The following is a 57,671-nucleotide window of genomic DNA, read 5'->3' as shown; positions in this document are numbered from 1 at the left end:
GCGAGAGGCCGGCGGCCCGCTCGCCGAGCTGCTGGACCGCAACGCCGCGACGGTGGCGGCCTATGGCGCGGATCTGAATCCTGCGGGAGTCCTGGAGCTCACCGCTACGTCGGTGGGGTCGAACGGGCCGGTGGCCGGAGGCGATGCGGGTCCGGCCGACGTGCTCCCGGGTTCCGGCGCCTCGCCCATCGGTTCCACGGTGGTCGAACGAGCCGACGTGATCAGGGAGTTCGCCGCGTTCGAGGCGGGCTCGGCCGCCGTCCTCGGGCTCGTCGGTCCGCCCGGCAGCGGTCGTACGACGGAACTGGCCGCGCTTGCCGCGCGCCGCGCCCGGGGGCCGGCACCCGCCCCCACCCTGTGGCTGCGCGGCGCCGACCTCCTGGCCTCGGACGTCTCCGTGGCCGACGCGGCGGCGCGGGCGCTGGAGCGGGCCGGGCGGATCGTGGCGTCTTCGGGGGCGGGAGCCGCCGGCCAGGGCGGCGGTCACCCCGGGTTCGCCGCCGACGCGTGGGGGCTAGGCGACGGACGGCTCAGCCGTTCCGCCGCCTCGGACGTGCTGCCGCCCGGCGGTTACGAGGGTGAGCTCGGCGACATCGGCCCCGACCGGCTGGCCTCGCTCGCGCACCTCGCCGGACGCCCCCTGCTGCTGCTCCTCGACGGCCCCGAGGAGATGCCTCCGGTCCTCGCCCACCGGCTGCCCGAGTGGACCGCCGGGACGGCCGCGTGGCTGCGTGAGGCGGGCGCGCGACTGGTGGTGGCGTGCCGGGCGGAGTACTGGGAGCAGGCGGGGGCGCACGTCCCGCGGGAGCTGCTGCACGGTGAGCGGGGGCTCGTCGGGCGGGCGTGGTCGCGCGCTGAGCGAGGGCTGGTCGGCCAAGGGCTGCCGCACGGCGCGCGGGGCCCCGGCGGCCGGGGGTCCCTGGACGGTGAGCGGGGAGTCGGGGGCGACCGGCTGCCGCACTGTGTCCGGCTCGGTGACCTGGGGGAGGAGGCGGCCCGGGAGGCCCGCTCACGCTACGGGATCCCGGACGGCGTTCTCCCGGACGCCGACGCACGCCACCCGCTGACCCTGCGCCTGCTGTCCGAGGTCCGCGCGGCCCTGCCGGACGGGGCGCTGGGCGAGGCCGCCGGCCCGGCCTGCCGGGACGAGGTGTTCGCCGCCCACCTGGATCTGATGTGCCTGCGGATCGCGGTCCGGCTGGCGGCGGCGAACGGGCTGCGGGGTGCGGCCGTACGGCGGCTCGCGGCGCGGGTCTCCGGGCAGGTGCACGAGGCCGCCCGGCGCTGTCTGGGCCCCGGGCAGGGGGAGTTGGACCGGGCGTCCTTCGAGTCCGTGTTCCCGTGGGGGCCGGCGCCGGGACGCCGGCTGGGCGCCACCCCCGGCTGGGCCTCCGCCGTGCTCACGGAGGGTCTCCTCGTGCCCGCGGGCAACGGCTACCGCTTCGCCCACGAGGAGCTCGCCGACTGGATCCAGGGCATGCACCTCGACCTGGACGCGGCACTGCACGCCTTGGTGCACCGCGGCCGTGACGTGACGGACGAGGGTCCGCTCCCGTCCCCGCGGGCGACGGCCGCCGCCCGCCGACGGGCCCGCGCCGCCCGCCAGGCCCGGCCCGCCGGCCAGGCGCACCACATGCTCCCCGTCCCGCGCCACCGCATCGGCCCGGTCGCCGAGGCACTGCTCCTGCTGGCCCGGCAGCACGGCACCGCCGAACTCGCCCTCCGCCTTGAGGACCTGGTCGACGCCCTGGACGCTCTGGTGCCCACCGGAGCCGATCCGGGCGGCGACTCCGTCTGGTGGGCCGCCCGCCTCCTCGGCGAGGTTCTGCCGCGCGTGCCCGACGCGACTCCGTACGCCGGGGTGCTGCGGCTGCTGGCCGGGCGCATCGTGCGGTGGCGGCAGCAAGGGCGGGTCGTACCGGGGGAGTTCGGGCCATGGTTCTGGGAGACGGTACGGCTGCCGGAGGCGGAGCGGTTCGACCTGCTGCGGCGTCTGGTCGTCGCGGACGAGGCGCCCGGCTCCGACGTGCGGGGCGCCGCTTCCGCGGGCGCGGGGAGCGAAGCGCGCACGGAGGCCGGGCGGGGGAGTCCTCCGGACGCGGCAGGGGAGCCGTCGTCTGCGGGCGGCGGGGCGTCCCGGGGGCTCGACGTGGTGCCGGAGCAGCGCGGCGGTGATCCCCGTGGCGGCGACGAAGCCGTACGACGCCCCCGAGGGACTCCTGCCGACGACTCGGGAGACACGGGGCGCGCGCTCGACCGGGAGGCTCCCGAGGCGGGGGCCACTGTGCGTCACGTCCCCGAGGCCGGGCCACCGGCCACGGAGCCGCGTGACACCCCCCGCTACCTGGACGCCGTCGCCCGTCTCCTCGTCGCCGACCCCACCGCCGTACAACCGCATCTCACCCGCTGGTTCGACGACGAGCGGCCGTTGCCCGCGACGCCCGACGCGACCGTGGCGGCCGCGGCGCAGGCGCTGCTGTACGCGCACCGGCGGCGGGCGCTCGACGATCTGGCGGAGGCGCTGGTCGGCTCCGCGCACCGGCGCGGGGACGAGCTGCTTGCCGTCCTCGCGGAGGAGGAGCCGTCGGCCGTGTGCCGGGCGGTCGACCGGTGGGCGCACGACGAGCGGCCGGCCCGGCGCGTGGCGGCCATGACGTACGGGCTGCGCGCCGCGCCCCACGTGCGCACCGAGGCCGACCGTGAGCTGCTGCGCTACGCGGCCCTCGCCCTGCTCGCCCGCCCCGCCGACTGCACCCTGCACGGCGCCGCCCTGGCCCTGCTGGTACGCGACCCCGAGACCCGGGCGCGGTACCTCCCGCGGACGCTGGAGCGCTTCGTCACCGGTGACCCGCAGCTGCCCGCGAGCGCGCTCGTCGCCGCGCTCGCGACGCATCCGGAGCCGGTCCTCGCCGCCTTCCGGACGCGCCTGCGGCAGCCCGGCCCGGACGCCGGGGACACCCTGCGCACCCTGGCGGACGTCACCACGCCCGACCTCGCCCGCCGCGTCGCCCTGCTCGTGCGGCAGGTCGTCGAGCTGCGTCCCGAGGCGGCCGGGCACGTGGCCGCGTACGTCGACCGGCGCCTGGAACACGGGCCGGGCGCCCGCGCCGTCCTGCTCCCGCTGGTGACCGGCCTGCTGGACGGCGGCCCGCTCCCGGCCCGGACGGCGCTCGCGCCCGTCCTCGCGGTCCGCGGCAGCCGGCGCTCCCGTGCGCTCCGGCACGAACTGCGGGAACTGCTGCTCACGCACGAGCGGGACCCGGCCGTCCTCGACGCCCTGCTGAGTGCCGCCGCGGCCGGCGCGGCCCACGGCGGCGACACGGAAGACGCCCGGGAGCTGGTCCGCCGAACCGGCCTGCTCCTCGTCCGCACCCCGGCCGGCGCCACCCGTTTCGACCGCGGTCTTGTCGACCTCGCGCGCGAGCTGCCGGGCTTCGCCGCGCTGCTCGCGGGCTGGCTCACGGACGCCCCGCAGGACTGGTCGGCGGTGGTCGGCCCCAGTGCGCGCCGGATGATCGAGAACCTGGCGGGGGTACGGGTCCCCGCCTGACCGGGGCCGCCGGCGTGCGCCCTGTCACAGCGTCCATGCCGATGCGAGCCGAACCCCCGCGGCATGGCACCCTTAGACCTGCGTATGAGGCAACCACGGACACGGGTTCGACGAGTTTGCGACAAGGAGCAGTCACAGTGCAGCGCTGGCGTGGCTTGGAGGACATCCCCGAGGACTGGGGGCGCAGCGTCGTCACCATCGGTTCCTACGACGGGGTGCACCGCGGGCACCAGCTGATCATCCGGCATGCCGTGGAACGCGCCCGTGAGCTGGGCGTTCCCTCCGTCGTCGTCACCTTCGACCCGCACCCGAGCGAGGTCGTGCGCCCCGGCAGCCACCCTCCGCTGCTCGCACCGCACCACCGCCGCGCCGAACTGATGGCCGAGCTGGGCGTGGACGCGCTGCTCATCCTCCCCTTCACCACCGAGTTCTCGAAGCTGTCGCCCGCCGACTTCGTCGCGAAGGTCCTGGTCGACAAGCTGCACGCGAAGGCGGTCGTGGAGGGTCCGAACTTCCGCTTCGGCCACAAGGCGGCGGGCAATGTCGACTTCCTCCGCGAGCAGGGCGAGACCTACGACTTCGAGGTCGAGGTCGTGGACCTGTTCGTGACCGGTGATGCCGGGGGCGGCGAGCCCTTCTCCTCCACCCTGACCCGGCGGCTGATCGCCGAGGGCGACGTGGAGGGCGCGCGCGAGATCCTGGGCCGCCCGCACCGCGTCGAGGGCATCGTCGTACGCGGTGCCCAGCGCGGTCGCGAGCTGGGTTTCCCGACCGCCAACGTCGAGACCCTCCCGCACACGGCGATCCCCGCCGACGGCGTCTACGCCGGCTGGCTGCACGTCCAGGGCGAGGCGATGCCCGCCGCGATCTCCGTCGGCACGAACCCGCAGTTCGACGGCACCGAGCGCACCGTCGAGGCGTACGCCATCGACCGCGTCGGCCTCGATCTCTACGGTCTGCACGTCGCCGTCGACTTCCTCGCCTTCATCCGCGGCCAGGCCCGGTTCGACTCCATCGAGGCGCTGCTGGAAGCCATCACCGACGATGTGAAGCGCTGTCGGGAGCTCACCGAGGCGTACGAGATCTCGTAGTGCGTACGCCCGGTTCGCTCGCGTAGTGCGTCCGCGCGGCGGTGGGGCGGTTCGCGGCTGACCGCGGAGGACGCGGCCGGCGCCTCGGCCGCGCCTCCCGCTCAGCGCCGGGCGCCGCTCACTCGGCGGGCGGTGCTGTCGATTCGCTGCCGCGGGCGCGCGCCCAGTGGCACGCCACCTGCGCCTGACCGCCCCCGTCCAGCACCTCCAGGTCCTGGGTCCGGCACGCGTCTGCGACGCCCGCGTGCTCGGCCTCGCCGCTCGCCAGGATCTGGCAGCGGGCGTGGAACCGGCAGCCGGACGGAATGCGGGACGGGTCCGGCGGTTCACCGGTGAGCACGACCGGGTCACCCGGGGCCTCCGGGAGAACCGACAACAGCGCCTGGGTGTACGGGTGCTGAGGTGCCGTCAGGACCTGCTCGACCTCGCCGGTCTCCACGATCCGGCCCAGGTACATGACCGCGACCCGGTCGGCGATGTTCCAGGCCAGGCCCAGGTCGTGCGTCACCACCAGCGCGGACAGGCCGAGTTCGGTACGCAGCCGCAGCAGAAGGGCCAGGATCTCACCCCGGACCGAGGCGTCCAGGGAGGCCACCGGCTCGTCGGCGACGATGAGTTCGGGCTCCAGGACCAGGGCGCCCGCGATCACGACACGCTGGCGCTGACCGCCGGAGAGTTCGTGCGGGTAGCGCAGGAAGAAGCGCTCCGGGGGCCGCAGTCCGGCCCGGGACAGGGCCTCCGCCACCGCCGCCCGCTCGTCACCGCCGTACCGGTGGATGCGCAGCCCCTCGGCCACCGCGTCGTACACGGTGTGCCGGGGGTTGAGCGAGCCGCTCGGGTCCTGGAGGACCAACTGGACGCGTTTGCGGTACGCCTTCAGGGCGCGGGAGGTGTAGTCGAGCGGCTTGCCGTCGAAGGTGACGCGGCCGCCCGTCGGCGGGACGAGCCCGAGGAGGGAACGGGCGAGCGTCGTCTTGCCGCACCCCGACTCGCCGACCAGCGCCACGATCTCGCCGGGCCGGATGTCGAGATCGACCCCGTCGACGGCACGGGCGCGGTCGGCGCCGTGGCGTCCGGGGAAGGAGACGTGCAGGCCTTCGGCGGTGAGGAGCGGCGCCGCCGTGACGGTGTGCTCGACATCGGGTGAGGTCGTCATGGGGTGCTGCTCCTCGCTTCTTCCGCCGTCACCGGGACGGCGTCCGTCCCCACGTGCACGCACGCGGCCCACCGCCCCGCGCTCGCCTCCCGCAGTGCCGGGTCGCCGGCGGAGCACGACTCCAGCGCCACCGCGCAGCGCGGATGGAAGGTGCAGCCGGTGGGCAGGGCGGACGGATCGGGCGGGTCGCCCGGCAGCCCGCGCGGTGCGAAGCGGGACGCCGTGTCGCCGATCCGGGGGAACGCGGCCGACAGGGCCTTGCCGTACGGGTGCCTGGCGTCCTCGTAGACCCGCTCGGCGGGGCCCTCCTCGACGACGCGGCCCGCGTACATCACCGCGAGCCGGTCGCAGGTGTCGGCCAGGACCGCGAGGTCGTGGCTGATCATGAGGAGGCCCAAGTCCTCCTCCGCGACCAGCTGTTGGATCAGGCGCAGGATCTGGGCCTGGATCATCACGTCCAGGGCCGTGGTCGGTTCGTCGGCGATGATCAGACGCGGGTCGCAGGCCAGCGCCATGGCGATCATCACGCGCTGACGCTGTCCGCCGGAGAGTTCGTGCGGGTAGGCGTTCGCGCGGGCGGCCGGCAGGCCTACGTGCTCCAGCAGTTCGCCGGTCTTCCGCTTCGCGCCGGCTGCGGTCGCCTTCTTGTGCAGCAGGATCGGCTCGGCGATCTGGTCGCCGATGCGGTGCACGGCGTTGAGCGAGTGCATCGCGCCCTGGAAGACGATCGAGGCGCCCGCCCAGCGGACCGCACGCACCCGCCCCCACTTCATCGTGAGCACGTCCTCGCCGTCGAGCAGGATCTCACCGCTGATCCGGGTCCCGGCCGGCAGCAGCCGCAGCAGGGCGAGCGCCAGCGTGGACTTGCCGCAGCCGGACTCACCGGCGATGCCGAGCTTCTGTCCCGCGTCGAGCGAGAGGTTCACCCCGCGGACCGCCGCCGCCCCGCCGGCATACGTCACTTCGAGGTTCCGGACGTCGAGCAGGCTCAACGGGACACCCCCAGCCTGGGGTTGAGGACGGACTCCACGGCACGGCCGCACAGGGTGAAGGACAGGGCCACGCCGGCGATCGCGATGCCCGGCGGCACCAGGTACCACCAGTCTCCGGAACTGACCGCTCCCGCCTCGCGCGCGTCCTGGAGCAGCCCGCCCCAGGAGACGACGGTCGGGTCGCCCAGGCCGAGGAAGGCGAGCGTCGCCTCGGCGAGGATCGCGGAGGAGATGATGAGGGTCGTCTGCGCGAGCACCAGCGGCATGACGTTGGGCAGCACGTGGCGGGACATGATGTGCCAGTGGCCGCCGCCGAGCGCCTTGGCGCGTTCGATGTACGGCCGCGACTCCACGGCGAGGGTCTGCGCGCGCACCAGCCGCGCGGTCGTCGGCCAGGTCGTGACGCCGATGGCCAGGATGATGGTGCCGAGCGAGCGGGACATCACGGTCATCAGCGCGATCGCGAGCACCAGGGTCGGCATGACCAGGAACCAGTCCGTGATCCGCATGATCACCGTCGCGTACCAGCCGCGGAAGTGCCCGGCGGTGATGCCGATGAGCGCCCCGATCGCGACCGACAGGACGGCGGCGAGCAGCCCGACGAGCAGCGACACCCGTGAGCCCCACACCACGAGCCCGAGCAGATTGCGCCCGAACTGGTCGGTGCCCAGCGGGAATTCGGCGCTCGGACTCTCCAGCGGGCCGCCCGGCGCGTCCGTCACGTTCTGCACGTCGGCACCGACGGTCAGCGGTGCGGTCAGCGCGATCAGCGCGAAGAAGGCGAGCGCGGCCAGGCCGAGGACACCGGCCCGATGCGTCCGGTACTCCCGCCAGAAACGGGCGGCGGAGTGCCGGCGGCGCTGCCGGGCGAGGGCGCGGGGGCTCTTCGCCGGGGCCGGTACGGCCTTCTCGGTCGCGGTGGACTCGGGCGTCAGCGGCCCGTCCGACTCGGTCGTGGTCATCGGCCCACCCGGGGGTCCAGCAGCGGATAGATCAGATCGGCCAGCGTGTTCATCACGATCACCGCCGATGCGAAGACGAAGAACAGCCCCTGGACCAGGGGCAGATCGGGCACGCTGAGTGCCTGGTAGAAGAGACCGCCCAGGCCCGGCCAGGAGAAGACGGTCTCGACGAGGATCACGCCCGCGACCGTCCGGCCGAGGTTGACGAAGATCAGCGTGACCGTCGGGAGCAGCGCGTTGGGGACGGCGTGCCGGCGGCGCACGAGATCGTCCCGCAGACCCTTGGCGCGGGCGGTGGTGAGATAGTCGCTGCCCATCTCGTCCAGCAGTGCGGAGCGGGTGACCAGCAGCGTCTGCCCGTACTCGACCGCGACCAGGGTGATCACCGGCAGGATCAGATGGTGGGCGACATCGAGGACGTACGCGAAGCCCTCCTCGCCGCCGGACTCCATGCCACCGGTCGGGAAGAGACCGGGGATCGGCCCCATGCCCACCGAGAAGACGATGATGAGCAGCAGCCCGAGCCAGAACGACGGGATCGAGTAAAGGGTCAGCGCCAGACCGGTGTTGATCCGGTCGCCGGTCCCGCCGCTGCGCCACGCGGAGCGGGTGCCGAGGTAGATGCCGAGCGCGGTGTAGAGGACGAACGCCGTGCCGGTGAGCAGCAGGGTGTTCGGCAGCGCTTCGGTGATCTTGTCGATGACGGGCGCCCGGAACTGGTACGACGTGCCGAGATCACCGGTCAGTGCCTTGCCGCAGTAGTCCGTGAACTGGTGCCACATCGGCAGGTCGAGCCCGAACTCCTTGCGGTAGTTGGCGAGTTGCTCGGCCGACACCTGCCGCCCGCCCGTCATGTACTTCACGGGGTCGCCCGGGATCAGCCGGAAGAGGAAGAAGCTGGTGACGAGGACGGCGAGCAGGGAGACGGCCGCGCCGCCCAACTTGCCCGCCACGTACCGCAGATACGCGGTGGTGGTGCGCGCCCGTGGTCCGCGGACCGACGGCCCGGCCTCAGCCGGACCGCCGGTTGCCCCGACCAGCGCTGGTGTTGCCTCAGCGGTCATGAATGGCTCTTACTACTCGGCTATTCGCGGTCTTCGGCGGTGGAACGGCGGCGCACCGCGAAGAACACCCCGGCCCCGGCGAGTACGACCACACCGGCGACGATGCCGATGATGACGCCCGTCGAGCTCGAATCGTCGGAGGACTCACCGGAGGACGCGGCCGGAACCGCCGACCACCAGCTCCAGTAGCCGTCCTGGCCGTAGATGTTGCCCGCGGCCTGAGGCATGGTGGTGATCGACTTGATCTGGTCGGTGCGGTAGGCCTCGACCGCGTTCGGGTACGCCATGACGTTCATGTACCCGGTGTCGTACAGCCGTGACTGCATCTGCTTGACGAGATCCGCCCGCTTTGCGGGGTCGTACTCCGCGAGCTGCTGGTCGTACAGCTCGTCGTACTTCTTGTCGCAGATGAAGTTGTCGGTCGCGCCGGTGTCCTTGGGGGTCGCAGGCAGGGCGCCGCAGGTCTGGATCGACAGCAGGAAGTCGGGATCGGGGTTGGCGGACCAGCCGTCGAAGGCGAGGTCGTACTTGCCCGCGAGCCAGGGATCCGTCACGTTGTCCAGGCAGTTGAGCGTGACGCCGATGCCGAGCTTGCCCCACCACTCCTTGAGGTACTTGCCGACCGCCTTGTCGTTCGGGTCGGTGGCGTGGCACAGGACGCGGTAGTTGATCGGCTTGCCGTTCTTGCCGACGCGCTTGCCGTCACTGTTCTTCTTGTAGCCCGCCTCGTCGAGGAGCTGCGCCGCCTTGGCCGGGTCGTACGACAGCTTCTGGTCCGCGGACGGCTTCCAGAAGTACGTCGAGAAGCGCGGCGGGAGATAGCCCTCGCCCTCGACCGCGTGACCCTGGAAGACCTTGTCGATGACGGCGGCCCGGTCGACGCCCATGAAGAGGGCGTGCCGGACCTGTTCGTTCTGCAGCGATTCGGCGCCGTCGCCGAACTTCTGGCCGTTCTTGGCCTTGGCGCCCGGGTTGACGGCGATCCCGTAGAAGCGGCGGCCGGGGGCGTCGTTGACCTTGATGTTCTGCTGCTTCTTCAGCGTGGCCGCCTGAGCGGGCGTCAGCCCGAAGGTGAAGGAGACCTCGCCCTTCTGCAGCGCGGCCACGGCGGCGTCATTGTCCTTGTAGTACCTGAACACGAGCTCGTCGAACTTGGGGGAGCCGCGCCAGAAGCTCTTGTTGGCCTTGAGCCGCACATAGCTGTCGGCCTTGTAGTCGGTCAGGATGAACGGCCCGTTGCCGACGATCGGGAAGCTCTTGTCGTTGGTGAACTTCGAGAAGTCGCCGACCTTCTCCCAGACGTGCTTGGGCACGATCGGCACATCGAGTGCGGCCATCGTGGCCTGCGGCTTCTTGAGTTCGATGACCAGCTTGGTGGGGCTCGCCGCCGTGACCTTCTTGAAGTTGGTGACGAAACTGCCGTTCGCGGTGGCCGCACCGTCGTCGGTCATCATCTTGTTGAACGTCCACGCCGCGTCCTCGGCCGTGGCCTGCTGACCGTCCGACCACTTGGAGTTGGAGCGGATCGTGTAGGTCCAGGTGAGCTTGTCCGCGGAGGGCGCCCACTTGGTGGCGAGCCCCGGGATCGCGTGGTTGTCCTTGGGGTCGTAGTTGGTCAGGTACTCGTACATGAGCCGGTGAATGCTCGTACTGACCAGACGCGTCGCCAGGAACGGGTTCAGCGAGTCGACACTCTGCGCGACCGCGACCGTGAGGACCTTCTTGCTCTCCTTCGCCTGCGCCGCCTGGGGCGCCGGATTGAGCGGAGTGGCGAGGCCGGCGGTGAGCGTGAGCGCCGCGGCGCCGGCGAGGGCGATGAGCCGGGGCAGTCGGGTCCGGGGGCGCGGTCGCCCTCTGTCGTACTGATCTTGTGTGTTCATGGGTCGGTGACCTCGCGTCATCGCTCGCACAGGGATGGCTTGTCGAACTGCTGGATCAGGATTGATCGGGTGACGCCGGCGGGGTTGATGTGTGTGTCTATCAGCGGCGGTCTCTGCACGTCAACGGCGTATGAACCCCATGTGGCCTGCGGAAATAACGAGTTGATGCTGATTTCGCGCTTATTGGTCCAGACCGGTGAAGCCCTCCTGGTGGGGGCCTGACGCCCCGTAACGCCCGTGGACAGACCAGGTACGCCGCCGAGAGGCGTCCCGCGGACACGCGAAGGGCCCGCACCGAGGTGACCGGTGCGGGCCCGAGCGTGAACCGGCCCTCGAAAAGGGGCCGATCGGGTTACTGCTGAGGGGGCGGGGGCGGACCCTGCTGCCCCGGGTGCGGCGGATAGCCGGCCCCTGGAGCGCCCGGCTGCTGGTACGCCGGAGGCGGCTGCGGGGGATAGGGCTGACCCGGCTGCGGCGGGTACGCCTGACCGGGCTGCGGAGCCTGACCGGGCACCGGCTGCCCGGGTACGTGCTGTCCCGGTCCCGCTTGCCCGGGAGCGTACTGCCCCGGCATCGGCTGCGGTTGCTGCTGGTGCCCCGGCAACGGCGGTGCGGCCACCGGCGGCGGATTGCCGTCGGACGTCCACAGCCCGTGCGACTGCTGATGCCGCGCGATGTCCTCGGCGACCATCGCGGAGAGGTTGAAGTACGCCTCCCGCACCTTCGGCCGCATCATGTCGAGATCGACCTCGGCACCGGCGGCGAGATGCTCGTCGAACGGTACGACGACGACGCCTCGGCACCGCGTCTCGAAGTGGCTGACGATGTCCTCGACCTTGATCGTCTTACCGGTCTCGCGCACTCCCGAGATCACCGTGATGGAGCGCGAGACGAGCTCCGCGTACCCGTGTGCGGACAGCCAGTCCAGCGTCGTACTGGCGCTGCTCGCCCCGTCGACGGACGGCGTCGAGATGATGATGAGCTGGTCGGCGAGGTCGAGCACCCCGCGCATGGCGCTGTAGAGCAGACCGGTGCCCGAGTCGGTGAGGATGATCGGGTACTGCCTGCCGAGCACGTCGATCGCCCGCCGGTAGTCCTCGTCGTTGAACGTCGTCGAGACGGCAGGGTCGACGTCGTTGGCGATGATCTCCAGACCCGAGGACGCCTGCGAGGTGAACCGCCGGATGTCCATGTACGAGTTGAGGTACGGGATCGCCTGGACGAGGTCGCGAATCGTGGCCCCGGTCTCCCGGCGGACGCGGCGCCCGAGCGTACCGGCGTCCGGGTTGGCGTCGATCGCGAGGATCTTGTCCTGTCGCTCGCTGGCGAGCGTGGACCCGAGCGCGGTGGTCGTGGTCGTCTTGCCCACGCCACCCTTCAGGCTGATGACGGCGATGCGGTAGCAGGACAGCACCGGAGTGCGGATCAGCTCCAGCTTCCGCTGCCGCTCGGCTTCCTCCTTCTTGCCGCCGAGCTTGAACCGCGAACCGCCCGCGACCGGGCGCCCGCTCTTCGCCTTCTGCTTCTTGTTGTTGAGCAGCCGGTCGGAGGACAGCTCCACCGCGGCGGTGTAACCGAGGGGCGCGGCACCGGGGTTGGTCGGCTGCCGCTGGTCGTGCTGAATGGGCTGCGGCCAGGCGGCACCGGCGCGGGGGTCCACGGGAGCGGCCGGCGGCTGCGCCTGCTGCCCGGCGGGCGCCTGCGGCTGTCCCGGCTGCGGCTGCCCCTGCTGCGGGAAGCCGTAACCGCCGGGCTGAGCCGGTGAGTTGGGAGCGCCCGGCGCGGCGGGCTGCGGGAACCCGTAGCCGGCCGGGGGGCCCGGGGGCTGCGGCGCCGCCTGGTTCTGGCCGGGTGCGCCCTGCTGGGGGAAGCCGTAGCCGCCCTGCTGCGGGACCGGCGCGCCTGGCTGCGGGAAGCCGTAACCGGCCTGCTGGGCCGGTGCGTTGGGTGCCGACGGAGGCGCGGGCGGAGTCGGAGCTCCGGGCTGCGGGAAGCCGTACCCGGGCTGGGGCGCAGGCTGTTGCTGCCCCTGCGCGGGGTGGGGCGGCTGTGGCGCGGGGGGCTGATTCCATGCGGCCGGCGCGGGCTGTGGCGCCTGGGGCTGGAACGCACCCGGAGCCTGTGGGGGCTGCTGGGGCTGGTACGACGGCTGCTGCGCGGGCGCTTGCGGGGGCGCCACGGGCTGCTGTCCCTGCGCGGCGAAGGGCTGCGGCTGGGCGGCCGGGGGTTGCGTGGGCGTGGGCGATTCGGGTGCGCCCGGCGCGGTCGGCTCGACCGGCTGCGTGGCTCCGGGCCACTGCGCCGCCGGGGTGGGCGCGGCCGGCTGGTAGGCGGGCGGCAACGGCGGGAGGCCGCCCTGCGGAGCCGGCGGGGGAGTCCAGGCCGGGGGAACCGCGGGCACGTCGGCGGGGGCGCTCGCGGTGACGCCGTCCTGTTGGCCGCTCTCGGGTGCGGCGGCCGGGGAGCCGGGTGCGTCCGCGCCCGGGGTGTCCTCAGCGGCGGCCGCGGCCGCCGTCCGGTCCTGCGACCCCGTGTCCGGTGTGAACGACGCGTCGTCGGCGGAAGCCGTGTCCTGCCGGGCGGCGGCTTCTGCGGCCTGCGTGCCGGCGACGTCCTGCGCGCCCGTGACGTCCTGCGGACCCGTGGCGTCACGGGTGCCCTGGGCGTCCTGCGCGTCGGCAGTTTCCTCGGCGCCGGCATCCAGGGCAGCGATCGAGTCCGCGCCCTGCGAGCCCGCGTCCTCCGAGTCCCCGCCCGGCGAACCCTGCGCGCCGCCGGCCTCGGCCGGCTCCACGGATTCGCCGTCGCCGGCGGTCCCACCGGCCGTCGGCCGACCCGGTCCGTCGACGGCGGACTCGGACTCCGGCTCCGGCTGCGGTTCCTGAGCCGCGGTCGGCGCACCGTTCTCCGCGACAGGGGAGCCGGCGACCTCGTCGGGTGCGGCGGGGCCGTCGGACGCGGCCGCCCCCTCCGGGGACGCGTGACCGTCTCCGTCACCGGGGTGTCCGCTCGCGTCGACACCGGCGCCCTGCGACTCGTCACCGGCACCCGCGCCGCCCGGAACTCCACCCGGAGTCCCGGCCGCCGCGGCGGGCTCGTCGGCTGCCGTGGCCGCCTCCGCCGCCTCGGTCCGCTCGGCGATCTCGCGCTTCAACGCGGCGGCGGAGAACCGCATGGTGGCGCCGCTCTCCAGGTCCCCGTTCCCACTGTCGGGTGCGGCGGGCGCCCGGGGCGGGGTCCAGCCGGCCTGCTGATAGCCCTCAGGGGGCGGGGGCGGCAGGTCGACCCGGCCGCCCGGCGGCGGGGGCGGCGTGCCCCCGGCGAGCGGCGGTACGGGCGGCACGGGGTACGACGGTGGCGCCGGCGGCACGGGCGGAGCCGTCTGTGCGGCCACGTCCGGTTCCGGAGCGGGTGACGCCTCCGCCGAGGCGCCCGACGCGTTCTGCGTGTACCAGGCAGGCGGTGCGTAGTCGATGGTGAACTCGCCCGTCGTCTCGATGGCGGACTCCGCGTCGGACTGGTCATCGCCGGGTGTGGCCCAGCCCCCGCGGATCCCGTCCCGATCGCTGTTCACAGTTCCTCCTGGTGTGGTCGAGCACCCTCATGCCGTGCTGGGGCGACCGTTTTCGTTGTCCTAAGTCGTCCGAGTCCGCCCGGATGTCCCCCTGGGGCGCCGACGGCCCGCTCACGGGTTGCGGTGCGCGCCCGGTCCCAGCCTAATCACCACAAGCGCCCCCAGGGCAGGCCCGTCCACCCCTCCGCGCCCGCCCGCTGCGTCCCGCCCGGCCCAGAGGTGACGTCCCCGCCCTCCGTAACCACGAACAAAGCGGCTGAATATGGTGAACAAGTCGGACGAAAGAAGGGGTGAAACGGTCTCAAATGCCCCATGCTGATCCGCCGTTGGGCCGGCTCAGTCCATCCTGCGTGGCGTACCCAACAATCCGGTCTCGGCGTCCGTCGGCTGGGTCATCACGTACTGCCGGTCGCGGTCGGCACACCAGAGCGTGACGCCGTCGGCGAGGGTGGGCAGCGAATCCATGTCCGCGCGCGGCAGCGCCAGCGTGCGGCCTATCTCCGCGGCCTCGTCCGGCGAGACCCGCTGGACTCCGACGAGCCGCGCCTGGCGCATGAGCCGCGGAGCCACCGGGCTGAGGTACGGCAGCAGCGTCAGCACCGCCTGCCACGGCCCCGACACGACCCGCCCGCGCGGCGGCCGCATGCCGCAGTCCCGCACGACCAGCACCGGATTGCCGGCCGAGGCGCCCTGCGGCGGCACCCGCCCGACGTCGTACACGGCCATCCCGTTCTGTCCGCCGCCCATGGCGTGCACCATCTGCATCCAGGACTGCGGCCGCCCCGTCTCCACAGCGACGCGCGCGCCGGTCGCCGCCGCTCGCAGGGCCAGCACCTGCGCGGTCCACAGACTGCCGATCAGGACGACGTCGTACGGAGTCGGCCGGTTGAGCCCCAGCACCGCGGGCTGCCCCTCCGCGTCCACACCGACGACGACACCGTCGTCCCCGATCGGCAGCGCGAGGGAGTCCAGCTGGTCCGCGGACAGCACATGCCGCCCGTGCCGCGGCCCGATGAGCCCGAAGCCGGTGCGCAGCCGGCCCCGCAACCGCTCCGGAACCGAGGGCTGTGCCGGGTCGGGAGATCCGTACGCCCCCGGCGGGGTGGGCGAGTGAGTCGTCATGGCGGTCATCGGGCGCCTCCGAGGGGCAGAGTGGCGAGCACGCCCGGAAGCTGCTCACGGTCGAGCCGGGCCAGGCCCGCCCCGGCGTGGCGCGCGGCGTCCTCCAACGCCCGCCGCGCCGCGACCAGTTCGTCGTCACTGCGCCCGGTCACCCGCAGGTGCCCGGTCAGCGACACCTCCTGCCGCTCGGCGCGCCCCAGCGTGAGGCTGAAGGTCGTGGCCAGCGCCGGTACGGCGGTGAGCTGCGCGACGAGGTGGGGCAGCGAGGGCCCCTGGCCGCCCAACTGCGGCCACCGGCGCACCCAGTACGTCGTGTGCCTGCGGTTGTCGCAGCGCCAACTGCGGCTGGACTCCTCGGTCCGCCGCGCCGGCGTATCGGTCCGGCCGGCCTCGGCCGTCACGAGGGGGTTGGCGCACGCCGAAGTCGCGATGGCCGCGGTCAGCTCCTCCTCGTCGAGCACCGTCGTATGGAAACCGGCTCCCTTCAGCCTGCTCGCGAGGTGGTCGGCGACCCGCACGACACACTTCTGCGCCCCGACGAGACCGCCCCCGCGCGCGGCCACGGCCTCCGGGCACAGCTCGGGATCCAGCTTCAGCGCGATCCACGTGATGCGGACCGCGGGCGCCCCGGTCTGGGCCTGCAGCGGCGCGTAGTTGCTCACCGCGACCGACTGCTGCGGCAGATGCAACGCGGGCGCGGGCTGCGTGTGCAGCACGATCTGCGCCGACTCCAGCCGGATACCGTCCACTTCCAGGGCGTCCCGCACCAGCCCCAGGGGCAGGGGCAGCCGGCTCCGCTCGGCCCGCAGCGCGGTGGCGTCGGCCTCGACCTGGAGCACGGCCGCGACGAACGTGCCGTCGCCGATCATCCCGACCGAGCGCCGGTCCCGCCCGCCGTACGCGTACGTCCGCAGGCTCGGGTCGCACTCGACGGCGGGCGCGAGGCCCGGCTCCGTACCCGGTTGTATCGGTGTGCCGGCCGCGCGGCGCCGACGGGCGCGCAACGCCCGTGCCGTGCCGAGCCATTCGGGCAGCGAACGCCCGCGACGGCGGACGAAGGCGAGCAGAACGAGCAGTATGGCGATCACGGCCGCCGCGATCAGCGCCACCGGGCCGATGACCCAGCCGGTGAGCGTGACGGCGGCGGCCAGTTCGAGAAGAACGACCCGTTGCAACCGGAACGACCCGAACTGCCCGGGGCGCGTCCTGAGATGCAGGGTGCCCGATTCCTGCTGCCGTGCACCCGGCGCGGGCGGCCGCTGCGTCCGCGGCGCCCCGGATGCCGAAGAGCCGTGCGCCTGCGACCGGTCGCGCGACCGGGTCCGCGGTCCGGAAGCCATCACGCCATCCCCCCGTATTACTCACAACTCGCTGCAATTTCGGCACCACACAGGGCGCCGAAGGCCCCTCGAAGGTCCAGGTACCCTACCCGCTCCACGAGACCGTTCCTTTACCAGGCATAGTAGGGGGCCGGTCGGACAACGGAGGGCGGGGGACGGTGACCCCCGATCGCCGCGCAGGCGAGACACGGGGAGAAGCAGGCACACATGGCATCTCGGCGGGACCAGCTCAACGCCTACACCTTCGCGAAGCGTCGCATGCTCGCGTCCTTCGTCCAGTCGTCGCCCGACGGCTCGGAGGAAGGGGCACCGCGCCCGTTGCGCGCGGTGGTCCCGGGCGTCATCGTCGGCGTGATCGTCATGGCCGCCTTCGGGGCATGGGGCATGTTCAAACCGACCGCCCCGCAGGGCTGGGACAAGCCGGGCGAGAAGGTGATCGTCGCCAGCAAGTCCACCACCCGGTACGTGGTCCTCACGACCAACCACAAGACACAGCTGCACCCCGTCCTGAACATGGCGTCCGCGAAGCTCCTCATCAACGGCGACGGCGATGTCGTCACCGTCGACGAGTCCGTCCTGGACAAGGGCAAGATCCCCCGCGGCGTCACCATCGGTATCCCGTACGCCCCCGACCGGCTGCCCTCCGACAAGGAGGCGGGCGCCAAGAAGCGCTGGGCCGTCTGCGAGCGCCCGAGCGCCGGTGGCAGGTCGATCCAGAAGGCGACCTTCGTCCTCGCGTCCCGCGACATGAGCAGGACCGAGGGGACGAACAAGCTGAGCGGCGGCGAGCTGATGTACGTCGTCGGCCCGGACAAGACGCGCTACATCGTGGACGCGCACGGCATGGCGTACGAGGTCGACTCCGCGGACGAGCTGCTGCTGCGCACGCTCGTCGGCTCCGGCCGTGAACCCCAACGAGTGTCCGCCCCATGGCTGGAGACCCTCCACATGGGTGACGCCATCAGCTTCCCGCACGTGGCGGGCCAGGTCGACGCGGCGGCGGGCATCGAGGGCAGTCTCCCCGAGGAGGCGAACCACGTCGGCATGGTCCTCAGGGCCCCCAACGGCGACACCGAGCAGTACTACGTCGTCGAGCAGGGCAAGGTCTCCCCGGTCTCGGACTTCACCGCCAAGCTGCTCCTCAACAGCCGGGACCTGGTGAAGCTCGGCCAGGCCGGCCAGGCCCTCGATGTCAGTGCCGGAGCCTTCGTGCCGAGCACGGCCGAGTTCGCCGCCGACAAGCAGTGGCCCGGCCAGCTCCCGAAGGCCGTCAACGAGGCGGCACCCGGAAGCGGCAACCGCAACACGATCTGCAATGTCCTGCGTGACGTCGACGCCACGGACAAGGGCAGCGGCAAGGGCGCGACCACGCTGAGCACCTGGGCGGGCACCACCTTCCCGGCCGCGCTCCCGACCGGTTCCGACAGCGCGTACGTCACCCCCGGATCGGGCCAGTTGTACCGCCAGTTCAAGGGCGAGGAAATCGACGCGGGCGGTGTCTTCCTGGTCACCGACACCGGTCTGCGCTATGCGATCCAGTCCAACGACGACAGCGCCACGGACGACGCGGGCATCGGCACCACGGCCAAGGAACGCAAGGAGCGCCAGCAGGAGGTCAAGCAGGCGCAGACCAGCCTCGGTTACGCCGAGGTGGACCCGGCTCACATCCCCGCCGCATGGTCCCAGTTCCTGTCCACGGGGCCCCGCCTGTCGAGGTCGGCGGCGCGCCAGCCGCAGGGATCGTAGGACGGAGTGGCCATGTCGTACGCACCTGCCGCCTTCGCGGGATCCCTTCGTACGGCCGCCGCCGCGGCCGCGACGCTGATCGTCTCCACCCTTGTCCTCGCGCCACCGGCCAGTGCGGACTCGTTCGCCGACCAGTGCACGTTCCCCAACAAGAAGTACACCGGCCGCCCTTGGGCCCTGCAGCGCGTCCTCCTGGACGAGCTGTGGAGCCAGTCCCGGGGCAAGGGGGTACGGGTGGCAGTGATCGACACCGGCGTGGACGTGAAGAACCCCCAGCTCACGCACGCGGTGGACGTGAAGAGCGGACGTAACTTCCTTCCGGACAAGGACGAAAAAGGCAAGAAGTACGACCGCGGGAAGACCGACGGTACGGCGGACACGGTCGGCCACGGCACGCGCGTGGCCGGCATCATCGCGGCCCGCCCGGCGAGCGGGACCGGCTTCGTGGGCCTGGCCCCCGAGTCGACGATCATCCCGATCCGGCAGAACGACGCGGACGGCCACGGCACGGCCGAGAAGCTGGCCTACGCCATCCGCTATGCCATCACGGCGAAGGCCGATGTCATCAACATCTCCCAGGACACGTCGAATGCGGTGAAGCCGACCCCGCTGCTGGAGCAGGCGGTGGACGCGGCTCTGGCCAAGGAGATCGTCGTGGTCGCCTCCGCGGGCAACGACGGCCTCGGCGGCAACGTCAAGCCGACCTACCCCGCCTCGTACAAGGGCGTCCTGGCCGTGGCGGCCTCGGACCGCAACAACGAACGCGCCTCGTTCTCCCAGGCGGGCGATTTCGTCGGAGTGGCGGCACCGGGCGTCGACATGATCTCCACCGTTCCCAAGGGCGGCCACTGCTCCGACAACGGCACGAGCTTCTCGGCGCCGTACGTGGCCGGGGTCGCCGCGCTCATCAAGGCGAAGCACCCGGACTGGAAGCAACACCAGATCGTGGCCCAGATCGAGCAGACGGCCGAGCGCTCGGTCGACCAACACGACCGGAACGTCGGCTGGGGCGTGGTGGACCCGGTCCGCGCCCTCACGGAGGACGATCAGCCGATCGAGTCCCCCAACCCCCATGAGGGCCTGACCAAGGCCGAGGCACCGACCCCGGCGAGGCTCCAGCTCGGCGAGACGGCCGACGAACGCAATGCCCGGCTCGGGACGTATGTGGCGGTGGGGGCCGCCGTACTGGTCGCCGGCCTCAGCGGAGCGGCCGTGGCGATGCGGGACGCACGCAGGCGGGCCCGCCGGGTCACCGGGACGGAATAGCACCCACGAGGGCGCGGCGGGGAGCGGGCGGGACAACGGGGGAGCGGGCGTGAGACGGATACCGAAGAGGTTGTGGCTGCCGCTGGCCGGGCTGCTTGCCCTGGGCCTGGTGGCGGCCGTACTGGTCCGGACACAGGACGACGAGGGCGGCCATCTGGCCGCCAACCGCGCCCAGTTGAAGAATGCGTGCGGGGGCCTGCTGCCGTACGGGGAACTGCGTGGCGCGGTCCCTGACCAGGTCCCGGGAACCCTGGACGAATACGGCACGCTGCTCGAACCCGCCCAGGAGAGCCGCTCCCTCGTCAACTGCACCCTCGCCTGGCAGGGACACGGTTCGCTGCAGGTCCAGGCTGTGGCCCTGGCCTCCCATCTGCCGTACGAACTGAAGACCAAGGACCTCCTGGCGGAGGGCTACGAGGCACCGGGCATCACCGGCCGCTACACCGACGAGGGCGGTCGGTTGTGGGTCGTCGCGGAGTGCCCGAAGGGACTGACCGGACGGGTCAGACCGGTCTCCCAGATGTACGTCACGGTGGCCCTGGAGAAGGCGTCGATACGGAAGAGCTTCCGGGTGGCCGTGGCGGTCGCCGACGCGATCACGAAGCGGCAGAACTGCGGCTCCCGTACGCCCCTGAAGGCTCCCGCGCGTGTCATCGACACCTACGAAGAGCACTTCGACGGTGGCAAGGACGACTACGAGGTGGACCGGATCGACGAGCCGGGCCGGGGCGTGAAGAAGTGCCGGTGGATCAGCGACCGGCGTACGGCTCCCCTGCGAGGCACCTGGATCACCAGCGGCGACCTCCAGGAGTCCCGTCTGCTGGACGCGTGCCAGGGAACACGCTGGGACGAGCTGAGCGGGGAGTACACCGATCCGGAGCCGGCGGAGCTGGAACCAAGCTCGCTGGACGCGGCCAGCTGGTCGGGAGAACTGGGCCTCAGCGCCTACCGGGACTACCGGCGGGACGGCGACGCTCCGGGTATCACGACTCCGTCGCCCGGCAAGTACACAGACACGAAGGCGCCCGAGTCGCTCGCCCTGTGGGCCCGCTCGCAGTGCGCGGGCGGCGCCACCTACCACCGGGTCTCGATCAGGCCGACGCTCGACACCCAGGTCGAGGAGGGCGACGAAGTCCTGCTGACCCCGGACCAGCGGGCCCAACTGTCGCGCAGCGTACGGAAAGTGATGGACAGTTACCTCACCTCCGAGGGTGGCTGGCCGAAGACACAGCACTGCCACGACACGGAGCTGCTGGGAGAGGTCGAGGAGTGAACCCGGGACGCAGGAAGAGGGTCAGGAACGCGGCACTCGTCGTGGCCGGGGCCCTCGTGGCGACCGGCGGTTTCTTCTGGCTGTACGGAGCGAACGACCGTGACCTGGACCGGGCCTGCGGCGGAATGCTGTCGGTGCCCGACGTTCGCGCGGTCCTCGGGGACGACCACCTCGACGTGAGCGACGAGTCCGGCGAGGGCGTCGACACCTGCACGGTGAACGGGGCGGGGAGCGACGGCGGCGAGCTCCGCGTCAGCATCGTGGACACGACGAACGCGGGCAGGCCCCAGAAGGACCTCCTCCCCTCGCTGCCGAACGCCGGGGACGACACGCTTCCCGTACCCGTCGGCCACGGCTGGTCCGGTGTCCTCGGAGCGGACGCCTCCGACGAACGCGAGGCCACGGCCACGCTGCTCCTGACCTGCGACCGGCGCGGCGCCAAGTCCGCCGTCCCCGACGGGCTCCTGATCACGGTCGAGACCAAGCACGACGCGCCACTCGACGACCCGGCCAACCGACCGGGCTACGTGCGCGTCGCCACGGGGACGGCCAAGGAGGCGGCCACGGCGTACGGCTGCCGGGCCGACCTCGGCCGACCCGTCCACACGGTCGGGCTCCCCGTGACGGAGGAGGAGTTCGAGCCGCTGGCAGGGGTTACGGGGACGTGCGCGGGTGTACCCGGGTACGCGGGCGCTGTGGCGGCCGCCGGGGGCTCGGCTGCCGCGGGCGCGGTTGTTGGGGGCACGGCACGGGAGACCGCGCGGGACGGCGCTCCGCGCGAGACGTGCCTCCTGGGCGAGGACGGCACGGGGGCGGAGCGCTACACGCTGGATGCGTACTACGGCCCCTACGCGGCGGAGGTTTGGGCCGACTGGCGCGAACTGGAGGGCAGGGGATACGGGGACGCCCCCGCCGACGCGTCCGCGGGGAAGCTGGACATGCACGGGACCGACACGGGGGTGTGGGCGAGTGCGCAGTGTCCGGGGGACGGCGAGGACGCGAAGGACCGGCAGGCCGGTGGGCGGGCGATCTACACGCTGAACCGGTCACGGGGATCGGGGACGGAGAGGGCCGCACCCACGGCGGCCGAGCGACGCTATGAGAAGCGCGCGCTCAAGGCCTTCGCCGAGCGCTCGGCCCGGTCCCATGGGTGTGCGGCTCCCACTACTCCTTGAGGCAGTGGAGCGTCTTCACGGTCGCCGGCATGTACGACCGCATGAACCTCTCGATGGCCGCGCTGCGCTCCGCGGTGACCTTCCCCCGGGTCACCCTCAGCGCGAGGGTGAAGTGATCGGCACCACTCTTGTCCTTGCAGCGGGTGGTCGCGATGGCCCCGTCATCCCCGGCCACGGCGTCGTCGGCGAGGTGGAGGGGGTGGGGGTTTTGGAGGCCGGTTACTGAGTTGTCGGGGGAGGCGGCTTCCATGGGGTTCATGGGGCCGCCGTGGGATGCGAACTGAACGTGCAAGGCATCCTTCTTGGCAACGTAGACAACGCACCACGAGGACGTTCCTGCTTCCCGGAACCCTGCACTGGTCCACTCGGTGACCCTGCCGAATGGCTGAAGCAGACGAGCAGTGAGCTTCTTGCTGATCGGTGTCCCACAGAGAGCCTCAGGCATACTCTCGTCGGAATATGTGTCAGCGCAGGAAGTCAGGAGCAGGGTAGCCAGAAGCGCGACCGAAGTTTTCCTCTGCAGGCCCTGAGCGATGGGTTTCAATTGCTTAGCCTCCTGAGACACCGCGTGCTCGACTGATCCCGGCGTCAGCGGCCTGCTCGGTTGAGTTTCGAACCGGATAGGGCGTCGGGCCGTCGGACCCGTGCACCTTCCACCACTCGTTGCTCAAGGCCATCAGCTGAGAGATTCGCTTGTTGTAGCTGGCCACGTTCTCCTCGGCCGCTTTGTCTTCCAGACGCCTCTGCTCGTCGGACAACCACTCATCGGTGACGTAGTCAAATGCGACTTGCACCTCGTCCCCACCCACCGGGAGGTGGCTGATGGCCTGGTCCACGACCCACTTGCCCTCGAACGGCTCGGCCTCTGGCGCAGTGGCCGTCTGGGCATGCGCCTCCTCAAGAAAACCAACCGTCCGCCCCGCACGAAGCAACGACTCCTCGGGGTCCCGCTGCCCGGCCCGGTGAATGTCGGAGACCAACGCATGGTTGATCTCCCGATTCAACGTCCCGTACGCCCCTTGGTCCTTGGACACCTGCTTGATGACCTCGAAGAGTTCGTCCTGCTTCAGCGGGGACGAGGACATGTCGACGCTGCTGGCAGCGGCATGCACCGTGTCCCCGTGATTGACGAGGATCTTGGCCATGGGCCCCCGGAGCGAATCCGGGAAATCGTCGCCGCTGTCGGCCAGATACTTCAGTGACGACCGAAGAACCGCGTTGTTGTCTTTGGAGTGACGGACGAACTCCGCCTGCTTGTCGGAGGGATCGATCCCCGTCGTCGCGGCTTGGAGCGCGGCGCCGAACCCGGCGCGATCGTCCCCGTCCAGGGCGCTTCGGTAGACAGAGGCTTTCGCTCCGTCCTGCTCCTGCAGGACGACTTGCCAGTCACGCTCCTGCATCAGGTACTTCATCCGGTGGTCGGAGTTGAGATAGGTGGCCGCAGTGTCCGGATCGTGGCTCATGACACCGAGGAGTCCGTCCAGCGGATCGTTGGCGAACCAGCCGTCACGCTTGCCGGCGTACTCACCCTTCAGATCCCAGATGTCGGGATCCTGTTTCTCCGCCTTGATGATGTCGTCCCCCATGTCAGTGAGGAACTGAGACGCGTACCCGTCCCCGTTCTCCATGAGGGTGACCAAAGCCTGATATCCACGGATCTTCTCAAGGCGGCCGCCATGGAAGTCGGTCTCGAAACGCTCTACGCCGACCCTCTGCACGTCGGCCCGCCAGTCCTCGTACCAGTCGGACTTGGTGTCCTTGGTCGCTGTGGCGAGCGTCCGGGCCAGCCCCGACTCGATGGCGGAGAAGTTGCCGACGCCCTTGCTTCCTGGGGCATGCACGAGATCGTTCAGGCGATTCGTCATCCTGATGGTCCCATCGGCACCGAGCCCGTCGAGGAACGTACGACTGAACGCCTTGTCCCCGTCGTTGTCGCGGAACGACCGCCGAAGCTCGGCGACTTCATGGGGCGAGAGTTCCGAGCCTTCGTTGAGCTTCAGGGCAATGGCATCGGCGGCCTCGGCCTCGTACCGCTCGATGTCGCCGGTGGCACGGGAGTTGAAACCGTTGAAGGTGCCGTCGGAAACATCCGAATCGAGCACTACGGCCTTGAGGGCGATCTCAACCCCTTGGTCGGCATCGCCGACGGCCCGGACCGCCTGATCAAGGCGTTCCTGCCAGGGGGCCGCCGCCTCACAGACCTTCGGTGCGTGCCCGGCGGCATGACCGGCTGACGTGTCATGCCGGTCGTCGTAGGAGACGACTCCCCGGTCGGAGACCCTTATCCCCGCCTCGATCGCGTCATGTCGTACGGCTCGGACCTTGCCGCGCAATTCGACGAACTGGGCGTGCGCGTCCCGAAGCAGCGAAGCGACGGCCTTGGCCTCGGTCTGGGCTGCCTTGAATTCCTTGAGGGTGATGTCGAACCGGGCGTTGGCAGCATGGGCGCTCAGCCCCTGCCAGGACTGCCCCACCGAAATGCCGTGCACATCCCGCCGGTACTGCTCTTCCCGCTTCTCGAACTCCCCGGCCATACCGTCCCAGCGATCGGCGGCGATGGTGAGAGCGGAGAGGTGAGTGCTCATGATCTCGTGATACGTCGGCATGGTTCCCGAAGAGTTGATACGGACGTGGTCGAACAACAAATGCCCAGCGGATGGCCGCGACAGCGAGCCAGGTGAACCAGGTGAACCAGGCGAACTAGAGAAGATCGAGGCCGGACGGCCGCCGCACCTGTGCGCCCACACTTACGTCGGTCTTCTGAAAGAGCGCGGAGGTGTTGCGCAGGGCATCCTTCTCCGAACCGAGCCGGTCCATCAGAGCCTTAACCTGCCGCTCCCACACCTTGTGTGCCTGCCGAAGCGCACCCGCGGTCACCCACCCATGCCCGTCCCTGGCCCCGAACTCCTTAACCAAGGCCCCGGTCTCCTCATCGGCCCAGCCCCCGGCCTTCCGCGTACCGGGCTCCAGGTGCTCCTCGATTGCCCGCGCCGCAGCCTTCTTCTCGGCAGGACTGGACGCCAGATCCGTCTGCCCACCAACGGACCCGCCCCGCTGCCGGGGAAGGGCCCGAGCCCCTACCCCGTCCTCGGCCACTCGCCCGCGCGCAGGCTCCCATTCATCCCACGTCATGGCAGGCCTCCTTGCTGTGCACGCACCTATGGTCGTCAATCAACTACGCAGAGTAGCAATAGGTGGTCACCGGAGCCGGGCGTCGCAGTCGGCCGGAGGAGTCGGGCGGCCCTCGCGTGGCGGATGCCGTTGCATACCGCTGGCGGCAACTCGTTGGAGGCATCTGCGTGGCGCGCATTGACCGTCGGGACCTGTGACACCGCGCGGCGGGGCCGGCCCAGACGAGGAGAGGGAGGGGTCAGTCGGCTGATGGCAGCGGCGTCAACGTGGCAATGCCTGCCGGCAGTTGGCTCTGCGCGAAGCACCCAGCCTTTTTGGCGACCTTGACCGCACTGTCGTGGGCCAGGTGCGTCAGGAGAGCAGGTTTATCGCTGTCTCGATATGAATCCAGGAGAGAGGTCCGCACGTCCACGGTCAGTACGGTGTCGTCGGATTTGCCAGGTCCCACAGGGCAGTTGAAGCCAAGCCAAGCTGATTGTTCGGTCGCACTTGCATAGGGTGCACTCGTACTTTTGTCGCCTTTTCCAGCCAGGTCGAACACGAAGTGGCCGTCAGTACTCGCCCAGCTGTAATCGCCCGATCGAAGATGCAGCCACTGAGTGGAGATCTGGAGCGTTCCGACCGTATGGGCGTCCCTTGGCTCCGGCAGGCAGAGGTAGATTCGCTTCCCGCTCCTCTCGACGGGCGCCTCGCCCCGCAGCTGCTTCGCCGCCTGGGCAAGTGACCGAGTGTCGATCGAGCCCGAGGTAGCCGGGGCCGCGAAGTGCTTGGAGCGAGTGAGCTTCTCCAAAGCCGAGCTGCCTTCGTCTCCGAGGAGACTTCCGCAGATCTGGGTCGCGGGCCGCCCTTGCTGAGTCTCAACGGGCGACGCCGACGGGGCCGAAGTGCCGTTGGAGGCCGAGCACCCACCCAACGCCATCCCGAGGGCGGCGGCGGACGTCGTCCACCAAAGTCTCTGCGCCGTGATGCTCATGAACGTAGCCTCATGGAGTGGGAAGCTGGCCGACATTCTCTTGCCTCTGACTACCGGTTGTGTAGCCCAGATTCTGCGCTCTGGTCAGCGCCTCGCTCAACTTCTGGTAGTCGTCCCGAGACCAGTCGGACGACTTGTCGGCACGCTCCAGCAACGAGTAGCCGGGCTGCCAGGAAGCCTGGTTTCCGTCCTCGAAGATATCGTTTCCGTCGGAGTGGTACTTCTCGGCGTTGTCCCTGTGATGCGCTTCCGCATACTGGTCCAAGTTGTGCTCGATGAGACCGCCCACCGCTCCTTCCGTCTGGTCGGCGACAATCGGTACCACCGTCGCGGCGAGCCCCGTCTCCGCCTCGGGGACGAATGAGAAAAGCCCGCCCGTCACGGCTCCGGCGATCATCTTGCTTCGCTCGATCCGATCATCCACGGCTTTGTTGTATTTCTCATCTGCCTGAGCGCCCTCGGCCTTGATCTCCTCTGCCCGTGACTTGTCCAGAACTCCCTGGACTTCCGCGCCGTTCCGCAGGGCGGTCTCGGCCTGAGTCGAGTTCACATCGCCGTCGGAATCGATCGTTGGTGGATGCGCGTGGACGAGAGACGTCGTGTATGCCTGCTGCGCAGTGCCCAAGTCGGCGTAGGCGTGCGGGTCTTGACCGAGTGTGCTGATGAACTTGGAAACGCCGAGGTGGCTGTTGTCGAAGTGAGCCCGCTCCTCGAGGGAGGTCCGTCCACCGTTGTCCATGGCGTAGAGCGACTTGTCGGCACCGCCGTCCATCGCCCAGTTGATGTCGTCGATATACGAAGCCCCGATCTTGCCGAGGCTGTCCCCGATACCCGCCTGCTTCTGCAGGAGCTGGGCTCCGCTGAGCCCGGTTTGCTTGTCGTCTTTGTACTCGGCGTCCTGGCCGTATCGCTCAACCACGCGCTCGGCGACCTTCGCTGTCTCGGCATCGCGGTGCAGTTCGGGCGGGTCGACGTCGTAGGACGCCCCCGTGGCCGCGGACTCGAGCGCATGGCCGAGTGAGTTGTATCCGGCGACATCCTTCGCGTCGGCAGTGGCGTGATCGTCGAACCAGTCACGATCCTCGGTGAGGTAGTCGAAGTTGCTGCCCTCGTTGAAGAAGTCCGTGGACGCATCGGAGTTGTGCCCCAACGCCTCCATGAAGCCGGTCATCGGATCCCCACCGGCATCGTTGGCCGCTCCGTAGTGCAGCCGCTCGAATCGACCGGAGTGGTCCCACGGCAACACGTCCTCTCGAGTGACGCGGCGCTGCAGGCCGGCATACTCATCGGAGGTGTGCTGCTTTTCGTAGCCGATCAGCTCGGTGCCGTAATCGTGCAGAAAGTCCGACTCGTACGACCCATTGCGCATCAGGTTGCTCATGACCTGGAAGCCGTACACAGGATTCTCGCCGTTCGGGCGCACGTCGGCGCCACCGAGCGAGATGACGTCGCTCTTCCACTTCTGCATGGCCGCACTGTCCGAATGGGTGGCGGTGGCAAGCGTCGCGCCGAGCTGCTTCTCCAGACCACCCAGCAGTTTCATGCGGGTCTTCTGCTCGTCGGACAGACCCTCACGGGACCGAGGGTTCACGGCGAACTGGTAGTCGTCCACGACGCCTGCGTAGAACTCCAGAGTCCTTTTCGGGCCGACCTCGGTGGCGAACCTCTCGGAGAAGAGCGGATCGTTCTTGTATTCGGCCATGGTCGTCGTGAGGGTGCTGAGCTCGGTGTTCGTGACCTCACTGGGATCCTTGTCAAGGATCTTGGCCAGGTCGTCCGCCGCCTTGACGGCTTTGGCCGCGGAGTCGCGGTCCTGGTAGCGGGCGTCAGAGAATCCGTACTTGGCCTGATCGACGATGAGCACCAGGACTTTGGCGGCGCTGTTGTCGCTTTCGGTCGCTTTACCGAGGATGCGCTGCACGTCATCACGGAGATTGTCGACGTCCTGCTGGTTGTTCTCGGGGAGATGAGTGCCTGGGGCGGCGCGACTGGGCGGGACGTTCATGCTGATAGTGAAAGTCCCCTTCCCCGTGTCCATGGCGGTCAGATTCTTCTTCAGGCCGCGCTCAAGGGCCTCCGTGAGCTGGGTGCGGTAGTGGATGAGTTCACCGCGAGTGTCGCTGAGGATCTTGGTGATGCTGCTGGCCTGGGTGTGGGCGTCGGTGAATTCCGCCGCCGTCTTGTCGATGAACTCTCGCGTGACGGTTGCGTTCACCCCGGCCCAGCTGGCCTTGTCGGCCTTGGCCTTGAGGTTCTTCTCGGCGTCGTGCTTGAGGTCCGCGAGCTTGGTGGTCATCTGCTCCCAGTCGGCGATGGCCTCGCCGAGCTGGGAGAAGTTTCCGAACCGGAGGGCGTCGAGATCCATCAGTGCTCAGTCCTGTGGTCGAAGCCCTCGTCAAGTGTGGAGATGCTGCTGAGCGTGCCGGCGATGTAGACCTCGTCGGCGGCGTGGGCACCCTTGGTGTAGTCGAGGTGATTGGAGATGTGGGCGGTGGCATCCAGCAAGGACTGGGCCTGATCCACCCAGCGCTCGGCCACGTGGTCAAGCGCGGCACCGAGGGCGAACCCTTGGTCCCTCAGCCCTCCTGCAGCGGTCATGGAGGCGATCCGGGCATGGTCGCTGTAGTGCGTGAAATCCTGGTGCAACTGGTACGCCGCGTCGCCCACGGCTGCAAGATCCGTCTGGCTCACCCGCAGATCACCCTCAGGGATCCCGCCGCTGCCGCCCGGGTCCGCCGGAAGCTGATTGAGCTGCATCTTCGTCGGCTGTCGCTCCGCCGCCTCCGCCTTCAGCTGTTCCCATTCGTCCCACGCCATGGGTTGCCCCCTTTCCCGTGTCCCCGCCCAAGGACGGGATGGACCGCCCGTCAACGTAGCAACTGACAGCTGCCCGCAGGTTTTCTACTTGCAAAGATCCGGTCACTCTGGTGCCGATGACCTGAGGGCAGGGGGAGACGTGGGCTTGCCGCCCGGGTACTTGCGATTCAGTGATTCAGCACAGTATTGGCGGATCTCGACACGGCACGCTCATGGCTCCGTGTCGTGGGCGGGTGCGCCGGGGGTGACGACTCGGCCGCTGTGCAACTGATGGACGGGCGCGTGCGGCCGCTGTTCGCGATGGCTACACAGCAACGACGAAGATCACAGCGATTGAGTAGCTCTACTCATGTCCTTGGGCCCCTCGGGCGCTTAGCGTTGTACGTGCAGGCAGGGGCGCAGGCGGAGGAATCAAGGTGTCGTGAAGGAAGAGTGAAGCTTCGCCAAGTGGTAGCACAGCTGTTGCATATGGCAGTTGGGACTGTCACAGGAAGTGACTAGAGTGGTGGCGTTGCGGACAGGAACGCCACGGGGGCGTGGTCGGCCGGGCAGGCGACTTAACGGGGAGGGAAAGCATCGTGCTTCCTGCGGACAGTGGTGGCGGGGGTAGCGCCGACCTCAAGCGGGGTCTTGAGGCGCTCACGACCTTCAAGAAGCGCGTGGACGGGGTGCTCTCGACCTTCACGGGTTCGGCGGGCAGTTCGACGAAGGTCGAGGCCCAGAGGATCTCTCGCGCCTCCTTCAGCGGCGCCGGCCAGTTCGACGAGGCCTCGGGGCTCTACACCCAGTACCACCGTGTCCACGAGAGCCTCACCTCACTGTCCAAGACGCTGTCCATGCAGATAGAGGCGCTTCAGATCGCCGTGCACGGCGCGGACATCGGCTTCGACAACCTCGAAGAGCATCAGCGGCAGCGTTTCTGGGAGATCCAGACCGAGGTGGGCCGTGAGCACGCAGAGGCGCAGCGCGAGAAGCAGTCCGACGACAAGCAGTACGGGGGTGGGTACTGATGGGTGACGGCAAGACGGAGCCGGGTGACCACAAGGCCGACCTGGAGCAGGTGGCTCAACAGGTGGGCGCCGTCGACGCGACCACCGCTGTGTCGCGGATACTGAACGGCACTTTCTTTGGTGGCGTGCGCTTCTTCGGCAAGACGGACTTCGAGAACCACGAGCTCAACCACATGATCGATCTGGTCGAGACCGCGAACCCGGACGATCTTGAAAGCGCAGGCAAGGCGCTGTGGGATGCCCGCGACTCCATCAAGGACGCTGCTGAGGAGTTGAGCGGTCACATTGACCGGGTCGACTGGGAGGGCGAGTCGGGAACCGCGTTCCGTACCTGGGGCAACAAACTCGTCACTCACACGCATGGCCTCGCGGAGTTCGCGGATGCCGCTGGCACTCAGATCACGGCGGCGGGTACGGGGTTGGCGTCCGTCCGTAGCGCCATGCCGCCCCGGGACACCCGTGACAACCCGAAGGCGCCCGACAAGATCCCGACGCCCGCGCGCGTGGACACCAATCACGAGTACGTCCAAGCAGTGAAGGTGGAGAAGGACCGGCAAGAGGCGATCAACCAGATGAATCGGTTGTCGTCGTTCTACGCGGTGTCGGAGGAGGCGTTGGCGGCGCAGGAGCCGCCTACGTTTGAGCCGATGCCCAGCGTGGGGGTGCCGAAGCCGGAGCAGCCGACCTATACGCCTGAAAGGCCGGGCGGCACCCATGAGAACGGGAACCTTGCCACCGTTCATAAGTCTTCGACGGACGGGCAGCAGCATGTGACGGGCGTGATTAGCGACTCACGTCCGGTCGAAGTGACGCCGCCGCTCAAAGACGTGGACGACGTGATTGGCGATCCACCCCGGGACGTCGGTACGGACATCGACAGCGTGGATACTCTGCCGCAGGAAACCACGCGACCGGTGACTGGCACTCCTCCTTCGGTGTCCGGCCAGCACTCGGCTACCAGTGGGACGGTTCCGCCCTTTACCGGCACCCCAGTGCCTCCCACCTTTGGTGGGCCGGTCGGCCGTGCCCCCGGGCCCGCTGGAGCGACAGGGGTAAGGGCCCCGATCTCGGCGCAAGGGCGCCCGAGCCCTCAGGGGAGCACCTCCGGAGGACGTTCTGGACGGGGCCCGATGGGCCCGATGGGGCGCGCAGCCGCTACCGGGCAGGCGGGAGGCCGGGGGACGGGTGCTGCGACGGGTAGGTCGCCGATGGGCCGGGGTGTCTCCGGCGGGACACCACGTCCCGCCGGTGGAACAGCGGCCGGTCGCGCCGGCGGCGCGGGCTCCACAGGAGCCGGGCGCGGTAATGGCGTTGTGGGAGGAAAGCCCGCAAAGAGCCCTGCCTCGGGGGCAACTGGATCTCGGGTGCCCCGCGGTACGGTCGTCGGCGCTGAGGGCACAGCCAGCTCGCGGACGCCAGGTGGCAAGATCGCACAGCGTGGCGTCATCGGAGCACCCAACTCGACCACCGGTAACCGCAACGGGACGGCTCGTCCCTCTGCGGGGAACCCTGACGGAGTTGTGGGCACCCCCAATGGCAGGGCCTCCGCCGGTAAGAGGGGCGGGGGCGTCTCGGGTGACGAGGCAGCCGGACGTGGCCCGGCGGGTAGCCCGCGTGGTGCGAAGCGGGATGATCGCCAAGGCGCGCGCCACTCCCGACGCTCCGCTGAGGGAGAGACGCCTCAGCCCGAGAGTGAGCGGCGCAATGAGCCGCCAGTGACCGACTGACACGAGCGAGGACTAACAGAGGCATGAAGTCAGCGAGCAGCCGACGCGGCAGACTCACCACGGCTTTCGCGGGTGGTGCTGTAAAACGGGTTTCTGCCGTGTGCGCGGCTCTGGGCACATTGGTTGTCGTGTCTTCGGGCCTGGCCCCGGGCGCGATGGCCGACGACGTCCAGTCGAAGCAGTGGAACTTGGACGCGATGCACGCTGACGACATGTGGAAGGTAAGCACCGGCAAGGGTGTAAAGGTCGCGGTCCTGGACACAGGGGTCAATCCGGCGACACCTTCCCTGAAGGGGCAGGTGCTTGCCGACGAGGTTCCGAAGGCTGTCGCCTTTCATGCCACGAAGGACTATGACAGCCATGGGACGACGATGGCGGAGGTGATCGCCGGTACCGGTGCCGGCGGCGGCTTGAAGGGTCTCGCGCCAAGCGCGAAAGTCGTTCCCTACCGTGTGCTCGTCACCGGTTTGAGCGGCGAAGAGAAGAAGAAGACGCCTGGTCCCGCCGAGGCGATCAAAGCCGCTGCAGACACTGACGCCAAGATCATCAACATGTCCTTCGGCAGCGACATCATCGATCCGGACGTCGAGGCGGCCGTGAAGTACGCCCACTCCAAGGGAAAGCTGATGTTCGCCGGTGTCGGTAACGACGCGGAGAAGAAGAACTTCATCGGCTATCCGGCTGCGTATCCATACGTCGTCGGGGTTGCTGCGGCTGATGAATCCGGCACGGTGGCCAAGTATTCGGAACACGGCTACTACGTTGATCTCGCCGCCCCCGGTCTCGATCTCCCGCAGTACTGTGACGCGACCTACCACTCGTACTGTGATGGCGGAGGCGGAACAAGCGCAGCCACCGCCATCACCTCCGGCTCCGCCGCCCTTATCTGGTCCGCCCACCCCGACTGGACTGCGAACCAAGTCCTCAACAGCCTGATCAACACCGCAGGCCGGGACTGGCCGAAGGCCACGCCGAGTAAGTACCTCGGATACGGACTCGTCCGACCCCGCAAGGTGCTGGCGGACAGTGACTTCAATCCGGGTGCGGCTGGCACGGATCCGCTCAGCAAAGAGAACGCGCTGAGTGACGCGGCCGACTCAACTGGCTCACCCTCTGCCTCCGCATCAACCTCGTCACAGCCCCCGAAAACCACTTCAGGTGGCCAGACTTCAGCGGCAGGATCAAGCTCGGGATCGTCCGACGACAACACCCTGTGGGTGGCTCTCGGGGCAGCGGCAGCCGTGGTGGTGGTCGGAGGCGGGGCCTTCGTGGTGCTGCGTTCACGGCGAGGCGCATGACCACTCACGCAAGACGTTTTCGCGCGGGCAGTTCACGTCTGTGCGGAAATGCATCAACCAACGCCTCACCACGGGGTGATGTGCGTGTGACAAGGCGAACCACAGCTCACGAAACGGAGTCCAGACATGGGTGCTGATGGCCGTAAGTTTGATGATGCCAGGGCGCAAGCCCTCCAGACGAACGTCCTGGACCGGTACGACTCGATCAGGAAGCAGCTCGCTTCCCTCCAGGGGACCATCGACATGATCGAGGCCAACTGGACGGGCCACGGGGCCAACGCCTTCAAGGGCAAGCAGACCGAGATCAACGACAACATGGCCTACATCGGTCGCATGCTCGACGGGTTCCTCGACAAGATCCACCTGACCAAGAAGGACAAGACCGCGCTCGAGGACGAGCTCCACGGGGACATCAACAGCATCCAGACGGACCTCGGTGGAAAGACGTCGGCTCTCAACAGCTACTGACGGCGCTGAGTCGTTCGCTTTCGGATCGCTAGGTCCGCCTGTAATCGTCAATGAGATGAGGGAAACATGAGCACCCCACCCGTCCACTCCCAGTACCAGGACCTTGCCGTCAAGTACGGCGTCATGGACGCGCTCTCCACGGAGCTCGGTAACCAGGCCAAGAGGCTCGAAGAGGACCTCTCAGCGCTCAAGAAGGCCGTGCTCGACGCGGCAGAGGGCTGGGGCGGCGAGGCGTACGACGCGTTTCACGCTCGCTCGAAGGAGTGGGACACCCACGCCAACTCCATTCACCAGGCGCTGCTCGCCATCTCGCAGAAGGTGCACACCGCGGGCGGCGACTACCGGGGCGGCGACCTCAAGGCGGCCGGCTACTTCCAGTGAGACCGGCCGGTCCAATGCATCAGGGTGGGCACGCACGGGAGGTGCCCACCCTGCTCTGCGTCCACTGAGAGAACGGGACTTGACTGTTCCCGGCCGAGGCGGCAGCGGCTTCCTGCGGTGGATCGCCGGGAGCCGCGTACAGCTCCGTCAAGCGCAACCGTTCTTCTCTGGGACTTTTCGGGTGTAGTCAACGGTCAGGCTCTTCATCGCCGCGTCGTCGGCTCGGCCGGATGCGAAGACCTGTATGACGGCAAACAGCGCCTGGTCCGGGTGGGCTGAATCAGCGCAGCTCTCCGCTTTCCCGACCGCCCCTGTTCCCGAGTAAATGTACTTCTCGTCATCCGTGACGTGACCGGGTTTGACGCGCGCGTGAACGGCGGCAACGTCGGAGACAGTTCCCTCTTTCTCCTACCGGATCTGCCCCGCGATGACGGCGACCTTGCCGTCGACGCTGACCTTGCATCGTTCGGTTCCGCCGTTGGGTGATTCCTGTTGCGTCGAGATCTTCTTTCCGGGCGGGAGGAAAGGAGGGAGCGGATCGGACTTCACGGCTACGCCGCAGAGTGAACTCGGCAGCGCGTACTCACGCTTCTCACCTTTCGAGCAGCCGGCCAGTGTGCCGGCAGAGATGAGGGCTGCCGCCAGGGCAGCGCTCCTCCCGCACCTCGGTGAGAATCGGAGTCGAGAGCCCCGCAAGGCCGCGTACCTCCCCTTCAGAGTCGTGGAAAGACTTACTCGAGGACGGTGGTGGTCGCTATGCCCCCGACCCTGCCGTACACTCGGCCGATTTCTCGACCGTGTCCGTGTAAGAGACGATGACGCGCTTCATGGCGTCGGCGTCCTTGTGCTTAGACCCCTCCGCCTGTACGGCGGTGTACAGCTCCTCTTGGTACTTAGCGTCAACGCACCCCTGGGTCTTGCCGAAAGACTGGTTGCCCGAGTAGAGGAAGCGTCCTCCCGATGCTGAACGATCGGGGTCCTGGAGGGTCTGACCGGCCGCGAAATAGGCCGTCGTCTTTCCCTTTTCCAGCCATGCTTGAGTGGTGGACAAGACGACATTGTTGTCGACGACGACCTGGCACCCCTTGACGCCTATACCTGTATAGGAGTGGTTCCTGACGGTGATCTTGCGGCCGGGTGGAAAGAATGGTGTGAGGGTGGCGGAGTCAATCTTCGTTCCACACAGTGTGCGCGGGACCGCATACTCACGTTTCTGTTCGTCCCCGCCGCACCCCGACATCACACAGACGAGAGTGGTGGTCGCGGCGATGGCGGCCCCACGGGATCGTATCCGGTCATGCACCCGCCCCGGCACGGATGGCTTGGTCGGGTGCGCCCCTCGGTGCCTCACTGGCATTTGCTCGACCGCTCAACTTCCTTGGTATACCTCGTGATGAGCCGCTTCATCGCGGACGCGTCCCGCTGTTCGGGTGTGTACACCTGCATCGCGGTGTACAGCACATGGTCGACGTGATCGGGACTGGTGCAGGACTTCGCCCTTGCGACTCCGCCGGTACCCGAAATGACGTATGTGCCATTCGCCGTCGGCTGGACCGAGTCGAGCTGTGGGTGGGCATCGGCGACGTCGGTGATGTTGTCGCCCTTCTGCCACCACTCCTGGCTCGCTACCAGCGCCACCTTGCCGTCGATATTGACCTGACACCGTTCCCTGCTGGGCACAGGGTTCTTTTCCTGGATATCGATCTTTTTTCCCGCGGGAAGGAAACCTGAGACCAGATCCCGGTCCATCGAGACGCCGCACAGTGCCTTGGGCACGTCGTACTCCTTCTTCTCAGTGGATGCCGAGCAGCCGACGAGCGTGCCGAACGCCACGAGCATCGTCGATACCTCTACGACTTGTCGAGCAAACAAGTGGAACGCCTCTCCTTTGAATCGGCTGGACTGGTCTGGACGGGAGTCGGTCTCGAATCGGTCGGGAGATCAGCTGCCGTGGTGGGTCAGATGTCCGTCACGAGTTCCGGCGCCACTCGATCCATGTAGGAACCGGCTTCCATGAATCCCTTGGACGATTCATCCTCCGCCCAGGTGGCCACATCGCCCGGGTGGGCGAGGGCGTGGGCCCTGGCAGCCTCGGAAGCGGCCCTTCGGGTGTACTTCATGTTGTTGTCCTGGCCGTTTTCCCAGTTCTCGCCCATCTTGGGGCCTGCGTCGTCCTTGGCGCTGCCCTCTGCGTCCTTGAACAGCTCTTCCAGGACCACGCTGGTCACCGTTCCGGCAGCGCCACCGACTCCCGCTCCGACTACAGGAGAAGCGATGAAGGACGTGCCGATCCCGACCCCAGTGCCGACAGTTCCCGACACGACATTCTTCCACTGGGAGACCGAGTGGTCGTAGTCGTCGTCCGAGGTCGCGGCGGGTCCCGCGATGGCCTCATTGCGCCCCATGGCCAGGGTTCCCGAGACCGCGCCCGAGTGGCGTGCGATATCCCGGACCGTAAGCTCCAGATCGTGATTGGGGCGCTGACTCTCTGGCAGGTCCGGGTTCAGGTGATAGTCCATCAAGCTGGCCATGTAGCTCTTCTGACCTACCTCGACCGCGGCATATCCTTCTGGATTCTGACCGACAGTAAAGAGAAAGCGTGAAACGTCGCGGTGGTTCAGCTCGGCAGAGGAACCGGCAACAGGGTAGAGATTCTGGATCCGCTTCCATGCGTCCTGACCATCGCGGTCACCCGCGTCCGGATGAGGATCCACATCTGTCGCCGCGCGGTTGATGTCAGGAAGGTATTCGGAAGCAATCTGGCCCATGCTGTCCGACATGTAGGAGTGACCCGTGAGGCGTCCGTTGTCATCCGAGACGGAGGTCACGATGCTCTCGAAGAGCTTGGTCTGACCTTCGTCATGGGCGGCCGTATCCGCCGTCGGCAGCTCACCCGCCGGATGCCCCGTAGTCCCCGCCTCCAGTGCGAGAGCCAGATTGTTGCGGCCCTCGATGCTGTCGTCGCCCTGGTCGTTCTGGTCCTGGGGCCAGTCCCGCTCCTCGAAGAGGTACTCGAAGTTGGACAGGGACTTCTTGACGTCCTTGCCATCCTTCTCCTCGGTGAAGTCGTGGTCCTCGTCGTCGCTGACGAAGGTGCCGTTGAGGAACTCCGTGGAGGCGTCAGGGCTGTTGGAGAGGGCCTTGAGGTAGCCGGTCATCGGGTCCCAGCCGGAGTCGGTGCCCGTGCGGTTGAGGAGCGGGTCCATCCCCATGCGCTGCCAGGCCCCGTGCCGCCCGTTGCCCGTGAACTTCTTCTCGGTCTCGATCAGCTTGTCGCCGTAGTCGACCAGGAACCGGTCGTCGTAGTCGCCCCACCGCATGAGGTTGCTCATGACCTGTGCGCCGAGGGGGAGGCCGCCGTTGCGGCCGACGGGCTGGTCGGCCAGGTCGACCATCCTGCTCTTCCACTCGGTCATGTCGGCCGTGTCGCTCTGCGTCGCGTTGGCCAGGGTGAGACCGAGGTTCTTCTGGAGGTCGTCGTACTGGTCCACCCGCTTGCTGCCGATCTCCCAGGCGCTGTGCGGGTCGTTGATGCCGGTCCAGAAGTCCAGCGTCCCCTCGGGCCCGAGGGTCTTGGCGAAGCGCTCCGCGAACAGGTCGTCGTTCGCGTACTTCTTCAGGCCCGCGTTGAGCCTGTCGAAGTCCTCGACGGTGAGGTCCTCGGGCTTCTTCTTCGCCAGCGCGGCCAGCTCGTCGGCCTCCTTGACCGCGTCGGCCGCGGAGTCCCGGTCCGAGTACTGCGCGTCGGAGAAGCCCAGCCGGCTCTGGTCGACGAGTGCCTGCAGCACAGTGTTCGCCGAACTGTCGCTCTCCGTCGCGTCGTTGAGGATCTTCTGGACCTCGTCGCGCAGCGCGGTGACGTCATTCGCGTCGTGTTCCGGGACCGTCGTCCCCTTGGCCGCACGGTCGGGGTGGATGTTCATCGTGACGGTGAATCCACCGTCGGCCGTGGTGGTCACCGTCAGGTTCTTCTTCAGGGCCCGCGTGAGGGCACCCTCGAGCTTCTCCTGGTAGTCCTTCAGCTCGTCGAGTGTGTCCCGGAGGATGTTCCGGATCGAAGTCGCCTGAGTGTGGGCGTCCGCGAACTCGCCGGCCGTCTTGCCGACGAACTCCTTCGAGACGGTGGCGTTCTCGCCGGTCCAGTTGGCCTTGTTGGCGGCGCCTCGGAGACCTTTCTCGGCGGATTCCTTCAGCTTGTCGAGGTCGCCGACCATCGTCGTCCAGTCGCCGACGGCTTCCTCGAGCAGTTTGAAATTGGCGAACCGGAGCGCGTCGAGGTCCATCACTTGCCCTTCTTGTCGCTCGAGTCGCCGTACACCGGATTCTTCTCGCCGGGCTCACCGACGCGCTCGTCGAATCCCGCGTCCAGGACGTCGATGCTGCTCATCTGCCGCCGGATGTAGTGATCGTCGTTCGCGTGGAGCTTCTTGGTGACCTGCATGTGGTTGGCGATGTGTGCGCAGGCGTCCCGGAGTGAGGACAGCTGCTCGTCCCAGCGGGTCGACACGTGCTGCAGTCCGCCGCCGAGTGCGAAGCCCTGCTTGGAGAGGTCTCCCGCGGCCTTGTCACTGCTGGGAACCGCCTTGCGTCCCCTGTCCCACAGATCGTTGTACAGCGTGAACGCGTGATCGCCGATCTTCGCCAGGTCGCCCTGGTTCACGGTGAGGTCGCCGTACTGAGCGGGGTCCGGTGTGGTGCCCCCTCCGCCGCCGGGTTCCAGCTGGTTGAGCTGCATGTGGGGCGACTGGCGTCCCGCCGCCTGCGATTTCAGCTGTTCCCACTCATCCCACGCCATGCGCGGATCCCTTCCCCGTAGCCCGTCCTCGGGACGGGACCATTCGTCACTGTCAACCAGCCAGATCCAAGCGGGAGTTGTGCAAACGCCACCTCACATCTGCGAGGCCAGCGAGAACGTCCAGACGGCCATGCCCACCATCAGGGCGGAACAAAGCAACGCCACGACCCGCTGCGTCCGGAACGCCGAGTCGGACGGTTCGTTCGCCGCCGGGTCGCGGAAGCGGCGCGCCTGGAACCGCCACCACAGCGCTCGCTGGTCGGCCGAAGCCAGGGCCGCCAGTGCGAGGGCGAGGAAGATCAAGAAGATACCGACCCCGACCATCAGCGCATCCCCTCCGTCAACACGGCATTCCCTCGGCCAACAGCGCGTCTCTCCGCCTTCAGTCCGTCTCCTCCGGCACAAATCCCGTCTGCACCAACGGCTTTCCCCGCCGACGCGACACGAAGACGCCCCGTCCCACCGGCATGGGCCGCGGCCGGATGCCGCCCAGAACGTCGCCCTCACCGGGGTCGCCCGCCATCACCACACCCTGCGCGCCCAGTTCCTTCATCCGCTGCATGAACGGCTCGTACGAGGCACGTCCCGCGCCGGCCGTGGACCGCGCGATGATGAAGCGCACGCCGACGTCCCGGGCAAACGGGAGGAGTTCGGTCAGGCCGCCCAGCGGGTTGCCGCTCGACGTGGACACCAGGTCGTAGTCGTCGACCACGACGTACACGTTCGGCCCCTGCCACCAGCTCCGGTCCCGCAGCTGCTGCGCGGTCACGTCGGCCGTCGGCGTACGGCGTTGCATCAGGTCCGCGAGCGCGCCCATGTGGTGGTCCATGGCGTTGGACATCGGGATGTACTCCGCCAGGTGCGAGGCCGGGGTGACGTCCAGCAGCGTGCGGCGGTTGTCGACCACGAACAGCTTGCACTCGTCGCCCGAGTACCGCTCGGTCAGCTGCTTGATCAGCAGCCGCAGCAGATTGGACTTGCCCGTCTCGCTCTCGCCGAAGACGAGGAAGAACGGGTCCTGCTCGAAGTCGACGAAGACGGGTTCGAGGTTGTCCTCGTCGAGGGCGAAGGCCACCCCACGCCGGGGGAAGCGGTCGCCCGGCGGCAGTTGCGCGGCCGGGAACTGGCGCGGCAGCAGCCGGACCTCGGGCGCGCCCGGCGCCTCCCAGTGACGGGCGACCTCCGTGGCGAGCGCCGCCGTCGCGTCGGCGAGATCCGTGTCCGAGGTGAGCCCGTCGATCCGCGGTACGGCACCCATGAAGTGCAGCTTGTGCGGCGACTGACCGCGGCCCGGCACGCCCGTGGGGACGTTCGCCGCCACCTTGCGGTCCAGCTCGGAGTCCATCGTGTCGCCGAGCCGCAGCTCCAGGCGGTTCATCAGGTGGTCCTTGAGGTTCGCGCGGACCTCCATCGACCTCGACGCGGTCAGCACCACATGGATGCCGTAACCGAGACCGCGCGCGGCCATGTCGAGGACGATCTGCTCCAGAGCCTCGTAGTCCGTACGGAAGTTGCCCCAGCCGTCGATGATCAGGAAGACGTCGCCCCAGGGCTGGTCGGTCAGCGAGACCTCACCGCGGGCCCGCTTGGTGCGGAACTCCGCGATCGAGGAGATACCGGAGGAGCGGAAGTACTCCTCGCGACGCGTCATGACGCCGTACACCTCGGCGACCGTACGGCGCACCTTCTCCGGGTCGAGACGCGACGCGACACCGCCGACGTGCGGCAGCCCGGCAACCGCCGACAGACCGCCACCACCGAAGTCGAGTCCGTAGAACTGCACTTCGTACGGCGTGTGGGTCAACGCGAAGGAAGCGATCAGCGTGCGCAGCAGGGTGGACTTGCCGGACTGCGGGCCGCCGACGATCTGCATATGGCCGGCCGCGCCCGAGAAGTCGGCCCACAGCGGGTCGCGCCGCTGCTCGTACGGCTTGTCGACCAGGCCGAGGGGGACGACGAGCCGTCCCGCCCCCTCGTAGCCGGGCTGGGTGAGCCCCCGGCCCGGCACGGCGGTGAGTCCGGGCAGCAGCCCGTCCAGCGACGGCGGGCTGTCCAACGGCGGCAGCCACACCTGGTGGGCCGCGGGCCCCTGCGCCTCCAGCCGCCGCACGATCACGTCGAGGACGGTGTCCGCCAGCGCGTCGTCCGTGTCGGACGACGCCTCCGGCCGCTGCTGCGGTACGGCCACGTACTGCACCGGCACCTCGGCCGCCGTGAACACCACGGGCCGCCGGTCCAGCGGCAGCGGCCCGCCCAGCGCGGCGGCCCGCGCCGGTCCCGAGCGGTACACCCCGGAGACGTACGCGGCCTTGAACCGCACCATCTCGTCCGTACCGAACTTCAGGAACCCCGAACCGGGGACGTTCGGCAGCTCGTAGGCATCCGGGACACCCAGCGCCGCACGCGACTCGGCGGCCGAGAACGTCCGCAGACCGACGCGGTACGACAGATACGTCTCCAGGCCGCGCAGGCGGCCCTCCTCCAGGCGCTGCGACGCGAGCAGCAGATGCACGCCCAGCGAACGGCCGATCCGGCCGATCTGCACGAACATCTCGATGAAGTCCGGCTTCGCGGTCAGCAGCTCGCTGAACTCGTCGATCACCAGGACCAGGGAGGGGATCGGCTGGAGCGGCGCGCCGGCGGCGCGTGCCTTCTCGTAGTCGTGGATGTTGGCGTAGTTGCCCGCGTCCCGGAGCATCTCCTGGCGTCGGTTGAGCTCGCCGCGGATGGAGTCGCCCATGCGGTCGACCAGTGTCAGGTCGTCCGCCAGGTTGGTGATCACGGCCGCCACGTGCGGCATTTGTGCCATGCCCGCGAAGGTGGCACCGCCCTTGAAGTCCGCCAGGACGAAGTTCAGGGTCTCCGAGGAGTGGGTGACCGCCAGACCGAGCACGAGCGTGCGCAGCAGCTCCGACTTGCCGGAACCGGTCGCACCCACGCACAGGCCGTGCGGGCCCATGCCCTCCTGCGCGGCCTCCTTGAGGTCCAGCATCACGGGACGGCCGTCCTCGCCCACACCGATCGGCACGCGCAGCCGCTCGGCGAGCGAACGCGGCCGCCAGGTGCGCTTGGTGTCCACCGACGCCGCGTCTCCGAGGGCCAGCAGATCCGTGAACTCCAGGTTGGCGAGCAGCGGTTCGTCGTCGTCACCGCCCGACGCCATGCGCAGCGGAGCCAGCTGCCGCGCCAGCGCCTCGGCGGACTCGTACGAGAGCACGTCCGGAGTGCCCTCGTAGACGATGCCGTGCCCGGACTCCAGGTGCAGTTCATGCGGGTGTACGACGATGGAGAGGTCACCTTGCACGCCCGTCGGCTCGCCCGGAACGACCTCGACGACTGTCACGCCCTGCAGGCCCTCGGGGGAGGCCAGGACCGAGTCGGGCAGCAGTGACAGTCCGTCGAGTACGACGACGATGTGTGGCAGGTCGGTGACCGGGGCCGCGTTGGGGTGGAAGCGCGGGCGGCCGGTCAGACGCGTGGCGAGCAGATCCTCGAGCTCGCGGGTGTCGCTGCCGATGAGGCGGCGGCTGCCCGCGCCGTCCACGGCGCCGGGGGCCTGCACGTGCGGCAGCCACTTCGCCCACTCCCAGTGCGGCAGGGCTTCGCGCCCGGCCGCGACCACGATGGTCAGGTCCTCAGGAGAGTGCAGCGCGGCCAGCGAGCCGGTCAGGGCGCGCGCCGAGGCACGTACCGACTGCGGCTCACCGCTCACGGTGACGTGGTAGAAGGCGCGCAGCGAGACGGCCATCGGCAGGTCGTCCAGCGTGCTGTGGGTGGCGACGAATCGCTGCATCGCGCCCGCGGTCAGCGGCTCCAGCTGGTCCACGGGACCGGTCTCGGGGGCCACGAGCGGGGTGGCGAGCGACTGCGGGCCGAGGCCGACGCGGACCTGTGCGAAGTCCTCGTCCCCCGGGCGGCGCTCCCACACCCGGCTGCCCTCGGCGACCAGCGCCCACAGCTGCTCGGGGGAGGGGTGCAGGTAGTACTGGGCGTCACGCTGCGCCCTCGCCGTGCCCAGCGCCGAGCGCCGGGTCTGTGACAGATAGCTCAGGTAGTCGCGGCGCATGTCCGCGAGCTGGCCCTGGGAGCCGCGGCGGAAGCGGACCACCATCGCGATGGACATGGCCACCGTCGAGGCGATCATGACCATGCCCATGATCTTCATGAACGGCTGCCCGTTCGTGAAGAAGAACACCACCGAGCCGCCCATGCCCAACGTGGGCAGCAGCTGCATCAGGACACTGTCCTGATGCCCCCGCGGAAGCTCGGGCGGAGGTTGCAGCACAACCTCTGCCGTGGGCACTTCGGACGGCAGCGCCCGCGGTGGGCGCTTCACGACGATTTGGCTCACTGCTCACCAATTCCCTTGCCGGCCCCAGGGTCTTCCGCCCGCCGCCCCGTGTCAGGCGGACGCAGGCCGCCGCGTGATCCTACTGACTTCACAGGGGACCGGTGGGCGGTAGGGTGCCGGATGTTCGCGTGAGCACACGTGAACCGGGCCGAAGAATCAGGGCATTTCGCGCGATGTGGAGGTGTGCGAAGGCCCCTGGACGGCTGGATGGGCCCCGGTCCCGCGCCTCGCCAGGCGATCGGCGGAGCGGGTGGGGCAAACAGGCGCAGGACCTTCACACCGCAGACTCGGAATCATCACTGAGGGGGATCAGCAGGTGAGCATGACGGCCTCCGCGACGGCCACCGGAGCCGGCGGAACCGGCCCGGGAGGCCCGGCCGGGGCGGGGACGGGACTCGGGTTCTGCCGGGTCACCATCGTCGCGCCCGACAGCCGGATCGACGTGGCACTGCCCGACGACATCCCCGTCGCCGACATCTATCCGGAGATCCTGCGGCTCTCGCAGCAGAGCCCCGCCGAGGGCGCCCCGGTCGGCTACCACCTCGTACGCCGCGACGGCACGGTCCTCGACAGTTCCCGGTCCTTCTCTGCCCAGCGCATTCTCGACGGTGAACTCCTCACGCTGCGCCCCTTCTCGGACTCGCTGCCGCCGGCCGTCTTCGACGACGTGTCCGAGGCCGTGGCCTCCGCGGTCACCCGGGAGCACGCGCTGTGGAGCGGTGACCTGACCCGCGGCGCGGGCCTGGTCGGCGGGGGTGTCCTGCCGACGCTGCTCGCCTTCGTCGCCTGGACCGCCGATCCGCGGCACGACATGCACAGCCTGCCGGGCATCCTCGCGGCCGTCACCGGCGTACTCCTGGTGATCCTCGCCGCCGTTCGCGCGCGGGTCTACGACGACCGGACCTCGGCGATCGCGCTCGGCCTCGGCGCCCTGCCGAACATCGGGGTGGCGGGCTCCGGACTGCTGTCCCTCGCCGACGGCCAGGGTGTCGGCAAGCTCCAGTTCCTGCTGGCCTGTGCGGCGGTGCTGGTGGCCTCGGTGGTCCTGACCCTCTGCTCGCCGCGGGGCGACGGCCCGTTCGTGGCCTTCGTGGCCGCCTCCGCCATCGGCGTGGTCACCGTGTTCGTGGCGCTTCTCGCGCACTGGACCCCGACCGAGACCGCAGCGCTGTGCGCTCCGCTCGCCGTATGCGCCCTGGCCTTCCTGCCCGGCCTCTCCATGCGCTTCGCACGGCTCCCGATCGGCTTCGACCCGCCGAACAACACCCAGCGCAGCGCGTACGGCGCCGACCCCGCTCCGCCGGAGCCGGTCGACGCCGAACGCATCGAGGCGCAGGCCCGCCGCGGCCACGAGCTCCTTGTCGGTCTGGTGGGCGGCTGTGCCGTCGTCGCCGTGGGCGCCTCCGCGGTGCTCGGTTTCTCCGACGACATCTGGGGCCAGTTGCTCGCCTGCGTCACCGGAGTCGCGCTGCTGATGCGCGCCCACCTCTTCCGCTACACGGCACAGGTCGCGCCCATCCTGGCGGCGGGCCTCGCCTCCCTGGTCCTGCTCGGCCTCGGGCTGGCGCTGAACCCGCCGCTGTCGCTGATGCGCGACGCCCTGAGCGGGGACCGGGCCGACCTCGACATCCGTACGGTCTGGCTCGTCGCCGTGATCGCCGCGGCCGCCGCCGTGGTCACCGCCCTGGGCCTGATCCTGCCGCGCGGCGGCCTCACCCCGTTCTGGGGCCGCTTCCTGGAGATCGCCGAGGGCTTCGTCCTGCTGACGCTGGTGCCGCTGGCACTGGCGGTCTTCGACGTGTACGCGGCCGCCCGGGCCATGACCAGCTGACAGACAAGCGACACCGTTCGTCGAGGCGCACGCACGCGTGCGTCTCGACGGCGTGCGGTCGAGTGGAAGGACAGTCCCGCGTGAGCTTCGGCCCGCCCCCGTCCGTGTTCACCCAGTCCGCGCTGTCCGCGGACAGCGCGCGCAAGAAAAGGCGTCGCACCACGGCGATCGCCGCGGTGGCCCTTGTGGTCGTCGCGGCGCTGGGCGTGGGCGGCGGACTGTTGTACGCGGAGCACGACAACTCGCCGGCGCACGCCGGACCGCAGGCTGCCGCCCAGGCTCCGGACGAGGTCAGGGAAACGGTCGAGAAGCTCCCGAGGACGCCCCAGGGCGCGATGGTCGCCGACACCTCGGAGGACCACCTCGAAAAGAACGTGGACGACCCCCGCTACGCGCCGGGCACCTGGGCGACGGACAAGATCTTCGCCAAGGGCGTCGCCAAGAAGATCACGGGCTACAAGCTCGACTCCTACGGTGGCGAGGAGGCGTGGACCATCAAGCTGGACGGCCACCTCTGCGCGACCACCGGGCACGTGACAGCGGACGGCCGTACCGCCGTCGTCGTCCAGCCGAGCAAGCCCGAGGGGTCCAAGACCGCGGGTGTCTGTGACGAGGTGCTCTTCCTCGACCTCGACACCGGCAAGAAGCTCTGGCGGGCGAAGATGCCCGAAGCCACCACCGCCTACGTGACGAACACCAACCTGACCATGACGCGGGGCACCGTGGCCGTGGCCTGGGGCCGGGGCTCGGTGGCCTACGGCATGGCGGACGGCAAACAGCTCTGGAAGAGCACGAACGTCTCCCGCTGTGAGGACGCCGGATTCGCCGGCGGCCGCGGTCTGCTCGCCCTGGTCAGGTGCGGCGCGGCGCCGAACGCGAAGTACCAGGTGGAGAAGCTCGATCCGCGTACCGGTAAGACCAAGTGGACGTACAAGGTCGGCGCGGGCATCACGACTGTCTACCTGCCGTCGTCCGATCCGCCGGTGCTCGCCGTCGGGGCCGGGGACAGCACGGTGACCGACCTGATCACTCTCGACGGCACGGGCAAGCACCTGGCCACGGTCTCCCTGCACGGCGACCGCTACGACCCCATGTGCGGCAGCCGCTACTCCAGCTCGCTGCTCTTCGGAGTGGTGGAGGCCTGCGACGGGATGGTCGTGGGTCGCACCGAGGTCTTTGTCGCGAGCAAGGACGAGTGGAAGCCCGATCAGGAAGAGAACTGGATCACGGGATTCGACCTGGCGACGGGCAAGGCACTGCGCAAGTTCGACGGCCGGGCGGGCGCTCTCGTGCACCCGCTGAGGATGAGCGGCGACCAGCTCCTGATCTACCGGGGGAGCCGCGACGGCATCTCCCCGGCGGCGGTGCTCAGCGTGGACCCGGGCACTGGCAAGGAGACGCCGTTCCTGCTCTTCAACGTGCCTGAATCGGACCCCGGTGACGACGACCTGGACAACCCCGAGGAGTCCGACATCATCGTGGAGCACGGCCGGGTCTTCTTCGCGAAGAGGCAGCTCTACGCGGACGACAAGCACCCCAAGTACCCCGTCCGGGTGGCGCTCGGGATAGGGAGCGGCACGTAGCACGACGGCGGGAGACCGGCGCGAGCCGCTCCCCGCCCGGCTACTCGGCGGCGGAACCCCCGCTGCCCGGCGCACCCTCAAGATCGAACTCCCCGTCCCGCGCCCCCAGGACGAAGGCGTTCCACTCCGCCTCCGTGTAGCGCAGGACCGTGTCCGGGTCCAGGGACGAGCGCATGGCCACGGCACCGCCGGGGAGATACGCGATCTCGACCCGCTCCTCGTGCTCCTCCGTGCCCGGCGCGCTGTGCCACTCGGCGCCCGAGATGTCGAGGGCGTAGAGCTCGTCCTTCTCGCGCTCCTTGCGCGCCCTGACGTCCTTGTCCTCTGCCTCCGCCATGCGAAGCGACCCCTTCCGACGCACGAAAAGCACTGACGATCCGAGCGCTCACCCTAGTGGCCGCCGCCGCCCCGCCCGGGGCGCTTTCGGGACCCGGGCCGACACGTCCCCGCAGGCTGGTACGCTGTGTAACGGCCGTTTGTGTACGCACCCCCGGAGCAGCCCTCTGGAGGTCGCGCCCAGCGGATCCCCGCCTCCCGAGTTACGGAAGCTCCCCTGAGAAGTGGACCAGGGGCACTCGGTGGCCATCAGAAGACTACGAGGAGTACGCGTGCCGCTCGACGCCGCTACGAAGAAGCAGCTCATCACCGAGTTCGGTCAGAAGGAGGGCGACACCGGCTCTCCCGAGGTCCAGGTCGCCATGCTGTCGCGCCGGATCTCGGACCTGACCGAGCACCTCAAGACCCACAAGCACGACCACCACTCCCGCCGTGGTCTGCTGATCCTGGTCGGTCAGCGCCGCCGTCTGCTGCAGTACCTTGCCAAGAAGGACATCCAGCGCTTCCGTGCGCTGGTCGACCGCCTGGGCATCCGCCGCGGCGCTGCGGGCGCCAAGTAAGACGTCGTGAAGGGAGCGGTTCCCACTTCGAGGGGGGCCGCTCCCTTTGCTGTACGTGCGGAGTGTCACTTCCTCTTTGTAGTGTGGTAGCACAACGCAATACGTACGACACCGCGTGATACCGCCTACCCGCACCGGGTATGCGCCATCACGAACTGAACGAGGAGAAGCGCGCCTCGCCGCCGCCGGTCCTCGGTAGTGGCCCCCGGGGAAGTGACCGGGTGCTTCGATCGAAGACCGGCCCGCACCAGACGGAGCGCTTCTCCGCCACCGTCCCCCTGCCACACGGGCAGAAGGGACGAAAGACGACAAGTATCGGAGAAAACGCTAGTGGAGAACGAGACCCACTACGCCGAGGCCGTTATCGACAACGGTTCCTTCGGCACCCGCACCATCCGCTTCGAGACGGGCCGGCTGGCCAGGCAGGCCGCCGGCTCCGCCGTCGCGTACCTGGACGACGACACCATGGTGCTGTCGGCCACCACCGCCTCCAAGAAGCCCAAGGAAAATCTCGACTTCTTCCCCCTCACGGTGGACGTCGAGGAGCGGATGTACGCCGCCGGCAAGATCCCCGGCAGCTTCTTCCGCCGTGAGGGCCGTCCCTCCGAGGACGCCATCCTCACCTGTCGGCTGATCGACCGCCCGCTGCGCCCGTCCTTCAAGAAGGGCCTGCGCAACGAGATCCAGGTCGTCGCCACGATCATGGCGCTCAACCCCGACCACCTGTACGACGTCGTGGCGATCAACGCCGCGTCCGCGTCCACGCAGCTGGCCGGTCTGCCCTTCTCCGGCCCGATCGGCGGCGTTCGCGTCGCGCTGATCAACGGCCAGTGGGTCGCGTTCCCGACGCACACCGAGCTCGAGGACGCCGTCTTCGACATGGTCGTCGCCGGTCGCGTCCTGGAGGACGGCGACGTCGCGATCATGATGGTCGAGGCCGAGGCCACGGACAAGACGATCACGCTCGTCCAGGGCGGCGCCGAGGCGCCGACCGAGGAGGTCGTCGCCGCCGGTCTGGACGCCGCGAAGCCCTTCATCAAGGTGCTCTGCAAGGCCCAGGCCGACCTCGCCGCCAAGGCCGCGAAGCCGACCGGCGAGTTCCCGGTCTTCCTCGACTACCAGGACGACGTCCTGGAGGCCCTGACCGCCGCGGTCAAGAGCGAGCTCTCCCAGGCGCTCACCATCGCCGGCAAGCAGGAGCGCGAGACCGAGCTGGACCGCATCAAGGAGATCGCCGCCGAGAAGCTGCTCCCGCAGTTCGAGGGTCGCGAGAAGGAGATCTCCGCCGCGTACCGCTCGCTGACCAAGTCCCTGGTGCGCGAGCGCGTCATCAAGGACAAGGTCCGCATCGACGGCCGTGGCGTCACGGACATCCGTACGCTCGCCGCCGAGGTCGAGGCCATCCCGCGCGTGCACGGCTCGGCGCTGTTCGAGCGTGGCGAGACCCAGATCCTGGGCGTCACCACCCTGAACATGCTCCGCATGGAGCAGCAGCTGGACACCCTCTCCCCGGTGACCCGCAAGCGCTACATGCACAACTACAACTTCCCGCCGTACTCCGTCGGTGAGACCGGCCGCGTCGGCTCCCCGAAGCGCCGCGAGATCGGCCACGGCGCGCTCGCCGAGCGCGCGATCGTGCCGGTCCTGCCGACGCGCGAGGAGTTCCCGTACGCGATCCGTCAGGTGTCCGAGGCCCTCGGCTCCAACGGCTCGACGTCCATGGGCTCGGTCTGCGCCTCCACCATGTCGCTGCTGAACGCCGGTGTGCCGCTGAAGGCCCCCGTCGCCGGTATCGCCATGGGCCTGATCTCCCAGGAGATCAACGGCGAGACGCACTACGTCGCCCTCACCGACATCCTCGGTGCGGAGGACGCCTTCGGCGACATGGACTTCAAGGTCGCCGGCACCAAGGAGTTCGTGACCGCCCTCCAGCTGGACACCAAGCTGGACGGCATCCCGGCCTCCGTCCTGGCCGCGGCCCTCAAGCAGGCCCGCGACGCCCGCCTCCACATCCTCGACGTGATGATGGAAGCGATCGACACGCCGGACGAGATGTCCCCGAACGCCCCGCGGATCATCACGGTCAAGATCCCCGTGGACAAGATCGGTGAGGTCATCGGCCCGAAGGGCAAGATGATCAACCAGATCCAGGAGGACACCGGCGCCGACATCACGATCGAGGACGACGGCACCATCTACATCGGTGCCGCGCAGGGCTCGCAGGCCGAGGCCGCTCGCGCAGTGATCAACGGCATCGCCAACCCGACCATGCCGGAGGTCGGCGAGCGTTACCTGGGCACCGTCGTGAAGACGACGACCTTCGGTGCGTTCGTGTCGCTGCTCCCGGGCAAGGACGGTCTGCTGCACATCTCGCAGATCCGTAAGCTCGCCGGCGGCAAGCGCGTGGAGAACGTCGAGGACGTCGTCGGCGTGGGCCAGAAGGTCCAGGTCGAGATCGCCGAGATCGACTCCCGCGGCAAGCTCTCCCTGATCCCCGTGATCGAGGGCGAAGACGCTGAGGACGAGAAGAAGGACGACACCGACAAGTGACGTCCAGTAGCTCCACGGCGACGGCCCGCACCTCTTCGGAGGCGCGGGCCGTCGGCCGTACCCAAACCCTCATCAAGGGCCAGAACGGCATCGGTACGGTCCGTAAGACCACCCTCCCGGGCGGCCTGCGCATCGTCACCGAGACCCTCCCCTCCGTACGCTCCGCGACCTTCGGTATCTGGGCGAACGTCGGCTCCCGCGACGAGACGCCGGCGCTGAACGGCGCGACGCACTATCTGGAGCACCTCCTCTTCAAGGGCACGCACAAGCGCAGCGCCCTCGACATCTCCTCGGCCATCGACGCCGTCGGCGGCGAGATGAACGCCTTCACGGCGAAGGAGTACACGTGCTACTACGCGCGTGTGCTCGACACGAACCTCCCGCTCGCCATCGACGTCGTGTGCGACATGCTCACCGGCTCGCTGATCGAGCAGGCGGACGTGGACGCCGAGCGCGGAGTGATCCTCGAAGAGATCGCGATGACCGAGGACGACCCGGGCGACTGCGTGCACGACCTGTTCGCGCACACGATGCTCGGCGACACCCCCCTCGGCCGTCCGGTCCTCGGCACGGTCGACACGGTCAACGCCCTCGGCGCCGACCGCATCCGCCGCTTCTACAAGAAGCACTACGACCCGACGCACCTCGTGGTCGCCTGCGCGGGCAACGTCGACCACAACAAGGTCGTACGCCAGGTGCGCGCCGCCTTCGAGAAGGCGGGCGCCCTCAAGGGCCCGGACGCCACGCCGGTCGCCCCGCGCGACGGCCACCGCGTCCTACGCACCGCGGGTCGCGTCGAGCTGCTCGGCCGCAAGACCGAGCAGGCCCATGTGGTCCTCGGCATGCCGGGCCTGCCCCGCACAGACGAACGCCGCTGGGCCCTGGGTGTCCTGAACACCGCCCTCGGCGGCGGCATGTCCTCCCGCCTCTTCCAGGAGGTCCGGGAGAAGCGCGGCCTGGCCTACAGCGTGTACTCGTACACCTCGGGCTTCGCCGACTGCGGTCTCTTCGGTGTGTACGCGGGCTGCCGGCCCAACCAGGTCCACGACGTGCTGAAGATCTGCCGGGACGAGCTCGACCAGGTCGCCGAGTACGGTCTCTCGGACGACGAGATCGGCCGCGCCATCGGCCAGCTCCAGGGCTCCACGGTCCTCGGCCTGGAGGACACCGGCGCGCTGATGAACCGTATCGGCAAGAGTGAGCTGTGCTGGGGCGAGCAGATGTCCGTCGACGACATGCTGGCCCGGATCGCGTCGGTCACCCCGGACGAGGTCCGCTCGGTCGCCCACGACATCCTGGGGCAGCGGCCCTCGCTGTCGGTCATCGGCCCGCTAAGGGACAAGCAGGCGTCCCGACTGCACGATGCGGTCGCGTAACACCCGTCTCACGTAAGGAACCAAGCAATGAGCAAGCTGCGCGTGGCGGTCCTCGGCGCCAAGGGCCGGATCGGATCCGAGGCGGTTCGCGCCGTCGAGGCAGCCGAGGACCTGGAGCTGGTGGCCGCGCTCGGCCGGGGCGACAAGCTGGAGACACTGGTCGACGGCGGCGCCCAGGTCGTGGTCGAACTGACCACACCGGGCTCGGTCATGGGCAACCTCGACTTCTGCGTACGGCACGGCATCCACGCCGTGGTCGGTACGACGGGCTGGACCGACGAGCGCCTCGCGCAGCTCAACACCTCGCTGGCCGCGTCGCCGGAGACGGGTGTGCTCATCGCCCCGAACTTCTCCATCGGCGCCGTACTGACCATGAAGTTCGCCGCGGTGGCCGCTCCGTACTTCGAGTCCGTCGAGGTCATCGAGCTCCATCACCCGAACAAGGTGGACGCCCCCAGCGGCACCGCCACGCGCACCGCCCAGCTCATCGCCGCGGCCCGGGAGCGGGCGGGCAGCACCCCGCAGCCCGACGCCACGGTGACGGCCCTGGACGGCGCCCGCGGCGCCAACGTCGACGGGGTCCCGGTGCACGCGGTCCGCCTGCGCGGTCTGCTCGCCCACCAGGAGGTACTGCTCGGCGGCGAGGGCGAGACCCTCACCATCCGCCACGACTCGCTGCACCACAGCAGCTTCATGCCGGGCATCCTGCTGGGCGTGCGCCGCGTGGTGACCACGCCGGGCCTGACCTTCGGCCTGGAACACTTCCTGGATCTCGGCTGACCGTCATGCGCGCGAAGATCACCTACGCCGTCACGGCCGCCGTCCTGGTCGTCTACTTCGTCCTGGTCGGCAGCCGCGGTGTGCTGCTCATCCAGAGCGGCACCCTGATCACCGTCCCGTTCGGTGTCGCGGTGCTGATCCTGCCGGTCATCGGCCTCTGGTTCCTCTGGAAGAACACCCAGTTCGTCCAGAAGGCCAACCGCCTCGCCGCCGAACTCGACGCCGAAGGCGGCCTGCCCGTCGACGAGTTGAAGCGCACCGCGGGCGGCCGCATCGACCGCGATTCGGCCGACGAGGTCTTCGCCCGGCGCAAGGCCGAGACCGAGGACTCCCCGGACGACTGGCGCAGCTGGTTCCGGCTCGCGATCGCCTACCACGACGCCCGTGACACCCCGCGCGCCCGCAAGGCGATGCAGCGCGCGATCGCCCTGCGCGAGGGAAGGACCGTAGAGGCCTGACCGCCCTACGACCGACAGGAGTCGCACGAAAGGGGCCGGTCCGCGATGAGTGGACCGGCCCCTTCCGTCACGTCACGCGGTGGATTCTGCCTCAGACCCGCCGGTACTCGTCGGCCCACACCTCGATGGAGTCGGCCGCACGGTCGAAGGCCTCCATACGCGCCAGGAAGTCGGCGTTGTGCGTGGTGAGCAGCGGCGTCAGGTCGTCGGGCGCACGATCCGCGCGTACGAGGACCAGCGCCTGCCCCTGCACCGTGCGCGGCAGCCCGAGCCAGCGCACCGGCTGTTGGACCGTGCGTACCGCGGCGACCTGTGCCCAGGGCGTCGTGCCCGTGCGGAAGAAACTCACCCGGCGCAGCCCCTGGGCGCTCACCCACACGCCCACGCGCAGCAGGCGCAGCGCGCACAGTATGACGAGCAGCGCCCCGCCGAACGTGATCGCGGCACCGGGCAGCGTCCCGGCGACGGCGATGATCACAGCGGCGAAGAGGACGTACGAGGCGAGCAGCAGGACGAGCGCGGCCGCGCCCACCCGCCACGGCCCGGGCCGGTAGGGCCGCCGCCAGTGGTCGCGGTCGTCGAACGGCAGCGCGAGATCGTCGGCCGCCTCGTCAAAAGCGCGGTCCGCCGTCAGGAAGGGCAGGGGCACGACTGATCCTCACTCAATCCAGCACGGGCTGTGCCCGGTGAGGCTATCGAGCCGGGTCCCTGCTCACCACCCTTGGGGGGCCAGAGGGGTACCTCCTGCGCCATTGCGGCGGCGGGGAGGCGTCAGCGGCCGGTCGATGCTTCGGAGTGCTGTGTCGTCGTGGGGGACTGGTCCTGGGACAGGGCGGGTGTCCCGATGAGCAGAGCGCCCACGATGCCGGCGACCACGGTGAGCCCCATGAGCCAGCGCCCGGCTATCTGTCCGACGGAGGCACGTCGGCGGGGCGGGGGAGCGACATTGCTGCGGAACTTGTCGGCTTCGGCGATGAAGGCGAACGGGACGGGCTCGCGCCGACGGAACATGGGCGGTGCTTCTCCTCTGGAGACGGGAAGGGATCGGATCGCGCGACTCGCTCGGGCCCGGGGACTCGAACGGATCGCTGTCACCAATACAGACGAGCGAACGGCCCAAGAGGTGCCCTGTTTCACCGAATTCGCAGAAGTTCGCCGCCGAATGTCGCGGCACGGCACCGAACGCCCCGTTGTCGGTGCCGGGCCGTAGAGTGGACGCCGCCCGAGCCTGTGATGGGAAGGACCCTCTCCACCGTGACCGACACCCCCGCCGACGACCTCAAGCCCAGCTTCCGCAGCGAAGTCACCGTCGAGCTGGTCAAGCACACCGCTTCCGACTCGGACGTGCTGTTCGCCGCCCGCGTCTCGACCGTCGGTGAGCAGTCGCTGGACGAGCTGAAGAAGGACCCGGAGCGCTCCAAGGGCCTGCTGAACTACCTGATGCGGGACCGGCACGGCAGCCCCTTCGAGCACAACTCGATGACGTTCTTCATCAGCGCTCCGATCTTCGTCTTCCGCGAGTTCATGCGGCACCGCGTGGGCTGGTCGTACAACGAGGAATCGGGGCGGTACAGGGAGCTCCAGCCGGTCTTCTACGTCCCGGACGCGTCCCGCAAGCTGGTCCAGCAGGGCCGCCCGGGCAAGTACGTCTTCGTGGAGGGCACCCCGGCCCAGCAGGAGCTCACGGGCCGTGTGATGGAGGACTCCTACCGACGGGCGTACGAGGCGTATCAGGAGATGCTCGCGGCCGGTGTGGCCCGCGAGGTCGCCCGTGCGGTCCTGCCGGTCGGAACTTTCTCGTCGATGTACGCCACGTGCAACGCACGCTCGCTGATGCACTTCCTCGGCCTGCGCACACAGCACGAACTCGCCAAGGTCCCGTCCTTCCCGCAGCGGGAGATCGAGATGGTCGGAGAGCTGATGGAGGCGGAGTGGGCCAGGCTCATGCCGCTCACGTATGCGGCCTTCAATGCCAACGGGCGCGTGGCGCCGTAGCGCGCTTCCACACCCCGTCCGGCACAGATGTGCGGATCAGCCGAGCGAAGTGTCCGTATTGCGGCATTTCGAGAAGTTCATCTAGCCTGATCAAACGGACCCGGCACTGCTTGAACCCCCGAGCAGGCAGTGCCGGGCTCCATATTTGTCACGACTTGTCGCGTGCCCCGAGGGCAGACCAGGTATTGAGCAGCGAGTAGCGTGTTACCCATGGCTCCGACCTCCACTCCGCAGACCCCCTTTGGGCGGGTCCTCACCGCTATGGTCACGCCCTTCGCGGCGGACGGCGCACTCGACCTCGACGGCGCGCAGCGGCTCGCCGCCCACCTGGTGGACGCAGGCAACGACGGCCTGATCATCAACGGCACCACCGGCGAGTCCCCGACCACCAGCAACGCGGAGAAAGCGGATCTCGTACGAGCCGTGGTCGAGGCGGTCGGTGACCGCGCCCACGTGGTGGCGGGCGTCGGCACGAACGACACGCAGCACAGCATCGAGCTGGCCCGCGCGGCGGAGCAGGCCGGGGCGCACGGCCTGCTGACCGTCACGCCGTACTACAACAAGCCCCCGCAGGAGGGCCTGTACCGGCACTTCAAGGCCATCGCCGACGCGACGGAACTGCCGGTCATGCTCTACGACATCCCCGGCCGCAGCGGCGTACCGATCAACACCGAGACGATCGTCCGTCTCGCCGAGCACCCGCGGATCGTCGCCAACAAGGACGCCAAGGGCGACCTCGGCCGCGCCAGCTGGGCCATCGCACGCTCCGGTCTCGCCTGGTACTCCGGCGACGACATGCTGAACCTGCCGCTGCTCTCCGTGGGCGCGGTCGGCTTCGTCTCCGTCGTCGGCCACGTCGTCACCCCGGAGCTGCGCGAGCTGCTCGACGCATACCTCTCGGGCGACGTCCAGAAGGCCACCGAGATCCACCAGAAGCTGCTGCCGGTCTTCACCGGCATGTTCCGCACTCAGGGCGTCATGACGACCAAGGCCGCACTCGCCCTCCAGGGCCTGCCCGCCGGGCCGCTGCGCGCCCCGATGGTCGAACTTTCGGCCGAGGAGACCGCCCAGCTCAAGATCGATCTTGCCGCCGGCGGGGTACAGCTCTAACCACAGACTTCATAACTGAATACGCACGATCAGCAGGCCACGGAGCCTGCACCACACAGACAACTGCTACTGCACGAACGTCACGCGCGCCACGTGCCTTGCCAGGTACGTGGCGCGCGTGGTGAGGAGAGTCTTTTGAGTCATCCGCATCCTGAACTCGGTGCCCCGCCGGTCCTCCCGAACGGCGGCCTACGGGTCACCCCGCTCGGTGGCCTCGGTGAAATCGGCCGAAACATGACGGTCTTCGAGTACGGCGGCCGCCTTCTGATCGTCGACTGCGGAGTGCTCTTCCCCGAGGAGGAGCAGCCCGGAATCGACCTGATCCTGCCGGATTTCACGTCCATCAGGGACCGCCTCGACGACATCGAGGGCATCGTCCTCACGCATGGGCACGAGGACCACATCGGCGGCGTCCCCTTCCTCCTGCGGGAGAAGCCGGACATCCCGCTGATCGGCTCCAAGCTGACCCTCGCCCTGATCGAGGCGAAGCTCCAGGAACACCGCATCCGCCCGTACACGCTCGAGGTCGCCGAGGGCCACCGTGAGCGCATCGGCCCCTTCGACTGCGAGTTCGTCGCGGTCAACCACTCCATCCCGGACGCGCTCGCGGTCGCCATCCGCACCCCCGCGGGCATGGTGGTCCACACCGGCGACTTCAAGATGGACCAGCTTCCGCTGGACGGCCGTCTCACGGACCTGCACGCGTTCGCACGTCTGAGCGAGGAAGGCATCGACCTCCTTCTCTCGGACTCCACGAACGCCGAGGTCCCGGGCTTCGTCCCGCCCGAGCGCGAGATCTCGAACGTGCTGCGCCAGGTCTTCGCCGGCGCCCGCAAGCGCATCATCGTGGCGAGCTTCGCCAGCCACGTGCACCGCATCCAGCAGATCCTGGACGCGGCCCACGAGAACGGCCGCAGGGTCGCCTTCGTCGGCCGTTCGATGGTCCGGAACATGGGCATCGCGCGGGACCTCGGCTATCTGAAGGTCCCACCGGGCCTGGTGGTGGACGTCAAGACGCTGGACGACCTGCCGGAGAGCCAGATCGTGCTCGTCTGCACGGGTTCCCAGGGCGAACCGATGGCCGCGCTGTCCCGCATGGCCAACCGCGACCACCAGATCCGCATCGTCCAGGGCGACACGGTGATCCTGGCGTCGTCGCTCATCCCGGGCAACGAGAACGCGGTCTACCGCGTCATCAACGGCCTGACCCGCTGGGGCGCCAACGTCGTCCACAAGGGCAACGCCAAGGTGCACGTCTCCGGCCACGCCTCGGCGGGCGAGCTCCTGTACTTCTACAACATCTGCAAGCCCAAGAACCTGATGCCGGTCCACGGTGAATGGCGCCACCTACGGGCCAACGCCGAGCTGGGCGCTCTCACGGGTGTCCCGCACGACCGCATCGTGATCGCCGAGGACGGCGTCGTCGTCGACCTCGTCGGCGGCAAGGCCAAGATCTCCGGCAAGGTCCAGGCGGGATACGTGTACGTCGACGGCCTCTCGGTCGGTGACGTGGGCGAGCCGGCGCTGAAGGACCGACGGATCCTCGGCGACGAGGGCATCATCTCGGTCTTCGTGGTGATGGACGCCAGCACCGGCAAGATCACCGGCGGCCCCCACGTCCAGGCACGTGGCTCAGGCATCGAGGACTCGGCCTTCACCGACGTCATCCCGAAGGTCAAGGAGGTCCTGGAGAAGTCGGCTCAGGACGGCGTCGTCGAGCCCCACCAGATGCAGCAACTCATCCGCCGCACGCTGGGCAAGTGGGTCTCCGACAACTACCGCCGGCGCCCGATGATCCTCCCGGTCGTCGTCGAGGTCTGACCTCTCCACGCCCCAACCCGGAGCGGGGGGGGGGGGGGGGGGGTGTGGGGGGGGGGGGGGGGGGGGGGTGTGGGGTTTGTTTGAGGGGGGAGGAAGAAAAACAAGACAAAACAAACACAAAAACAAAA

General features: G+C 69.1%; 44 protein-coding genes (1 of these 44 running past the window's edge). 21 read left to right on the top strand and 23 right to left on the bottom strand.

Annotated features, from left to right (window positions below; translation table 11 throughout):
* Together ACFWM2_RS19880 and ACFWM2_RS19875 are read left to right on the top strand one after the other, a co-directional pair.
* Positions 1-3,550 carry the 3' portion of a trypsin-like peptidase domain-containing protein gene (locus tag ACFWM2_RS19880; protein WP_383281246.1) on the top strand. Its footprint begins 608 nt before the window's first position, so 3,550 of the gene's 4,158 nt are visible here — the last part of the coding sequence; its start codon lies off the left edge, out of view; it ends in the stop codon at positions 3,548-3,550.
* 137 nt (positions 3,551-3,687) lie between these two features.
* Positions 3,688-4,641: a bifunctional riboflavin kinase/FAD synthetase gene (locus tag ACFWM2_RS19875; RefSeq protein WP_383281244.1), complete on the top strand. Its 954-nt coding sequence runs from the start codon at positions 3,688-3,690 to the stop codon at positions 4,639-4,641.
* Between the two features lie 118 nt (positions 4,642-4,759).
* Here ACFWM2_RS19875 and ACFWM2_RS19870 read toward each other — a convergent pair whose 3' ends face one another.
* The 8 genes from ACFWM2_RS19870 to eccE all read right to left on the bottom strand — a co-directional run bounded on the left by ACFWM2_RS19870 (position 4,760) and on the right by eccE (position 16,731).
* Positions 4,760-5,797: an ABC transporter ATP-binding protein gene (locus tag ACFWM2_RS19870; RefSeq protein ID WP_383281241.1), complete on the bottom strand. Its 1,038-nt coding sequence runs from the start codon at positions 5,795-5,797 to the stop codon at positions 4,760-4,762.
* Entirely contained in the window at positions 5,794-6,789 is a 996-nt protein-coding gene (locus tag ACFWM2_RS19865) for an ABC transporter ATP-binding protein (RefSeq protein WP_383281238.1), read from the bottom strand. The genes ACFWM2_RS19870 and ACFWM2_RS19865 overlap by 4 nt, the downstream gene beginning before the upstream one ends.
* A complete protein-coding gene (locus ACFWM2_RS19860; protein WP_383281235.1) occupies positions 6,786-7,751 on the bottom strand; it encodes an ABC transporter permease in 966 nt (321 codons plus the stop codon). Before ACFWM2_RS19860 ends, ACFWM2_RS19865 begins: the two co-directional genes overlap by 4 nt.
* A complete protein-coding gene (locus ACFWM2_RS19855; RefSeq protein ID WP_383281232.1) occupies positions 7,748-8,815 on the bottom strand; it encodes an ABC transporter permease in 1,068 nt (355 codons plus the stop codon). Before ACFWM2_RS19855 ends, ACFWM2_RS19860 begins: the two co-directional genes overlap by 4 nt.
* 20 nt (positions 8,816-8,835) lie before the next feature.
* Complete coding sequence (locus ACFWM2_RS19850) at positions 8,836-10,695, bottom strand: ABC transporter substrate-binding protein (RefSeq protein WP_383281229.1); 1,860 nt, start codon at positions 10,693-10,695, stop codon at positions 8,836-8,838.
* A 352-nt stretch (positions 10,696-11,047) separates the two neighbouring features.
* The gene (locus ACFWM2_RS19845; protein WP_383281226.1) at positions 11,048-14,269 is read right to left on the bottom strand and encodes an SCO5717 family growth-regulating ATPase; all 3,222 of its coding nucleotides are present in this window, start codon (positions 14,267-14,269) and stop codon (positions 11,048-11,050) included.
* A 336-nt stretch (positions 14,270-14,605) separates the two neighbouring features.
* Positions 14,606-15,400, bottom strand: coding sequence for a hypothetical protein (locus ACFWM2_RS19840; RefSeq protein ID WP_383281223.1), 795 nt, complete (start codon positions 15,398-15,400; stop codon positions 14,606-14,608).
* Positions 15,397-16,731 (bottom strand): type VII secretion protein EccE, encoded by a 1,335-nt coding sequence (eccE, locus tag ACFWM2_RS19835; RefSeq protein WP_383281221.1) that lies wholly within the window; start codon positions 16,729-16,731, stop codon positions 15,397-15,399. The genes ACFWM2_RS19840 and eccE overlap by 4 nt, the downstream gene beginning before the upstream one ends.
* A 207-nt stretch (positions 16,732-16,938) precedes the next feature.
* Between eccE and eccB the strand changes: the two genes are divergently transcribed.
* Genes eccB through ACFWM2_RS19815 form a run of 4 tightly spaced genes read left to right on the top strand, consistent with a single transcriptional unit; the run spans position 16,939 to position 22,191 of the window.
* Positions 16,939-18,477, top strand: a complete 1,539-nt coding sequence (gene eccB, locus ACFWM2_RS19830; protein WP_383281218.1) for a type VII secretion protein EccB — start codon at positions 16,939-16,941, stop codon at positions 18,475-18,477.
* Positions 18,478-18,489: 12 nt separating this feature from the next.
* The gene (gene mycP, locus ACFWM2_RS19825) at positions 18,490-19,743 is read left to right on the top strand and encodes a type VII secretion-associated serine protease mycosin (protein ID WP_383281215.1); all 1,254 of its coding nucleotides are present in this window, start codon (positions 18,490-18,492) and stop codon (positions 19,741-19,743) included.
* 49 nt (positions 19,744-19,792) lie between these two features.
* Positions 19,793-21,016, top strand: a complete 1,224-nt coding sequence (locus tag ACFWM2_RS19820) for a hypothetical protein (protein WP_383281212.1) — start codon at positions 19,793-19,795, stop codon at positions 21,014-21,016.
* A 41-nt stretch (positions 21,017-21,057) separates the two neighbouring features.
* Positions 21,058-22,191, top strand: a complete 1,134-nt coding sequence (locus ACFWM2_RS19815; RefSeq protein WP_383281209.1) for a hypothetical protein — start codon at positions 21,058-21,060, stop codon at positions 22,189-22,191.
* On the opposite strand, the gene ACFWM2_RS19810 is transcribed toward ACFWM2_RS19815, so the two are convergent.
* From ACFWM2_RS19810 to ACFWM2_RS19785, 6 genes are all read right to left on the bottom strand, one after another.
* Complete coding sequence (locus ACFWM2_RS19810; RefSeq protein WP_383281206.1) at positions 22,181-22,735, bottom strand: hypothetical protein; 555 nt, start codon at positions 22,733-22,735, stop codon at positions 22,181-22,183. The genes ACFWM2_RS19815 and ACFWM2_RS19810 overlap by 11 nt on opposite strands.
* 4 nt (positions 22,736-22,739) lie before the next feature.
* On the bottom strand, positions 22,740-24,776 hold the full coding sequence (locus ACFWM2_RS19805) for a hypothetical protein (RefSeq protein WP_383281205.1): 2,037 nt from the start codon (positions 24,774-24,776) through the stop codon (positions 22,740-22,742).
* Between the two features lie 115 nt (positions 24,777-24,891).
* Entirely contained in the window at positions 24,892-25,323 is a 432-nt protein-coding gene (locus tag ACFWM2_RS19800; protein WP_383281202.1) for a hypothetical protein, read from the bottom strand.
* Positions 25,324-25,561: 238 nt separating this feature from the next.
* On the bottom strand, positions 25,562-26,296 hold the full coding sequence (locus tag ACFWM2_RS19795) for a hypothetical protein (protein ID WP_383281199.1): 735 nt from the start codon (positions 26,294-26,296) through the stop codon (positions 25,562-25,564).
* Positions 26,297-26,306: 10 nt separating this feature from the next.
* Positions 26,307-28,661 (bottom strand): hypothetical protein, encoded by a 2,355-nt coding sequence (locus ACFWM2_RS19790; protein ID WP_383281196.1) that lies wholly within the window; start codon positions 28,659-28,661, stop codon positions 26,307-26,309.
* Positions 28,661-29,113 carry a hypothetical protein gene (locus ACFWM2_RS19785; protein ID WP_383281193.1) on the bottom strand — a complete coding sequence of 151 codons (453 nt, stop codon included), beginning with the start codon at positions 29,111-29,113 and terminating at the stop codon, positions 28,661-28,663. Before ACFWM2_RS19785 ends, ACFWM2_RS19790 begins: the two co-directional genes overlap by 1 nt.
* 578 nt (positions 29,114-29,691) lie before the next feature.
* Between ACFWM2_RS19785 and ACFWM2_RS19780 the strand changes: the two genes are divergently transcribed.
* From ACFWM2_RS19780 to ACFWM2_RS19760, 5 genes are all read left to right on the top strand, one after another.
* A complete protein-coding gene (locus tag ACFWM2_RS19780; protein ID WP_383281190.1) occupies positions 29,692-30,123 on the top strand; it encodes a hypothetical protein in 432 nt (143 codons plus the stop codon).
* Complete coding sequence (locus ACFWM2_RS19775; RefSeq protein WP_383281187.1) at positions 30,123-31,850, top strand: hypothetical protein; 1,728 nt, start codon at positions 30,123-30,125, stop codon at positions 31,848-31,850. The genes ACFWM2_RS19780 and ACFWM2_RS19775 overlap by 1 nt, the downstream gene beginning before the upstream one ends.
* Positions 31,851-32,005: 155 nt before the next feature.
* Positions 32,006-33,148 (top strand): S8 family serine peptidase, encoded by a 1,143-nt coding sequence (locus tag ACFWM2_RS19770; RefSeq protein WP_383281982.1) that lies wholly within the window; start codon positions 32,006-32,008, stop codon positions 33,146-33,148.
* 126 nt (positions 33,149-33,274) lie between these two features.
* Positions 33,275-33,616 (top strand): WXG100 family type VII secretion target, encoded by a 342-nt coding sequence (locus ACFWM2_RS19765; RefSeq protein ID WP_383281185.1) that lies wholly within the window; start codon positions 33,275-33,277, stop codon positions 33,614-33,616.
* Positions 33,617-33,682: 66 nt separating this feature from the next.
* The gene (locus ACFWM2_RS19760) at positions 33,683-33,997 is read left to right on the top strand and encodes a WXG100 family type VII secretion target (protein WP_383281182.1); all 315 of its coding nucleotides are present in this window, start codon (positions 33,683-33,685) and stop codon (positions 33,995-33,997) included.
* 754 nt (positions 33,998-34,751) lie between these two features.
* On the opposite strand, the gene ACFWM2_RS19755 is transcribed toward ACFWM2_RS19760, so the two are convergent.
* From ACFWM2_RS19755 to eccCa, 6 genes are all read right to left on the bottom strand, one after another.
* The gene (locus ACFWM2_RS19755; protein ID WP_383281179.1) at positions 34,752-35,048 is read right to left on the bottom strand and encodes a hypothetical protein; all 297 of its coding nucleotides are present in this window, start codon (positions 35,046-35,048) and stop codon (positions 34,752-34,754) included.
* Positions 35,049-35,344: 296 nt separating this feature from the next.
* Positions 35,345-35,836, bottom strand: a complete 492-nt coding sequence (locus tag ACFWM2_RS19750) for a hypothetical protein (protein WP_383281176.1) — start codon at positions 35,834-35,836, stop codon at positions 35,345-35,347.
* A gap of 119 nt (positions 35,837-35,955) precedes the next feature.
* On the bottom strand, positions 35,956-38,280 hold the full coding sequence (locus ACFWM2_RS19745; RefSeq protein WP_383281979.1) for a hypothetical protein: 2,325 nt from the start codon (positions 38,278-38,280) through the stop codon (positions 35,956-35,958).
* Positions 38,280-38,792 (bottom strand): hypothetical protein, encoded by a 513-nt coding sequence (locus ACFWM2_RS19740; RefSeq protein WP_383281173.1) that lies wholly within the window; start codon positions 38,790-38,792, stop codon positions 38,280-38,282. Before ACFWM2_RS19740 ends, ACFWM2_RS19745 begins: the two co-directional genes overlap by 1 nt.
* A gap of 93 nt (positions 38,793-38,885) precedes the next feature.
* A complete protein-coding gene (locus tag ACFWM2_RS19735) occupies positions 38,886-39,116 on the bottom strand; it encodes a hypothetical protein (protein ID WP_383281170.1) in 231 nt (76 codons plus the stop codon).
* Between the two features lie 58 nt (positions 39,117-39,174).
* Positions 39,175-43,143, bottom strand: coding sequence for a type VII secretion protein EccCa (gene eccCa, locus ACFWM2_RS19730; RefSeq protein WP_383281167.1), 3,969 nt, complete (start codon positions 43,141-43,143; stop codon positions 39,175-39,177).
* 316 nt (positions 43,144-43,459) lie between these two features.
* Here eccCa and eccD point away from each other — a divergent pair, with 316 nt between their 5' ends.
* Together eccD and ACFWM2_RS19720 are read left to right on the top strand one after the other, a co-directional pair.
* Positions 43,460-44,974, top strand: coding sequence for a type VII secretion integral membrane protein EccD (eccD, locus tag ACFWM2_RS19725; protein WP_383281164.1), 1,515 nt, complete (start codon positions 43,460-43,462; stop codon positions 44,972-44,974).
* An 80-nt stretch (positions 44,975-45,054) separates the two neighbouring features.
* A complete protein-coding gene (locus ACFWM2_RS19720) occupies positions 45,055-46,557 on the top strand; it encodes a PQQ-binding-like beta-propeller repeat protein (protein ID WP_383281161.1) in 1,503 nt (500 codons plus the stop codon).
* A gap of 40 nt (positions 46,558-46,597) precedes the next feature.
* Here ACFWM2_RS19720 and ACFWM2_RS19715 read toward each other — a convergent pair whose 3' ends face one another.
* Positions 46,598-46,894, bottom strand: coding sequence for a DUF397 domain-containing protein (locus ACFWM2_RS19715; RefSeq protein WP_383281158.1), 297 nt, complete (start codon positions 46,892-46,894; stop codon positions 46,598-46,600).
* A gap of 271 nt (positions 46,895-47,165) precedes the next feature.
* Between ACFWM2_RS19715 and rpsO the strand changes: the two genes are divergently transcribed.
* The 5 genes from rpsO to ACFWM2_RS19690 all read left to right on the top strand — a co-directional run bounded on the left by rpsO (position 47,166) and on the right by ACFWM2_RS19690 (position 52,617).
* On the top strand, positions 47,166-47,453 hold the full coding sequence (gene rpsO, locus ACFWM2_RS19710) for a 30S ribosomal protein S15 (RefSeq protein ID WP_020128575.1): 288 nt from the start codon (positions 47,166-47,168) through the stop codon (positions 47,451-47,453).
* A 330-nt stretch (positions 47,454-47,783) separates the two neighbouring features.
* Positions 47,784-50,003 (top strand): polyribonucleotide nucleotidyltransferase, encoded by a 2,220-nt coding sequence (locus tag ACFWM2_RS19705; protein WP_383281155.1) that lies wholly within the window; start codon positions 47,784-47,786, stop codon positions 50,001-50,003.
* The gene (locus tag ACFWM2_RS19700) at positions 50,000-51,379 is read left to right on the top strand and encodes a M16 family metallopeptidase (RefSeq protein WP_383281152.1); all 1,380 of its coding nucleotides are present in this window, start codon (positions 50,000-50,002) and stop codon (positions 51,377-51,379) included. Before ACFWM2_RS19705 ends, ACFWM2_RS19700 begins: the two co-directional genes overlap by 4 nt.
* Before the next feature lie 27 nt (positions 51,380-51,406).
* Positions 51,407-52,159: a 4-hydroxy-tetrahydrodipicolinate reductase gene (dapB, locus tag ACFWM2_RS19695; protein ID WP_383281149.1), complete on the top strand. Its 753-nt coding sequence runs from the start codon at positions 51,407-51,409 to the stop codon at positions 52,157-52,159.
* A 5-nt stretch (positions 52,160-52,164) separates the two neighbouring features.
* Positions 52,165-52,617 (top strand): hypothetical protein, encoded by a 453-nt coding sequence (locus tag ACFWM2_RS19690; protein ID WP_383281146.1) that lies wholly within the window; start codon positions 52,165-52,167, stop codon positions 52,615-52,617.
* 91 nt (positions 52,618-52,708) lie between these two features.
* Here ACFWM2_RS19690 and ACFWM2_RS19685 read toward each other — a convergent pair whose 3' ends face one another.
* Both ACFWM2_RS19685 and ACFWM2_RS19680 read right to left on the bottom strand, forming a co-directional pair.
* Positions 52,709-53,266 (bottom strand): PH domain-containing protein, encoded by a 558-nt coding sequence (locus ACFWM2_RS19685; RefSeq protein ID WP_383281144.1) that lies wholly within the window; start codon positions 53,264-53,266, stop codon positions 52,709-52,711.
* A gap of 122 nt (positions 53,267-53,388) precedes the next feature.
* Complete coding sequence (locus tag ACFWM2_RS19680; protein WP_383281141.1) at positions 53,389-53,628, bottom strand: hypothetical protein; 240 nt, start codon at positions 53,626-53,628, stop codon at positions 53,389-53,391.
* A 243-nt stretch (positions 53,629-53,871) separates the two neighbouring features.
* Here ACFWM2_RS19680 and thyX point away from each other — a divergent pair, with 243 nt between their 5' ends.
* The 3 genes from thyX to ACFWM2_RS19665 all read left to right on the top strand — a co-directional run bounded on the left by thyX (position 53,872) and on the right by ACFWM2_RS19665 (position 57,543).
* A complete protein-coding gene (gene thyX / locus ACFWM2_RS19675) occupies positions 53,872-54,612 on the top strand; it encodes an FAD-dependent thymidylate synthase (RefSeq protein WP_383281138.1) in 741 nt (246 codons plus the stop codon).
* 210 nt (positions 54,613-54,822) lie between these two features.
* Positions 54,823-55,722, top strand: coding sequence for a 4-hydroxy-tetrahydrodipicolinate synthase (gene dapA / locus ACFWM2_RS19670; RefSeq protein ID WP_383281136.1), 900 nt, complete (start codon positions 54,823-54,825; stop codon positions 55,720-55,722).
* A gap of 135 nt (positions 55,723-55,857) precedes the next feature.
* Complete coding sequence (locus tag ACFWM2_RS19665) at positions 55,858-57,543, top strand: ribonuclease J (RefSeq protein WP_383281133.1); 1,686 nt, start codon at positions 55,858-55,860, stop codon at positions 57,541-57,543.
* Positions 57,544-57,671 lie beyond the last annotated feature (128 nt).

The sequence above is a fragment of the Streptomyces sp. NPDC058371 genome (assembly GCF_042723265.1).
Classification (GTDB): Bacteria; Actinomycetota; Actinomycetes; order Streptomycetales; family Streptomycetaceae; genus Streptomyces.
The sequence above is the reverse complement of the archived record's forward strand: the minus strand, read 5'-3'. Positions and strand labels throughout refer to the sequence as shown.

Coding starts and splice junctions, on each gene's coding strand:
- ACFWM2_RS19870 (WP_383281241.1), bottom strand. CDS start 5,797: ATGACGACCTCACCCGATGTCGAGCACACCGTCACGGCGGCGCCGCTC.
- ACFWM2_RS19860 (WP_383281235.1), bottom strand. CDS start 7,751: ATGACCACGACCGAGTCGGACGGGCCGCTGACGCCCGAGTCCACCGCG.
- ACFWM2_RS19855 (WP_383281232.1), bottom strand. CDS start 8,815: ATGACCGCTGAGGCAACACCAGCGCTGGTCGGGGCAACCGGCGGTCCG.
- ACFWM2_RS19850 (WP_383281229.1), bottom strand. CDS start 10,695: ATGAACACACAAGATCAGTACGACAGAGGGCGACCGCGCCCCCGGACC.
- ACFWM2_RS19840 (WP_383281223.1), bottom strand. CDS start 15,400: ATGACCGCCATGACGACTCACTCGCCCACCCCGCCGGGGGCGTACGGA.
- eccE (WP_383281221.1), bottom strand. CDS start 16,731: ATGGCTTCCGGACCGCGGACCCGGTCGCGCGACCGGTCGCAGGCGCAC.
- eccB (WP_383281218.1), top strand. CDS start 16,939: ATGGCATCTCGGCGGGACCAGCTCAACGCCTACACCTTCGCGAAGCGT.
- mycP (WP_383281215.1), top strand. CDS start 18,490: ATGTCGTACGCACCTGCCGCCTTCGCGGGATCCCTTCGTACGGCCGCC.
- ACFWM2_RS19805 (WP_383281205.1), bottom strand. CDS start 24,776: ATGAGCACTCACCTCTCCGCTCTCACCATCGCCGCCGATCGCTGGGAC.
- ACFWM2_RS19800 (WP_383281202.1), bottom strand. CDS start 25,323: ATGACGTGGGATGAATGGGAGCCTGCGCGCGGGCGAGTGGCCGAGGAC.
- ACFWM2_RS19795 (WP_383281199.1), bottom strand. CDS start 26,296: ATGAGCATCACGGCGCAGAGACTTTGGTGGACGACGTCCGCCGCCGCC.
- ACFWM2_RS19790 (WP_383281196.1), bottom strand. CDS start 28,661: ATGGATCTCGACGCCCTCCGGTTCGGAAACTTCTCCCAGCTCGGCGAG.
- ACFWM2_RS19785 (WP_383281193.1), bottom strand. CDS start 29,113: ATGGCGTGGGACGAATGGGAACAGCTGAAGGCGGAGGCGGCGGAGCGA.
- ACFWM2_RS19775 (WP_383281187.1), top strand. CDS start 30,123: ATGGGTGACGGCAAGACGGAGCCGGGTGACCACAAGGCCGACCTGGAG.
- ACFWM2_RS19770 (WP_383281982.1), top strand. CDS start 32,006: ATGGCCGACGACGTCCAGTCGAAGCAGTGGAACTTGGACGCGATGCAC.
- ACFWM2_RS19765 (WP_383281185.1), top strand. CDS start 33,275: ATGGGTGCTGATGGCCGTAAGTTTGATGATGCCAGGGCGCAAGCCCTC.
- ACFWM2_RS19760 (WP_383281182.1), top strand. CDS start 33,683: ATGAGCACCCCACCCGTCCACTCCCAGTACCAGGACCTTGCCGTCAAG.
- ACFWM2_RS19750 (WP_383281176.1), bottom strand. CDS start 35,836: ATGCTCGTGGCGTTCGGCACGCTCGTCGGCTGCTCGGCATCCACTGAG.
- ACFWM2_RS19745 (WP_383281979.1), bottom strand. CDS start 38,280: ATGGACCTCGACGCGCTCCGGTTCGCCAATTTCAAACTGCTCGAGGAA.
- ACFWM2_RS19740 (WP_383281173.1), bottom strand. CDS start 38,792: ATGGCGTGGGATGAGTGGGAACAGCTGAAATCGCAGGCGGCGGGACGC.
- ACFWM2_RS19735 (WP_383281170.1), bottom strand. CDS start 39,116: ATGGTCGGGGTCGGTATCTTCTTGATCTTCCTCGCCCTCGCACTGGCG.
- ACFWM2_RS19715 (WP_383281158.1), bottom strand. CDS start 46,894: ATGGCGGAGGCAGAGGACAAGGACGTCAGGGCGCGCAAGGAGCGCGAG.
- dapB (WP_383281149.1), top strand. CDS start 51,407: ATGAGCAAGCTGCGCGTGGCGGTCCTCGGCGCCAAGGGCCGGATCGGA.
- ACFWM2_RS19690 (WP_383281146.1), top strand. CDS start 52,165: ATGCGCGCGAAGATCACCTACGCCGTCACGGCCGCCGTCCTGGTCGTC.
- ACFWM2_RS19680 (WP_383281141.1), bottom strand. CDS start 53,628: ATGTTCCGTCGGCGCGAGCCCGTCCCGTTCGCCTTCATCGCCGAAGCC.
- dapA (WP_383281136.1), top strand. CDS start 54,823: ATGGCTCCGACCTCCACTCCGCAGACCCCCTTTGGGCGGGTCCTCACC.